The following is a 57,671-nucleotide window of genomic DNA, read 5'->3' on the forward strand; positions in this document are numbered from 1 at the left end:
TAAAACCTCAACTTCTTTTGTTTTGAAATCATAGCTGCGGCCAAGGTTTTCAATATTTGAAAGTTGTGTAGAGACCTCTAAGTATGCATTGAGTATTGTCTTCTCGTAATTATAGACTGCCTGTATCTGTTTGGCATTCGCTGTATTAAATTCAGCTTTAAGCCCATTTTTATTAATTAATGGCGCTGCAAGCTCGCCTATTAAATTATATAAAACAGATTCCGGCATCTTAAACAGATAGGACGGTTTAAATGCTTGCAGACCCAAAGCTGCAGAAATTTCCAACGAAGGATAAAATTCTTTCCTTGCTATTTGTACATCCAGTTTGGCCGCCGCGAGTTCATATTCTGCCTCGCGGATATCAGGTCTGTTGCTCAGCAACTGACTTGGTAAACCTGTCTGAACTTTTGAAGGTATCAGATCGACAAAATTACTTTTGTCACGTTTGATTTCTTGGGGAAAACGTCCCAATAGAAAATTAATGCGGTTTTCAGTTTCTTTGATTTGCTGACGTGTTTCAAACTCCATACCTTTAGTTTTCAACACTTCAGCTTCAAACTTCTGAACAGCTAGTTCAGTTACCCGAGCAGCTTGCTTCTGCAATCGAATGACGGCAAGTGCATTATCCTGCAACTCAATATTCTGTTTAATGATGGTCAACTGATTGTCCAGTGCCAACAATTCATAATATGATCGGGCAACTTCAGCGATAAGACTGCTCAAGACAAAGTTTTTTCCCTCCACAGTAGCAAGATAACGGTTGAGTGCTACTTGTTCAGCGTCTTTTAACTTTTTCCAAACGTCAATTTCCCAACTCGCATAAGCACCAATTGTCAAATCTCCAAGTGGATCAGGCATTTCTTTTCCGGGTGCAATCTCTGTACTTGCGTCACCGGCTCCCTGACTCGTATAACGTCCCACTTTTTCAACTCCACCCCCTGCACGTAGTCCAACTGTAGGTTTCAACGCACCTTTTCTCAACAGAATATCGTTCTTGGCGATTGTTAACTCCTGTAAAGTAACATTCAGTTCTTGATTATTTTTTAAAGCTGTATCTATGAGCACAACTAAATTTGGATCCGTAAAAAACTCACGCCACTTGACCGATGCCGAATTTGTTGAATCAGATTTAACTACATCCGTAAATTGTTGGGGAACAAATTTGTTCTCCTGTATTTGTGTCGCTTTCGGAACTTTACATCCCGTCACTGCAGCTGAAAGCGAAAATGCAATGACCCATTGTATTTTTCTGCTATTAGTCATGATTATCAATTTCTTCAGTTAATGGATTTTCATCTTCGTGTTTAATAAGCTTACGTCTGGAAGCAATAGTTCCGAAGATAAAGTATAAACCCGGTATTACCAGGATACCGAAAACGGTCCCAAACAACATACCTCCCGCTGCTGCCGTCCCAATCGTACGGTTTCCGATAGCCCCTGGCCCCGAAGCCATAACCAAAGGAATCAATCCCGCAATGAAAGCAAAAGAAGTCATCAAAATTGGCCTAAATCTCACTTTTGCGCCTTCCAAGGCCGCCTCGATGATGCTCAATCCCTGTGAATGCCTTTGCGCGGCAAACTCAACAATCAATACGGCATTTTTACCCAATAGACCGATCAGCATGACCAAGGCAACCTGGGCATAGATATTATTTTCCAGTCCCAATAGTTTTAAAAGGAGAAAAGCCCCGAAGATTCCAATTGGCAAGGAAAGCAAAACAGCAAATGGCATAATAAAACTTTCGTATTGAGCTGAAAGAATTAAGTAAACGAAACCAAGACAAATCAAAAAGATATAAATAGCCTGATTTCCCCTGCCTACCTGATCTTTGGAAATACCCGCCCAGTCAATACCATAGCCTCGTGGTAATGTTTTGGCCGCGACTTCATTAATCACCTGAATCGCTTCACCACTACTATAGCCGGGCGCTGCAGAACCAGAAATCTCCGATGCCATATACATGTTGTGCCGTGTGATCTCAGACAAACCATACACTTTTTCCATATGCATAAATGCTGAAAATGGTACCATTTCATCTTTTTCATTCTTCACGTACAGCTTTAAGATATCTTCCGGCAAGGCTCTATATTGTGGCAAAGCCTGAACCATAACTTTATATTGACGGTCGTATTTAATGAAGTTCGTTTCATAATTACTACCAACCAAAGTTGAAAGTGTGTTTAAAGCATTATCAATAGTCACACCCTTTTGCTGTGCCAAATCGTTGTCAATATGCAACATATATTGCGGAAAACTTGCGCTATAGAACGTAAATACAGAAGCCAGTTCGGGTCTTTTGTTTAACTCACGTACAAACTCCTTACTTACGGTTTCCATTTTCTTGTAGTCACCAGAACCCGCTTTATCTAAAAGTCTGAGTTCAAAACCTCCCGCAGCACCATAGCCTGGAACAGCAGGTGGCTGGAAAAATTCAATGGAGGCACCGGGTATATTTTTAGCGGCAGCTTCAAGCTGCTCAATAATCTCCTGCGAAGATTCTTTACGTTCCTCCCAACTTTTTAAATTGATCAAACATGTACCTGTATTGGCCCCCGTTCCTTCCGTCAAGATCTCATAACCAGCCAATGAAGAAACAGATTGCACACCGTCAATATCTTCCGCTTCTTTTTGCAAAGTCTGTGCAGCAAGATTGGTACGTTCCAAGGTTGATCCTGGCGGTGTCTGAATAATCGCATAAATCATCCCCTGATCTTCATTAGGTATAAAACCTGCTGGAACAGAATTGTTCAAGAAATATGCCCCAATACAAAAGCCTATTAAAACCACGAATGTAAAAACCCGTTTATCGACGATGCCTTTCAGCAAGTAAACGTACTTGTTGGACATCTTGTCAAATAATCTATTAAAGGAATCGAGAAATTTATCAATAATGGATTTCTTTCTCGCTTTGCCATGATTATTCTTCAGCATAATCGCACATAACGCAGGAGTTAAAGTCAATGCAACGACACCTGATAAAATAATCGAAGTTGCCATGGTAATGGAAAACTGCCGATAGAATATCCCGACAGGCCCCGACATAAAGGCTACCGGAATAAACACCGCTGCCATGAGGAATGTAATGGCAACGATGGCACCACTGATCTCATGCATAGCTTTTTTCGTCGCTTTGTAAGCTGAAATATGGAGTTCCTCCATCTTGGCATGCACTGCTTCAATGACTACAATCGCATCATCAACAACGACTCCGATGGCAAGCACTAATGCAAATAGCGTGATTAAGTTGATGGTAATCCCGAAAAACTGCATAAATAAGAATGAGCCGACCAACGAAACAGGTACCGCAATAGTCGGTATCAAGGTAGAGCGCCAGTCACCCAAGAATAAGAAAACGACGATCGCCACAAGCACAAATGCTTCCAATAAAGTATGAATTACTTTCTCCATCGAAGCATCCAAAAATTTGGAAACGTCGTAACTAATCTCGTAATCCAGTCCTTTGGGAAAAGATGCCTTCAGCTCTTTCATCTTATCCTTGACATCCTGGATTACCTGGGAGGCATTACTTCCATAGGATTGTTTTAAGACGATCGCTGCAGATGGTTTACCATTCAACGTAGAATAAATATCGTACATTGCTGAGCCAAACTTGATATCAGCGACATCTTTTAAGCGCAACATTTCACCATTTTCACCGGCACGCAGAACAATATTGCCATATCCTTCGGTTGTCGTAAAACGTCCGGGATATTTTAACACGTATTCGAAGGACTGCGAAGTCATCCCAGACGACTCGCCTGCTTTACCTGGTGAAGCCTCTAAACTTTGCTCGGATAAGGCTTTCATAACCTCTTCTGCAGAAATCTTGTATGCGGTCATACGATCTGGCTTCAACCAAATACGCATTGCGAGTTCTCGCGTACCCAGAATATTGGCAACTCCAACTCCGTCCACACGACGTAACTCAGACACAATATTCATGTCCGCAAAATTGTACATAAAATTGCCATCAAGCTCTTTGTCTTTACTATAGAGATTGATGTACATAAGCATATTAGATTCCTCGCGCGTAATTTTCACACCTTCACGCACAACGATAGGTGGAAGTTTATTGACAACAGAGGCCACACGGTTCTGCACATTCAATGAAGCCTGATTTGGATCTGTACCTAGGTTGAATACCACCTGAATACTTGCCTCCCCGTCGTTACCCGCATCGGAAGCCATATATTTCATGCCCGGAACACCATTTATGGCCCGCTCTAAAGGGATAATGACGGATTTAATCATCAACTCACCATTTGCTCCCGGATATTCGGCAGTGATGTTAACCTTCGGTGGCGATATCGAAGGAAATTGTGTTACAGGAAGCTGCACCATGGAAAGTATCCCCAAAAACACAATGATCAGTGATATAACGATCGAAAGTACTGGTCTATTTATAAAACGACTAAACATAGTAATTTAAGTGTAAGGGATTATTCTGTTTTTAACTTCAAATTTGAAATGGCATCTTTGGGTTGCACAAAGCTGTAGCTTATCTTATCATCCTCCTTTGCTTTTTGGATACCGTCCAATAAAAATTTATCATCTTTTTGAAGTCCACTTGTCACAACATAAAGATCCGGTAAGGAATTCCCAATTGTAATGTGACGGGCTTTCAATTTACCATCTTTATCTACCACATACACATATTTACGATCCTGCATTTCATATGTTGCTTTTTGAGGAATAAGTAACGCCTCTTTCAGCGGAAAATTCATCACAACTTTTCCGCTTTCACCATGCTTCAGTAGACGATTTGGATTTGGAAATTTCGCTCTGAAGGCAATATTTCCTGTTTCTGCATTAAATTCACTTTCGATTGTTTCTACAAGACCGCTCTGAGAAAACAGTTCATTGTTTGCAAGCAGCAAACCTACATGTGTATCGCCACGTTTACTAACGTTAGTTTGGTAACTCAAATATTCAGGTTCGGAAACATTAAAATAAACTAGCATTTCACTGTTGTCTGAAAGGCTTGTTAATAATTCACCTTCATCCACCAAACTTCCTAATTTCAAAGGAATACGGTCAATAGTGCCGTCAAATGGTGCCCTTATTTCTGTAAATGAAAGATGCAATTTTGCGATTGCGGCTTCTGCCTTCGCCTGCTCCAGCTTAGCTTTAGCCATCGCTAGTTCATTGGGCGATACCACATTTTTGTCAGCCAGCGTTTTTGTATTTTGAACCTCTATTTCAGCAACATTAACTTCTGCTGAGGATTTACGATATTCAGCCTCATACATTTTCGGCATAATCCGAAAGAGTAACTGCCCCTTGTGGACAAATTGCCCTTCATCGACAAAAATCTGCTCAAGGTAACCTTTCTCCTGAGCGCGTAGCTCAATATTCCGGAAAGATCTAATTTGGGATACAAAGTCTTTGCGGATTGTAGTATCCATTTGCACTGGGGAAGTCGCGGTAAATTTTTCCTTTTCTGTCTTCTCTTCCTTTTTGGAAGTACACCCGATTTGGCATAAGGTAATAGCCAAACTAGCGAGCATAAATACTCTTTTCATTTGTAAGCGTCTAATTAAAAAAAATAAGTTTGATTGTTTGTTGTTATGGTTGTTGAAATTGCATACACCGGAGCTTATGGTCATGTCTTCTGCCAGTGGTATGCGCAAATCGATCATGATCAAATGGGCTATCCAATAGGATATCCACTAAAGTGTCTGAAATTTCGAAGGGTACTTGTTAAATTCTCCAGTTTTGTTGAAGAACATATCTTTGAGGGAAAAGATAGGCTATGAAATTGCAAAAAGGAATCTTCTTTGCAAATCGAAAAACAAAAACAAAAAGGACAATTGCAAAAAGCAGCAGCGCAACAAATTGAGACGTTACCTGCAAATCTTTGGTCAATTGAAAATTCTCGGTATCAAATTCCTCTATAACGGGATTATCACTATGTATATTCCCATAAAATAACGGATCGATGTGATCAACCGATGCATTAATATACTTCTGTACGTCAGCATGGTTATGCTGATACATAAAACTAACAGCTGGTCGATCGGATTCAATGAGCACAGCGTGGCTATTACTGCTTCTAACGAATAAGAAGCATAGGAAAAAAAATATGGTAATAACCGCTTTCATTGCGGAGCAAATATACTAGCGTACAAATAATTTTAACGATCTTTAACACATTTTAACAAAACGATTACAATTCAAAGATTTTAACTAGAAAAGCGACAGTTGCAAGCCCGGCCCGTTTGTTCCTTGCGGCTCCGCATTTCCATAAACTGTTCGGCCTCCATACTTCCAGGAATCCCTTCGTTCCTCCGCTATAATTTGCTGAATATCAAATTGTGGTTGAAAATCTTTTTCACTATCCAGAACGATCTGATGCAACTTGTTGATTGATCTTAATTTTTCACTATAACCCAGTTTGGATTTTTCAACACCTTTTTGTAAAATCTGAATGCTCTCGTCGTAAATGGTCAACGGAACCGGAAAAGGGTGTCCATCTTTTCCTCCATGAGCAAAGGAAAATCGCGCCGGGTCATTGAATCGTGAAGGTGCACCGTGGATTACCTCACTGACCAAAGCCAATGACTGTAGCGTACGAGGTCCAACTCCTTTTAGAAGCAGTAGGTCTTCAAAATCGCTTGGTTGACTTTCTCGGGCCACGTACAACATTGCTCCCAACCTCTTCAGGTCAACATCAGTCGCACGTACATCGTGATGAGATGGCATAATAAGTTTAGCGAAATCTTGCATAACTTTGGTTGAATCCTCGCCTACCAAAGTCATAATACCTGCTCTATTGGCTGCCGCTTCTCCAGCTGTTAAGTTGAGGATTATACCCTGTGATGGCCCACTGATACCTGCATGTGGTTCTTCAACAAATGATTTGACCTTTTCAGAATGCCAATGGTAACGACGGGCAGTCCCATCCTTTTCATGCATACCTTGCTGGACAACAGACCAATTGCCACGATCTGTCACAATGAAATTGTGTAAATACAGCTGGTAACCGTCCTGAATGGCCGTGTTATCTACCTTAGCAACAAGCTTACTGCTCCGAATCAAACCGTTCCCATCCAATCCCATCCGATCAGAAAGCTGACGCAACTCGAGCGGAGTCTGCGTTGACAGCTTGCCTTTGCCGCCACAGATATAAAGACCAAAAGATTTCGCTTCTGGGTTAATAGCCCGTTTTAATGCCCCCATGACAGATGTCGTGATCCCTGATGAATGCCAGTCCATTCCAAGAACAGCCCCAAAGCTTTGAAACCAAAATGGATCCGATAGCCTTCTTAACACTTCATCTTTGCCATAATCCATTAAAATAACTTCCACGATTGAACGACCTAGAGAAGACATGCGTTCATAGAGCCATGCTGGTACTTTTCCATAATGTAGAGGAAGATCTGCAGTTCCGGAACGTTTCATTTAAAACTAAATTTATTAGTACAAAGCTACTCTATTTTTTTGAAAAATGAAAAAGGCTAGAACCCACTCTAGCCTTTCATCATATTTTCAATCTATATTTTATACCTGAACGTTAGTTTTTTAGAGGTTAAAAAAAAGATAGCCCACAGCAAAATATCGTTATTTCCCGGTTAATGCAGATAAAAATCCTGCTCGGAAAGAAGGATCTTTTTCCGAAAACTCAATAGAATGCTTATATGTATCTACATTAAAAAACAATTCTGCTGGTTCAGCCTTTTTGTTATCGAGGAAAAGCTTAAAGCTATAAGCTGTTTTTTTCGATAAGTCTGCATTTACCTTATTGGATGAAAACACATTCGGAAGAATGACGTCTTTTGTAAAAGAATCAGTTGTAGTGATTTGGAATAAATCTCCTAATGCTTTTATTAAATTATCCGATTGTTGCCCAGATGATGAGATTTTAATTTTCCCTTTGGTAAAACCGACATCGTCACTTGGCTTACCGTCAATGATCCCCGCAGGAATAAAGTCTACAACCTCAAACTTTGCCCCGACCGTATCTTGTTTGTAAAGAGATTTCGTAATATAGATCCGGCTTGAATCCGTTTTAATTTCATCCGTGATACGTAAGAAAAAGTTCTTCTTCTCCGCCCCTGGTGTACCATTGGTAAACTGTTCGATTTTTACGCCTTCAATTTTGTTCACCGTTGTCGTATCACTGCCATCAGTCTTCTTCTGATTGGAGTTGCCGCAACTAGCCATCAGCATGGTAGCGGTCGCAAGAAATGCTATAGATTGAATCTTGTGCATATTGAATTGTTTGTTATCAGTTATCAATGAATATTGCTCTTTTAATATTACCATTATTACTGATAACAAACAACTATTAGCAATGTTTTTATTTTATTTCAATAAAGCATTATACAAAATTTCCACCGGATGATAGGATTTTCTACCCACACCGTCTTTTATCTGATGCCTACAGGAAGTACCCGCTGCGGCAATCAAGGTATCAGTTTCTGTCTTCCGTATGGTTGGTAACAAGACCAGTTCGGCAACTTTCATTGAAATAGCATAATGTTCAGCCTCGTAGCCAAATGAACCAGCCATCCCACAACAACCTGAAGGAATTGTTTCTATACTGTAGTTTGCAGGAAACGATAGGACCTGTTCGGTAACGGATACCAGATGGAAAGCTTTTTGATAACAATGTCCGTGCAGCTTAATCTTTTTTGTTTCATTTGTAAACTGTTCCGGATGAATACGTCCTGCCTTCATTTCAGCCAACAAAAATTCGTCGATCATTAGTGCATTTTTAGCAATTTGCTGCGCTTCGGCACGTAAATCATCATCAACTAAGCTTAAATATTCGTCTCTAAATGTAATTATCCCTGATGGTTCAACACCTAAAAGTGGAGTTTCATCCGTAATTAATCCCTTTAACAAATGAATATTTTGATTCGCAATCTTCTTTGCTTCTTTCACAAAACCCTTGGAAAGATAAGTCCGTCCACTTTGCACATGTTTTGGAATGACTACTTCATAGCCCAATGCAGTCAACAATTTGTACGCTGTAATACCGATCTCCGCATCATTATATTCCGTAAACTCATCCGAAAAAAGGTAAACCCGACGCTTGGAACCATTTATCGCCGCCTGTTTTTTTACCCATTGCGTTAAGGTTGTTCCATTGACTGTAGGCAAGGAACGCTTTGGCGCAAATCCTACCGTTTTTTTAACCAATCCTGACAGAAAATCATTTTTTACTACAAAATTATAAAGCGGAGCAACCCAAGATCCAAGTTTCTGGGACTGTGTGAAATTTGCAATTAATTTCGTTCGGAAACCGGCCCCATGCTCATCATAATAATGCTGTAAAAATTCAGCTTTCATTTTGGCTACATCCACACTGGATGGACATTCCGTTTTACAGCCTTTGCAGCTTAAACAAAGATCCATGACCTCCTTAATTTCTTCGTGGTCGAAGCGATTCTTTTTGGTGGAATTGGTTAAAAACTGGCGCAACATATTTGCCCGTGCCCGCGTAGTATCTTTTTCATCACGCGTAGCCATAAACGAAGGACACATCGTCCCTCCCGTAATTTCGGTCTTTCGACAATCTCCCGAACCGGAACATTTCTCTGCCAACCGAAGAATAGATTCATCTTTCGAAAAGTCAAAGTAGGTCTTTATTTCTGTACGATTGCTATCGTTGTCATAACGTAGATGCGAATCCATTGGTGGCGTATTGACAATCTTATTTGCATTAAAAACACCCTCCGGATCGAAGATGGATTTTACCTCTTCAAGCAATTTGTACACTTTTTCACCAAGCACCTTACCAATAAACTCGCCGCGTAGACGGCCATCCCCATGTTCACCACTCAATGATCCGTTATATTTTAATACCAGATCACTTGTTTTTTCGAGGATAGAACGAAAAGTGCGTTTTCCTTCTGCTGTTTTCAAATTAACAAAGGGCTCAATGTGTAGCTCTCCAGCACCTGCGTGTGCATAATAGGATGCATGTACACCTTCTTCAATCAAAAGCTTCTGAATATCGTTCACATAGGCGGGTAGATCTTCTGGTGATACCGCACAATCTTCAATCAGATTAACTGGCTGGCTATCGCCGGGTAGATTGCGAATAAGTCCCAATCCTGCCTTGCGTACATCCCAAACTAAATTTGTCTGTTCAATGCCGGTAATATAAGGATAGGCATAACCCAAACCGCGTTCAATAAGATCCTGTTTCAAGGCCATAGCTTTCGCTTCAGTTTCAGCAGCTGTGTGCCCCCTAAATTCAACAATCAATAAAGCCTGAGGATCCCCCTCAATAAAAAAACGGTTATACTTGTAGGTTGGATGCCCAACAGTAAAATCCATGATGTACTTATCGACCAATTCGGATGCTTCTGGTTGATGATCTAAGGCAACCACATTCCCATGCATACACTCGACCATATCGGCAAAATGAACGCAGAGCAAACCGAGTTCTTTTGGTGGTAGGGGCATGAGGTTGAGTTTTGCTTCCGTGACAATCGCCAACGTTCCCTCCGATCCAGCCAACAGGTTACACATATTGAAAGGTGCTGACCGATCACTTAAAATATCAAGTGCATACCCTGTATTTCTCCGGGTAATCGATCGTTTTGGATAACCCGCTTCAATAGCACTTAAATGCTGAGGATTGGATAACAGTTCGTTCATTTGACGATAGATATCTCCTTCACGATTAGGTAGTAATAATTTTTTGAAATAAGTTGCCTCATCAATAGCCTCAAATGTCACTTCCGAGCGATCGTCCAAAAGTACATCGGCAGAAATTAAGTTGTGCCGGGTATCACCCCAAACGATAGAATGAAGACCAGAGGAGTTATTTCCGATCATGCCACCTATCATGGCGCGACTTGCCGTCGAAGTTTCGGGACCAAACATAAGACCGAATGGCTTAAGATAACTGTTCAAGTCATCACGGATCACCCCAGGTTGCACCCGTACCCATTGCTCTTCTACATTAAGTTCGATAATAGCATTAAAATGACGGGAAACATCCATAATAATACCATGACCAACAACCTGTCCCGCGAGAGAAGTACCCGCGGTACGTGGTATTAACGTAACCTTGTTGTTGTGCGCAAAATCAATTAATTTTTTGATATCATCAATATCGGCAGGTATTGCCACAGCCAACGGCTTTTCCTGATAAACAGAAGCATCTGTTGAATAGGCAAGCAACATCGTTTGATCCTTGGTTTCACTGGTATAATAAAGCTCTCCTTTGAGTAGAGACGCTAATAAGGCTAATTGATTTTGATCTTTCACTTAATCTGCATTTAATGTATGAAACAAATCTAGTTAAATTTATGCTTTGGAAAAAGAGAAGAATGCAAGAAATATGCAAATCAAAAATGAAAAACGCATAAAAACGCAAATCGCACAATTTACAATAAAAGTCAATTTAATTTCGTCTCTTCAATCAATGCACGTATTTTTGTTGCACTACATTATTTAGTTAACGATTGATATCTTCCTTATATGCGTAACCTACTCCTTCGCTATACGCTTCATTCCGACTTTATTATATACACCATACGGGTGTTGATAGGTTTCCTTATAGGCTATCCCCTTTTTATATCCTTTCCACAATACTCCGTTTCGTGGACCCTCATTTCGATTATTCTGGTTATTTCCCCACAAGAAAACGAGTCCAAGAAAATAGCTATCGACCGTGCGAAATCTAATTTCATTGGATCGGCTATTGGTCTCAGTCTATATTTCGTCCCTATTTCGCAACTCTATGCAATGATAATCGGCATTGTGGCATCATTGATTATATGTAAAGTGCTCAATATTATGGCCGTGGCCAGGACCTCAATGGTCGCGTTAATTATCGTCTATCTTCATGAACAAGAAAGCCGCTCCTACTTTGCTGCATTGGATCGTTTTGGCTGCGTCTGCTTAGGTTGTCTTATCGGTTTGAGTGTAATTCTATCGACTAGAAATATGATTATGAAACTTAGAGAAAGGTACAATTGTTGAGGTAAGTATCTGGCTTTTATAAGGTAACACTTTTCATTTCAAGTCCATGTGATAAATAGTTATGGTTTCTTTACAATAAATTCGAATAAAATTCACATCATATTCTAGTTGTTCAGAATTTAATTCAGAATTGTGTAAAGTATTTTGAATTTTATACTTTTTTACTTACCTTTGCAGTCGAAATGACAAAAGTAGAATATAATTTAGACCAGGTCGATTATAAAATCTTGCGTTTGATGCAGGATAATGGCCGTATCAACAATGCTGATATCGCGCGGGAATTAGGTATGGCGCCATCTGCAATTCTTGAGCGTGTAAAGAAGCTTGAGCAGAAAGATGTAATTTTAAAGTATAGTGCCAAGATCAATCCTGCTGCTGTGGATCAAAAACTTTTATCGTTTATTTTCATAAAAGCCAATGATATAATTGGCGAACAAGGTGTAGGGTTAGCACTTGCCGAAATCCCAGAGGTACAGGAAGTACATGATATTGCGGGTGACGATGGTTATCTTATTAAAGTAAGAACAGCGGATTCAACCGGATTGGTGGATCTGATGCGCAATACATTAAGTAAGGTCGAAGGCATTATTTCGACGCGAACAACAATTGTACTTCAAACGGTAAAGGAAGATCAGCAAGTTGTCATACCTGAATAATAGAAAGGAGGTTTAATCATGTTGCAAGAACAAAAAAAGGTAGCAAACCCATTAATGGTTGTTGTAGCCTATTTCATTATTTATGTGGTGTGGGGTTCCACCTTTTTCTTTATAGAAAAAGCATTACATAGTTTTCCCCCATTTATTTTGGGTTCGTTTAGATTTGTGGCAGCCAGTGCAATCTTAATGACGTACTGCGCTATAAAAGGTTATAAATTATTTAACAAGCGTTCCATTCAGGAAGCAGCAATCGTTGGGTTTTTATTGCTCTTCGTTGATATGGCTGGCGTGATCTGGGCCGAACAATATGTATCCGGTGGTGTGGCCGCTATCATTGCCGCAGCTGCAGCAATCTGGTTTATTCTACTGGACAAACCCAAATGGAAAGAAAACTTTAGTAGCATTAGTACGGTCGCTGGTGTAGCACTGGGTTTCTTGGGTGTCGTGATGTTATTCGCTGAACAGATTATGGCTACTAATGACAAGACAGATGGTACTCTTAAAGTTATTGCGCTATCTATTTTAGTGTTAGGTTCTATCGCTTGGACTGTAGGGTCGTTAATTTCTAAATATTTCAAAAAATCTGAAAAAGAAGAAAAAGAGGATTTGCATGTCATGGTCAAGACTGCTTGGCAAATGGTGACAGCAGGCATACTTTTCAATATCACAGCCGTTTTCACTGGTGAATATGCGTCATTTACACTAAGCAGTGTCGCCCCTGTTGATTGGTTCAACCTGGGATATCTAATCACATTTGGTTCAATTCTTGCCTTCAGTTCTTATATTTGGTTATTGCAAGTTCGTCCGGCAATGGAAGTAAGTACGTATGCGTATGTGAATCCAATTATTGCACTTATTTTAAGTCATTTCTTCACTTCGCATGCTGTAACCTCCTTGCAGATTGTTGGCTTAGCTGTTATTCTATTTTCGGTATTATTAATGAACTGGAAAGCCTATCGCACAAAGTTGTCGTCGCGTGGAAAGAGTAAAAAAATCCTCCAACAGGAGAATATCGCTGATGATTTGAGGAAATCGAATAGCCAAATGGAAATAAATGATATTCCCGAGACGGAATTCGTTCACTAGGTTGTTATTTTTCTAATTATATGGACAAAGCTTAACGTGCAATTGATGTTAAGCTTTTGTTGTTTTTAAAAATTAGCTATCATTGGATAAGATTTGTTCATATATAATTGGCTAACTTTGCGTAGTATTTGGTTAAATTAAAAAGAATGAATATATCGAAGCAAATTGCCTTTATTGGTACGCTTGGAGTCGCTTCGCTTTTGATGGTCACAGGTTGTACGAAACAACTTCATCCAACGCAGAAAGATTTCCAGCAATATCATATCAATAGCGATATGCAAGCTGATCCTGCTGTCGTATCAATCTACGAACCCTTTAAACACAAAATGGAAGCGGAAATGAATCGTGTGATTGGCCATGCGGACAAAGCGTTGACGAAAGAGAAAACAGCAGAGACACTAATGGGCAACTTTTTTTGTGAAGCTTTGTTGTGGATGAGCGAACATCATGCGCATAACCCCGCAGATCTAGCATTTGCAACAAAAGGTGGAATTCGCAATGATCTTAAAGCAGGTGATATTACTGTGGGACACATCTTCGAGGTGATGCCCTTCGAAAATACATTGACCATCCTTGAACTTAAAGGTAGTCAAATCCGCCAGCTCGCCGACTATATCGCAACCACACATGGTCAGCCTATTGCTGGAATGAAATTGAAGATTACAGGCAACAAGGTACAGGATATTAAAATTAAAGATCAACCTGTTGATGACAATAAATTGTATAAACTCGTGACCTACGATTACCTTGCCAATGGAGGAGATAACCTCACCTTATTGACACAACCAGTATCTCGAGCCAATTATCCGCAACGCATGCGCGAAGGATTAATTGAATATGTAAGCGAATTAACGAAGGAAGGTAAAAAAGTAAATGCAGAACTAGATGGAAGAATTAAAATCAATTAATCGAAGATCATTTATCAAGCAAGTTGGTGGATTTTCCGCTGCAGTTGCTTTAGGCTCCCTACCTTTTCAAGTTGATGCTAAAAGCAAAAAGATAAAACTAACAATTTTGCACACCAACGACGTCCATAGCCGTATTGAGCCGTTTCCAATGGATGGCGGTAAATACCAGGGATTAGGTGGTGTTGCCCGTCGAAGCACACTGATCAATAAGATTCGCCAAGAGGAAGAACATCTCCTGTTATTAGATGCAGGCGATATGTTTCAAGGCACCCCCTACTTTAATCTATTTGGTGGAAAGCTTGAACTCGACCTCATGACAAAATTAGGTTATGATGCGGGAACCTTTGGGAACCATGAATTTGATAACGGTCTAGCAGGTCTTGTAAAATATCTCGATCATGCCAAATTTCCATTTTTAACAGCCAATTACGACTTTAAAGGAACCGTATTGGAAGGAAAGACACAAGACTATACCCTATTCAATAAAGGCGGAATTAAAATTGGCGTATTTGGATTGGGAGTAGATATTGAAGGATTGGTGGATCCAAATAATTTTAAGGGAATGAAATATTTGGATCCTATTGAAGTGTCCAACAAAGTGGTGCGGATATTGAAGGAAAAGCACAAATGTGATCTGGTCATCTGTCTATCGCATTTAGGCTATCAATACGAAAACGACAAAGTCTCCGATCTTATTCTAGCGGCGAAAACCTCTGACATTGATCTGATTATTGGTGGGCATACCCACACCTTCTTAAATGAACCAACATTGGTTACAAATTTAAAAGGGACAAAAACTGTTGTGAACCAAGTCGGTTTTGCGGGGATTAATCTCGGACGGATTGACTTCATTATGGAGCCTGGATCCGCAAAGAAACAAATGGTAGCGAGTACGTATCAGGTCAACCCCGCAATTGCAGAAACTCAGTTGGCATAATATTATACACTATTAATAAATGCCAAATTGATCGATCAATTTGGCATTTTTTTTACTAAAACTAGAGAAAAGATATGATCTAGACGGATCATACAACCGATATAAGCTGATAACGATTAAATGAAAAGAATTGTATCTATATACCTAGACTCCTTTAAAGGGCTCTCACAAGCTGCTTGGCTACTAGCCGTTGTCATGCTGATCAATAGAATGGGAAGTATGGTCATCCCCTTTCTTGGACTCTATATGACCCAAGTTCTCCATTTTGACATCAAACAGATCGGAGTTGTTTTGATGAGTTATGGATTTGGATCGGTCTGTGGCTCCTATATTGGTGGCTGGCTAACTGACAAAATTGGTAGCTTCAAGGTTCAGTTTGGAAGCCTTATTCTGGCAGCCCCATTGTTTCTATTGATCCCTCATTTTAAAGAAGTGCAGTCTTTGTCTATCATGATTTTCACATTGAGCTTGATTTTTGATGCCTTTAGACCTGCAAACTCGGTATCCGTGGCGAGTTATGCAAAACCCGAAAATATTACCCGAGCTTTTTCTTTGAATCGTTTAGCCATCAATCTTGGGTTTTCAATTGGTCCGGCAGCAGCGGGATTTTTAGCGACTATTTCATTTAATTGGATATTTTACGGGAATTCATTTGCCGTTCTTTGTGCTGCAATAATTTTCTTTGTCTTTTTCCATAAGCGACAAAAAAGAAGCGACATTAAATCAAAGAAAGAAATTAATATTCATGAAGATTTAGCACAAAAAGCACGCAATCCCTATACCGATATTCCATTTGTATTATTCAATATCTTTTGTTGTATCTTCTCATTTTGTTTCTTTCAACTCATCACAACCTTGCCGCTATTTTACCGTGAAGTACATCACTTGGACGATCATCAGATTGGATTTCTCCTTGGCTGGAGTGGCTTCGTTATTGTTCTGTTGGAGATGTTTGTCGTACATATCGCCGAAAAGAGATTTTCCCTCATCAGTACACTTGTCTTCGGTACGTTTTTATGCGCTGCCTCTTATGCCATGTTGAATTTTAATGGCGGACTCAGTTGGCTCTATTTTACATTTTTTATTTTTGGCCTCGGCGAGATGTTGACCCTACCATTTATGGCAACTGTTTCTGTCAACCGCTCAACTCCCAAAACACAGGGTGCATACATGGGATTTAACTCACTGGCTTTTTCAGCGGCCAATATTTTCTCGCCGCTTTTGGGTACCAGTATTGTTGACTCTTTTGGTTTTACAACATTATGGTGGGCGACAGCCTTAACCCTATCCGCTACTGCTGTTGGCTTTTACCTGGTCTTAAAATGGATGAAATAGCTTAAAATTAATCAATGAAAAGGGCGTATCTCAAGATGGGATACGCCCTTTTTGATTTAATTTAACTTACAAATTACCAAATTTTAATACGTTTATCTACTGGAACAAACATTTTATCTCCATTCTTCGTATCCCAGGCTTTATGGAAAGCATCCAGATTTATGATTGGAGCAAAAGCGCGATACTGTGCCGGAGAATGTGGATCAGTTTTCACTTGATTGACAACAAACTCATCCGTGGTTTTTGTTCGCCAAATAGTCGCCCATGAAAGGAAGAATCGCTGATCCTGCGTAAAACCATCAATTAGTCCAGGATTTCCCTTGTCTTTTAAATAAAGTTGTAAGGCATCAAAAGCGACTGATGAACCTCCTAAATCGCCTATGTTTTCACCTAGCGTAAAACGACCGTTCACAAAGACACCTGGTACTGGTTCATAGGATTCAAATTGACGAACCAAGGCATCAGCTGCTGCTTCAAATTTTGCTTTATCACTATCTGTCCACCAATTGTTCAGATTTCCATTTCCGTCATATTTTGCACCTTGGTCATCAAATCCATGCGAAAGTTCATGACCAATTACGGCACCTATACCACCGAAATTAACTGCAGCATCTGCTTTGTAATCATAGAATGGAGGCTGAAGAATAGCCGCGGGAAAGACAATTTCATTAAACAAGGGGCTATAATATGCATTTACTGTCTGTGGTGTCATTCCCCATTCAGACTTATCCACGGGTTTATCTTGTTTTGCCAAATTTTGAAAAAATGCCCACTTACTCGAAGCTAATACATTTTCATACAGTGATGTGCCAACTTCAAGTTTGCTGTAGTCCTTCCACTTATCCGGATAACCAATTTTAACTTTAAACTTCGCCAATTTTTCCAGTGCTTTTACTTTCGTGTCATCAGACATCCAAGTTAGACCGTTGATATGCTGACCAAAAGCTTTGACGAGATAGCTTACAAGCTCCTCCGCATCAGCCTTCGCCTTTGGTGGAAAATTTTCTTTTACATATAATTTCCCCAACAACTCACCTGCTATAGAATTAACAAACTCCACTCCGCGCTTATCTAATGCACGCTGTTCCTTCTGCCCTTTTAACTTGCGACCCCAAAAATCAAAATATAGGTCATTCAATTCTTGTGTTGTATAGGAAGCCGCATTATTTAAAATATGAAAAGCCAGAATATCCTTGATCACGGATAGATTCTCAGGATTGAAAATTTTGTCTAGATTTTCATAGTATTTTATTTCCGGTACAATAACCGTATCTGCTTTAAAACCGACATCCTTTAGATATTTAGCAATATCTATATTCTTTACCATCTTTTTTAGATCAACTACCGCTACCGGATTATATCGGCCATTTGCATCCCTTGACTGCTCTACAGTTTTAAGATTTGTAGCCAATTGTTTCTCGAAAGCAACAATCTTTGGCCCCTTTAAATCCTTTGTTCGCTGTCCAGACAAAGAATAAAGTGCAGAAATATAATTTGCATAATCATTTAAGGTCTCTTCATTCTTCTTGTCTTTTACCTGATAATAGGATCTTCCCAACCCAAGACTTCCTCCACCTAAATACACGGTATTGACATCTGAATTCTTAAGATGGGCGTAAACATAACCACTGAAAAAAGGATTTCCTCCAATAGGTGCCACTTCGACAAGATATCTATATAAATCATCAAAATTTTTAATCGCAGCGATTTTATGAAGATATGGCTTAACAGGTTCCAAACCAAGCTTATTACGCGTTTTCATGTCTACGAATGATTTATACAAATCACCGATCTTCTGATTGTCTGTTCCTTTCTGAAACTGGCCAGAAAGCGACTCTTGTAAAACCTTTAACGTAGCAATATCTGTATTTTCGCGGAGCTCGTCGAATGATCCCCAACGCGCCTTATCCGAAGGGATTTTCACTGTCTTCATCCACTGTCCATTTACAAAATTATAAAAGTCATCTTGGGGGCGCACACTTTTATCCATGTAACTTACATTGATTGCATTGTTTTGCGCATGACTTGTCAATGAACCACAGGCCAGCAGGGCTGCTAGGAGTATGTTTTTTTTCATATACAATTTTAGTTTGTTTGTGCTATACACAAACTTAACAAAACTTATTCTATTGTCGATGCAACAAATAAGGTTCATACTGCAACTAAAATGATACGCTATATTAGGTTTGTGTCTTATTTCGTGTAGATTTACGCAAAACAAGAATAAAAATCAGTAAAAACAGTGCAACTCCCGCAACCCATATCCACGGATTAGCATACCATAAAGTTCCATTCGCTTCTTTGAGTTTTTGATTTTCTTCAATAGGAACCTGGCCATTCAGCAAAAATACTGAAAACACAGCGAAACAAAACAAAGCAGTCTTTTTCATATCAATTCACTTCAATATAAATAGAATGCTTTTTTGAATAGTTTTGTTTGAATAAAAGTAATTATCCTTGTTTGATTTCCCCAAGATGAATAACATCTTTGAGGTCAAAAGGCGTTTCCTGGTACACAAAATAATTCAGCCAATTATTGAACAACAAATTTGCATGGCTTGTCCAGCGAACCAAAGGACGATTGTCAGGATTATCATCCACATAATAATTTACAGGCATGGAAATCGGCTGGGCTTTTTCCAAATCTCTTTTATATTCTTCGTCTAGTGTAAAAGGTGCATATTCTGAATGTCCAGTCAAATAAAACTCCCGCCCGCCACGGGATGAAGCAATGGCAATACCTGCTTCGGGAGATTCTGAGAGAATTTCCAAACCATCCTTGGCCAAGAGATCATCTTTTTCAACAGTGGTATGACGACTATGGGGAATAAAGAATTCATCATCAAATCCGCGGAATAAAGGATGTCTTTTATCCAAAGCTGTGTGTTTGAATACACCAAAAAGCTTTTCCTCCAAAGGCTTCTTCTCTACGCCATAAAAGTGATATAATGCTGCTTGGGAAGCCCAGCAGATATACAAACTGGAGGTTACATGCGTTCTCGCCCAATCAAAGATCGTCTGGATTTCATTCCAATAAGTCACCTCTTCAAAAGCGACCATTTCAACCGGAGCACCTGTAATGATCATACCATCGTAGAAGTTTTCCTTTACCTCAGTCAGGCTCTTATAAAACATTTCCAAATGCTCCTCTGGCGTATTCTTTGATACGTGTGTTTCAAGTCGTAAAAACTCCATTTCCACCTGCAAAGGGTTATTAGAGAGCAAACGGATAAAATCTGTCTCAGTCGTAATTTTAAGGGGCATTAAGTTAAGTACTAACACACGTAGTGGTCTAATATCTTGCTCATTTGCTCTTAAATCGCTCATGACAAATATATTTTCCTTTTTCAACAGCTCAATGGCAGGAAGGTTATTAGGAAGTTTGACGGGCATAGATAATTTCTCCTTATACAATTAGCATGCAAAATTAGCAAGAAAATGCCGGAAATGCTAAATGAAACATAAATTATCTTCCATTATCTTGCTATCCTCACTATGCGTAAAATCTATTCCCTACTCAATTCCAGTAGTGATTTTCGGAATTTCTGCGACCCGAAATTCATACCGCCTACATGCTTATTGACTAGCTTACCAGCTTTATCCAATATAATTGTTGTCGGTATACTTTTGGTATTCAGTGCATTTGGTAATGCTGAATTCAATTGATACAATGGTAAGCTATATTTACGTTTGGCTAAAAATTTGCCCGAAGCCTTAAGATTTCCATCAATATCAACAGACAGAAAAACAATTTTATTGTTGCCGCTAAAGTCCTTATACAACTGATCCAATGAGGGCATTTCTGCCAGGCAAGGGGGACACCATGTTGCCCATAGATTAATGATCACCACTTTACCCTTAAGCTGGTTTAGACTCACGATGTTATTTTGACTGTCCCTAAAACTAAGATCATATCGTTCGACCCAAGTGTCACCCACCCTATCTGAAACAATCACTTTCTTCGCTTGCCCAAGATAGGGCATACAAAACAATAAACTCATCAACAAAAGAATCCAATACTTACTTCTTTTACCCATATAGAACGATTTTTAGCTATAAACTTCTATATAACGCCAATAACTTCATTTGATTGCTTCAACCAAATCAAAATACATGATTTAATGCTTTTTCTTTACATCATTGCCAACCTAAATTCGAGCTTGGATACAAAAGATAAAGACGTATGTGTAAAAGATATTACAAACAAATTTAGCGGTATGTATATTATATACTATGAAAATAAGTAAATGAATATGAGCAAAGAGAAATCAATACGAGAAATTGAAATTAACGGAAAAGTTTATCATTATAATTCCATTAAGGACCTTCCTGAAGGCAGTATCAGTCACTTACCCTTTAGCATCCGAATATTATTGGAGAATGTTTTACGCAATCACGATGGATTCAGTATCACGGATGAGCATGTTAACACGCTGATCAACTGGTCGCCTCAGCCTGTAGACAAAGATATCCCCTTCAAGCCGGCCCGGATTTTAATGCAAGATTTTACAGGAGTGCCTGCTGTTGTCGATATGGCATCTTTACGTGCGGAATTTATCCGTCACGGCAAGGATGGACAGAAAATAAATCCTGCCATCCCTGTAGATCTAGTGATTGACCACTCCGTTCAGGTAGATTACTTTGGAACTGAATATTCTTATGATAAAAATGTCGCTTTGGAATATGAACGCAACCGTGAACGTTATGAACTCCTTAAATGGGCGCAAAAAGGATTGAAAAACTTTACCGTTGTCCCTCCTGGGATGGGTATTTGCCATCAGGTAAACTTGGAATATTTGGCAAAAGGTGTAATTGAGCGTGACAACTGGCTTTTTCCGGACACGCTGGTTGGCACAGACTCTCATACTCCAATGGTCAATGGCATTGGTGTATTGGGCTGGGGAGTTGGCGGTATCGAAGCGGAAGCTGCTATGCTTGGACAGCCTATTTTCTTCACCTGTCCAGAAGTAATCGGCCTTAAGCTCACCGGCAAAATACCCGATATATGCACTGCAACGGATATGGTACTTTCAATCACGAAAATACTCCGTGATAAAGGCGTTGTTGGCAAATTTGTAGAAGTATTTGGAGAAGGGTTAGATACTTTGTCTGTAACCGACCGTGCGACAATATCAAATATGTCCCCAGAATTTGGCTGTACCGTGACCTATTTTCCGATTGATGACCGCACACTGGAATACATGCATAGCACCAATAGAAGTGTAGAACAAATTAAAATTGTTGAAGATTATTGTAAGAGTAATTTACTCTGGCGTACAGGCAGAGAGGAAATTCAATACTCTTCACTCGTTGAATTTGATTTGTCCAGTTTAGAGCCTACAGTCTCTGGTCCCAAGCGGCCACAAGATAAAATACTCGTTAAAGATTTGAACAATAAGTTTTCGCAACTCTTAGACAGTGAACATCATCGCCAATATGTTCCTGTTCTACAACGTTCGGAGTCTGCCTGGCTCGCCGATGGAGGTTCTGGTACAGAATTTACCTTTGGTAAAGTACCTGTTGAGCACAATTCACCGCATGAAGTCATTCAGGAGTCTATTCATGCTGTTCGGATCAAACACAATCACAAGGAATATATTGTGAGCGACGGAAGCATTGCTATTGCTGCGATTACGAGCTGCACTAATACTTCAAATCCTACCGTCATGATCGGTGCAGGTTTATTGGCACGCAATGCCATTGAGCGCGGGCTCCGTACGAAATCCTGGGTAAAGACCTCTTTAGCTCCCGGTTCAAAAGTCGTTACGCAATATCTAGAAAGATCGGGGCTCAGTGCAGACCTTGATGCACTCCGTTTTCATACTGTCGGCTACGGTTGTACCTCTTGTATTGGCAATTCGGGTCCCCTACCACCTCAAATTGCAGAAGCTGTAGAAAAAGGTGAATTGATCGTTGCTTCGGTGCTTTCCGGGAATCGAAACTTTGAGGCACGTGTGCATCCCCAGGTAAAAATGAATTTCCTGATGTCGCCGATGCTTGTCGTCGCCTACGCACTGGTTGGAAGGGTCGATATTAACCTCCTTGAGGAACCGCTCGATTATGATCCCAACGGCCAACCCGTTTATCTGAAAGATATCTGGCCAAGTCGGGAGGATATTCTTCGGACTGTTAATGAATGTGTCAAGCAATCTGATTTTCAGGAAGTCTACGATGTGATTTTTGATGGATCAACAGATTGGCAGGAGCTCGAAGTGAACCTTGATCAAAATTATCAATGGGACAATACCTCCACATACATCAAAGAATCGCCATTTTTTGAAAATCTACAGGCTGTACCAGATCCTATTCAGGATATTCAACGCGCACGGGTGCTACTCTATTTAGGCGATTCAGTCACAACTGACCATATCTCTCCGGCCGGCTCATTCAAAGAAGATACAGCTGCCGGACAATACCTCCAATCACATGAGGTCAATAAAGAAGATTTTAATTCCTATGGTTCCAGACGTGGAAACCATGAAGTCATGATGCGTGGCACATTTGCAAATGTGCGTATTAAAAACAAAATTACGGATCGTGAAGGGGGATTTAGCCGCTACCTCCCAACTAATGAGATTAAAACGGTCTATGAAACCGCAATGGCATACCGAAAAGACCATACGCCCCTCATCGTATTGGCTGGAAAAGAATATGGCTCAGGTTCTTCAAGAGATTGGGCAGCAAAAGGAACGTTCTTGCTTGGTGTGCGTGCAGTAATTGCAGAAAGCTTCGAACGCATACACCGTAGCAATCTCGTCGGTATGGGCGTAGCTCCACTTGTATTTATCAATGACGAAAATGCAGAGAAATTAGGGCTGGACGGAACAGAGGTCTATAACATCACAGGTCTCGCAACGGATTTAACACCACATAAACTCCTAACCGTCACCGCTACTCATGAAAATGGAAAAATAACCACATTTCAGGTGAAAGCAAGACTTGACTCTGCAATAGAAATAGAGTACTTTAAAAATGATGGCATTCTACAATACGTTCTCCGCCAGTACCTGAAGAACAACTAGTTGGAATCAACTAAAATTTGAGCGAATAAAAAAGTAAAGGGCACACTAAAAAGGTGCCCTTTTACAACCTATATAAAAACCTACCAGAGTTCTAAAAAGCTTTAGCGGAGTCCTTAATACACTATAGGATTATGTTGTATGGCTAAGTCAAAAATAATTGTAAAATTTCACCTTTTTTATCCCTGAAATCAGGTATTTTAAGCCGGTGCGATAACACAGGTGTAGACATCAATATAAAATCAAATCATTCAAGGGAATTGTGTATTTTCGCATAAATAAAGGCCAATACCACGATAACGAATGGAAGAACTTGTCGAACAAACAATCACTAAACAAACTTTTACAGATGAACTGAGGCAGGTTCGGGAATTCTACAAATGCACTTTCGAGCAATGTGATTTCCAAAATGCTGCGCTCGTCGACTTAATCTTTACAAATTGCGAATTCAAAGCCTGCAACCTATCAAATGTCATTTTAAAAGGCACTCAATTGGATCATGTTGTTTTTAATCACTGTAAAATCTTAGGCGTCCAATTTAATGACTGCAGTTCGTTTTCATTTCATGTCAATTTCAGCAATTCCATTTTGGATTATTCTTCTTTTTTTGAAAGAAATATGAAAAAATTCCTGTTTGAAAATTGCTCGCTACAGCATGTAGATTTTGAAAAGGCTAACCTGCAACAGGCGATCTTTAAAAATACCAATCTCTTAAATGCTCGCTTTATACAAAGCAATCTTGAAGGCTGCGATTTTCGCTCGTCAATCAATATCCAGCTAGATCCAGAATCCAACCGTATGAAAAAGAGCAAGTTTTGTCAGGAACAGCTCCCAGGGCTATTGCTCAAATATCAGCTGGCTATCGACTAATTATCAGCTTACGGTTATCATTTACTTATAAGATCGATAAATAACGGATTTCAGGGATAAAACTCTTTATTTTGAATCAAGATATTTGCCATTCAAAGTTTAAGAAGATGAAAAAAATATTCCTATCATTTGCGGCGATCCTGGCGACGAGTTCATTGTCATTTGCACAAATCAGCAAAGCATTTAAAATCAACTATGCCATTGTATATTCCACTGAGCAAACAGATGACGCACAAGAGACTCCTGTTTCTATCTACGAAGCTTACGTTAATAAGGATAAAATAAAGGTTGTGTCAACTTCCGGAGACAGTGAAGAATCTGTCTTCCTTGTTAAAAAAAATGAAGAGCAATCAGTTATTCTATACCCAGGACTGGCAAAATACGTTGTAAAAGAAAATGAACTCAGTCCATACGAAATCAAACTCATTTCAAATCAGACGAAAATAATTGCTGGTTATCCATGCAAACTAGCTCAGATCGAAATTCCTGTTTCTGGAGATAACGATGAAAACGGCACTTTGTCCATTTGGTATAGCGATAAATTACCGTCTACCTACTGGGAAGGATTTGAGCTCTTTAAAAAAGTCCCCGGAGCGGTACTGCAGCTTACAACACCTCTTGGTATGAATATGATTGCTCAAAGTGTCGCAGATAGCCAATTGGAGGAAAAGGATTTTATCATTCCTGAAGATTATGAGCAGGTAGCCTCCATTGATGAGGAAGAAGAAGATTCCACTGCTAGCAATCAAATTGCCGAAAACCTCTATTTATTTGAGGACGCCGCAACCAATCTTGTGGGCCTGGAAGATAATGAACAAAAAGCGATCGTGCCTGCACAATATCTATACATTGCGCCATTTGTGGGAGACCTCAGTGTGGTACAATATAAAAACGAAAAATATGGAGCCATTGACTTAACAGGTAAAACCATCATTCCGTTTCAATACGATTATTTGGGATATGACGATCAACTTGGACAACTAGTTTTTGGACTAAACGAGAAATATGGGGTCATGGACAAAGCTGGTAAAATTTTAATTGCAGCAAATTATGAAATGATATCATTTATCAATGGAGGTTATGCGGTATTTCAGATGAAAGATAAATATGGTATTTTAAACCAAGCGGGCAAAATAGTAGTTCCAGCAACCTATAGCTATATATCTGAAAATAATTCGACCCATTTCGTCAGTATCGAAAACGACAAGTACAACCTGGCTGAAATAAAAACAAACAAAATCACTGCCCCTGCCTTTGATTTCATTTCCATCACAGAAGAGCCTACTCTTTTCCTGGCGAGCAAAGATGGAAAATATGGTTATTTAGATGGGCAGGGAAAAACTGCTATTCCATTTATCTATAGTGGGGCCACAGCTTTTAGTGATGGCGTAGCTTCTGTATCACTGGAGAATTCAGATGATGTAATTTTGATTAATACAAAAGGTGAACGTGTAGAAGTCGATGCGGCAGCCGAGGCCGCGGAATCAATTTAAACAAAAAAGGCTAGCAATTTAAATTGCTAGCCTTTTTTGTTTATGTCCTGAATGATCAACGGATAATCATACCATGGCTTATTTTTTTTTCTTAAAAATCTTTTTCCCGATCGTAAACAAGATCACGACGATAACCCCTCCGCCGAGGCCAAACAATAATTCTTTAACGATACCTGGAAATGTTGGTAGTGCATGATGTAAGAAATCAATATAATGTGCAAATATACCGCCTGAAACCAAAATTAAGGCGAATGTACCCACTACGGCCAATAATTTAATAACAAACGGCAGCGCACGAACAAGCAGCTTGCCGAAACTGGCAATAGGCCCTTTTTCATGCGAGGTTTTAATCAATTTATAACCCGCGTCATCCATTCTAACAATAAGAGCAACAATACCATAAACTCCTACAGTAGCTAAAAAAGCAACAACCGATACAGTCATGATTTGAATAGATAGGCTTTTACCCAAAACTGTCCCTAAAGCGATAATTACAATTTCTACCGAAAGAATAAAATCAGTTGTTATAGCCGACTTAATTTTAGCTTTCTCAGCTACAGCTGTATTTTCCACTAATATTTCCTCCACGTTTGTTTCTCCAGTAGCATGCTTTCGGTGGAACAAATATTCTATAATCTTCTCAACACCTTCAAAAGCAAGGTAAAAACCACCCAAAATTAAAATGTATTTGATAGCGATCGGAAAAAAAACATTTAATAACAATGCAATTGGAACAATAATCAGCTTATTGAGCAACGATCCTTTCGTAATTGCCCACAAAACAGGGAGTTCACGCGACGCCAAAAAACCAGTTGCTTTTTCTGCATTAACAGCTAAATCGTCACCTAAAATTCCTGCCGTTTTTTTTGTTGCAATTTTGCTAGCAACTGCTACATCATCCATCAACGCCGCAATATCATCTAGAATTGCAAATATTCCTGAAGCCATATTTATTTAAAAAATTGAACGTAAAAATATAAATTTAATTCAATTCGGGAATAAAAAATTTAATCTCTTTGCAATTTCAAACTACATGACATTTGAATTAAATATGTAATTTTAGCATAACAAGGATAACCGCTATGAAAAATTCACTAACACAGCAAGAACAGTCAAAGTTACTTCAGATCTTAAAAGAACGATTTGAAATGTATCCAAAAAGACATCCAAAGATAACCTGGGAAGAGGTTGAAACTAAATTACTTGGAAATCCAAAGAAATTATGGAGCTTATTTCAAATGGAAAAAAGTTCCGGTGAACCTGATCTGATTATAATCGAACCCAGCACATTGCAATATGCTTATGTAGACTGTGCCGAAGAAAGCCCAAAAGGAAGAAGAAGCTTGTGCTATGACCAAAAGGCCTTAGATGACAGGAAAGAGAATAAGCCCGCCGGCAGTGCGGATGAAGCGGCAAAACAAATGGGAACTGCACTCCTTACAGAAGAACAGTATCACCAGCTACAAACGCTGGGAGAATTCGATTTAAAAACCTCCAGCTGGATTCAAACCCCAGAAGCTGTGCGTAAACTTGGTGGTGCTCTATTTTGTGACCGGCGATACAACCAAGTCTTCACATACCATAATGGGGCTATCTCCTACTATGCAGCACGTGGATACCGCACAATACTTTTTGTTTAAATAATTATCCTAACCACCAAATTACAAACCCGATATGAAGGCAATTGCAATAGCTACCCTGCTCTTTTGCTGGGGACTTACTCAACCGTTATTTTCACAAGTATCTTTTCCTCATTTTCTAGAGGGAACCTGGAAGGTTGACGACAAAGAACGTTACGAACATTGGGATCGTATTAACGCAAATGAACTCAAAGGTCTTTCCTACGAATTGAAAAATGGCAAAAAAATAGTCAGTGAATATTTAAAATTAAGCAGGATAAATGATAAAATCATATATACGGCGTTAGTTATCGGACAGAACAATGGGAAGGAAGTAAGTTTCGAACTGACTTACCATGACAGCACCTATTCTTTTGTGAATGAGGCGCACGATTTCCCAAATTACATTCGCTATACCCCGTTATCCGATAACAGGCTCCATATTGTGGTGGAAGGCAAATCGGGAAAGATCCGTTCCTTTTTTGCACAGAAAATTGCAACTGAAACGGCCGCAGAAAATCAAAATTATGATAAAGATTTGGCGGCAAAATTAGGTGCTGATGATTATGGCATGAAGAGTTACATTTTTGTATTGCTTAAGACTGGCAGCAACATAACAACAGACCAGCAATTTATAAGTGAATGCTTCAAGGGACATATGGAAAACATTACTCGCTTAGTAAAAAGTGGACAGCTTATCGTTGCAGGTCCGTTTGGAAAAAATGAGAGTAACTTCAGGGGGCTTTTTATCCTAAATCATTTAAAAACGATTGCGGAAGCAAAAGAAGTTTTGCAAAGCGATCCAGCAATAAAAAATAATCTTCTGGAAGCTTCATTTTATACATGGTATGGTTCGGCAGCATTATCTGAATATCTTTCTCAAGTTGATAAAATTTGGAAAAAACAACATTAACCCATTATTCATGACATGCTGTTGTCATTTACGGCCATTAACTTTGGTATAAAACTCAAGCACATGAAAAATAAAATAATCCCTTCTTTTAGTATTATTGGGCTGGCTATCCGTACAAGCAACCAAAATGGACAAGCAGCAAAAGACATTCCCGAATTGTGGAATCGCTTTTTTAAGGAAGATATTTTAAGTCGAATCCCTAATAAAGTATCCAACGAGCTCTATTGCATTTATACTGAATATGAAAAGGATCATACTTTGCCGTATACCACAATTTTAGGCTGTAAAGTTTCTGGTCTTGAAGAGTTGCCTGAAGACATGGATGGTATACATATCGAACAAAATCAGTACCAGCATTTTACTGCTGAAGGAAATTTAGCGGATGGTGTCGTTTATGAAGCTTGGCAAAAGATCTGGGATACAGATTTACCTAGAACATACACCGCCGACTTTGAGATATATGGCGAAAAAGCACAGAATCCTCAGGATGCTAAGGTGGATATTTTCATCGGTATACAGTAAGGGTTATAACGTAACAAAAAGTATGTCTTAAACCATTTGCCATTTACTTTAAACTAAATATCACGTACCTTTGTGCCGAATTAAAGCAAGATGTTATGGAAGGCAATACGATATACAGGAAAAAAGTCGTTCGATATAGCTATATAAAATTAATTGCAAGCTCAGCTGTTGTTAGTGTTATTTGCTGCATATTAGCTTATACGCTCAAGCACAGCACAGCCTATGTACAAGAAGAATTATTTGAAAAAGTTTCTTCCTGGGATCCTAGATTGTTTATTGTTTTACCCAGTATTGGCATCACAGCAATTTATTTCTTACGGAAATATGTTTTTCAAAACAGAAAAAATAAAGGAATTAAGGAAATCTATACCACCTTGGAAACGAGAAAAGATCATCTGCCTTTCTTTAAAATTCCCTCGCACTATATCAATGGCTTTTTAACTGTTATTTTTGGGGGATCAACCGGAGTCGAAGTCTCCACTGTAGTTGCTACAGCTACAGTGGGCAATCAGGCTTATAAAAGATTACATCCGGCTTGGGCTTATAAAACGGAGTTGATCTGTGCGGGTGTAATAGCTGGAGTAACACTTTTATTTGGAAGTGCATTAGGAGGTTTTCTTTTTGCATTTGAAGTAATCGCAAGAAAATATAATAGGACATTGCTCATAAGTGGACTAACTTCAATGGCCCTGGCTTCTGTCTTTGTCTACTATGTTGATTCCAGCCCTTTATTCACATTTGCAGTGGAAGCGTGGCGATGGCAGGCAATTCCCTTTGTAGCTATTTTAGGACTGATTGGTGGGATTTTGGCGCTTTACTTTACAAAAATCGTTATCTATGCAAAATCCTATTTTGCAGGTATAAAAAGCAACTTTATCCGTGTTAATCTTGGCGCGGTAACCGTAGGAACATTTATCTTTTTTTTACCGGTACTCTACGGGGATAGCTATCATGGTCTTGGAGAAATTCTAAAAAGCAGTTTCCATGATTCGATAAATTTATTCTACTTTCTTCCACTTCTTCTGCTTGTCCTCTTAAAACCCCTTGTAGCCTCTCTTACATTGGGTGCGGGAGGTGATGGCGGTGTATTTGCTCCCAGTATCGTAACAGGCGCACTGTTAGGTGTTTTATTTGCACAGCTTTGCAACCATTACCTCGGAACACAACTTATCGTGATTAATTTTGCTCTTTTTGGTGCTGCAGCGATGCTTTCTGCTGCCATTCACGCCCCTTTTACAGCCATCTTTATTATTGCAAGTCTCGTACCGTCAGGATATCTATTATTAGCTCCATTGCTCATTAGCAGTTTTATTGCGAAAGCCCTGGCTAAAAAACTATACCCATATAACGTATACACGTACAAGGAAGCAGCAATAGCTAAATGATTGGTTTAAAATTAGGCTGGCCTGATCCGAGCATAAAAGCGGCCCCCTATCTTTGAGGGCCGCTTTTATGCTTCATTAGTCTTCTCGGCTACCATCGTCAGCCATACGAACAATTTTTGGTGAAAACTTAGCCACAATATCAACAAGATCTTTTTGTGATGCCATGACCGTATGGATATCTTTATACGCCATTGGCGCTTCATCCATCCCTGCTCCAATTAACATTACACCTTGATCTTTAAGTATCTTGTTCAGATCATTAGAAGATAAAGTTTTAACAGCCTGCGTACGACTCATCAAACGCCCCGCTCCATGCGATGCTGACTGTATGGAATTCAACGCCCCCTTCCCCCTAACCAAAAATCCAGGGGTAGCCATAGAGCCCGGAATAATCCCCATAACTCCTTCTGCTGCCGGAGTAGCCCCCTTTCGGTGTACAATTACATCTTGTCCGTTCCAAGTTTCCTTCCATGCAAAATTATGATGGTTCTCCACCTTCGCCAGCAATGTCGCTCCCAATGCCGCCTCTATTTTATCATGAATTACTTCATGGCAGGCAGATGCATAATCACCTGCAAGACTCATGGCTAACCAGTACTCTTGCCCTTCATGTGTGTTCAAGTCCAGATATGCAAGGTTTTCAGCTTGGTAAGGTAACTTACACAAGGATTTGGCTAATTTCGTGTAATGCGCCGCAATGGTAGCACCAAACCCTCTGGACCCAGAATGGGTCAGCAATCCTAGATAGCTACCGCTTTCAATATTTAATGCCTCATCCTTCTTTTCAAATTCGACGATACCAAACTCCACAAAATGATTTCCACCTCCGGAAGATCCCAATTGCGTCCAAGCTTTATCCTTCAAAGAAGAAAGCAGATTATGCTCGGCAAACAATTTGCTATCCATCACTTCATGATCTACCCGTTCATGTCGCAGATATCCATTGCCTGCGCCAAATTTAGTGTTTCGCATAATAATATCTTTCAATGTCGACAGATGGCTCTCGAGAAATGACGCGGGTAAGTCAAAAATGGACAAAGCCATCCGGCAGCCAATATCAACACCAACACCGTAGGGAATCACCGCGTTATTGGTGGCAAGTACACCGCCGATCGGCAATCCGTAACCTTGATGCGCATCTGGCATCAGCGCTCCAGCAATTGCAACGGGCAATTTCATAGCGATGTTCATCTGTACTTTCGCACCTGTCTCGATTTCCGATGAACCATAAGTCACATAGTCTGCTGGCGTTTCATTAAGAGCAATTAATGATTTGTCAACAGCTTCTTGGCCTAATATAGCATGCGCTAAAATCCCGAAAACGGCGTCTTCGATATAATCATTGGGATCTTCCAAGACAGATTTAAATCTTGCGAGCATATCAGCACGTGTAAACCCGTGTCTCTTACTATTAATTTTCAATGCCACACCCAATGTATGGTTTTCTTTATATCCTAATGCAATTAAATCATTGCCATTTATTCGTTTATTTTCCATTTTTTGATTTTCTAATTTAGTGGAATAGCTTTTCAGCTCTTCCAAAGCAGGTAACAACGGCTCTTTATGTTGCTACCTGCACCTCTTTCTACTTATTAATACTTTATTTCACAAAAAGTTGCCTTAATTGATCAACAATCTGCCCATTTCCGGAGACCGAAATTGAATTTATTTTCTCGGCAATTTTCTCAACATATTCCATCTCCTTTAGTTTAAACAGCATATTGTTTTCTTCCATTAACTTTGCCGTATTTAACAAACTTCTTGTTGACGCTGTCTCTTCACGGCGCATAATAATATTGGCCTGGGCCCGCTTCTCAGCAATTAATACCTGGTTCATGATATCTCGTACATCACCAGGTAAAATAACATCCTTCACACCACAGGTTAACAACGTTAAACCCAAACGGGCAACTTGCTTTGCCGTGTTTTCTAAAACATAGGCCTGTAGTTCTATTTTCTTTTCCATCAGTTCGTCTAAAGTCATTTGACCGATATACGAGCGCAAAGTCAGCTGCATCAGAGAATACAATTGTTTCTCGTATTCCTTATTGTCCAATAGCGCTTTAACGATATCCACAATCTGATATTGCAATGTAAAATTGATCCGAATCTGTGCCTTATCCTTAGACAGAATTTCCTGTCCTACAATATCTAATGTCAAAACCCGCATATCGGCTTTTGAAATAGCGATCGTTTTCGAATTCTTCCACCAGCAATATGTACCCGGGCTCAAAATATCAACAAAAACACCGTCCACAAAAAGCAAAGCTTTCTCATTTGCTTCTACCTTATATTGTCGCACATAGTAGGTCAAAGCCTGCTTCTCCAATAACTGACGGTTAACAGATGCAGGGATCTCAATCTCCGTAATGTCTTCCAATTGAAATCGGCGTTCGCGCAATTCCTTCCAAAAAACATGTCTACCGGAGGCTAATGTCTTTTCGAAATTATTGTTTAAAAAAACAAGACAGATCTCAGCATCACCCACTTCAACGATATCGACCAATTCTCGAAAACCTGGCAACTGCAACAGCACGTCGATATTACGACCGGAAGGAAATGGATGAGTAGTCGTATACTTCTCCAGTTTTTCACCAAATCCCAGCCAGTAGTTACCGGAATTCAAAACGCGGATCACCGCATTGTTCTTAACAACCAATCCGATTTCTTCTGTAGTTATCTGTATTCTTTTCATCAGAATATTCTTTTAAATTTTCATCATTTCTATTATAAAACCTGCTATTTTTTATCCCTTGACCTCAAGCGGGATTCAAAAGTCCGGGTGAGGATTCGAACCTCTAACACTAGCATTTTCCTCTCATCTTCTCGTTTTATCAGTATATTGAATCTCATAGAGGACAATACTAACCTGCTATATTGAAACAGGTGACCAGGATACCATCTGAAGAAGAAAGGCTTCTTTATACTTTACTATAAAGTATATATCTTAAAGCTTTTCGCTATAATTTCCATCAAAGAACGTTTGTCATTGTTGACATTACAAATATCGTCGGGTTAATACGCAGGGAATTTGCGTAACAATAAAAAGAAACAAGAAAAATCTAAAAATAAAGACAAAACACTGATATACAACAAATAAAAATATATAATCAGTATCAAAAAAGATTAAAGATCCTTAACTACGCAGATGCATTGCGTCTATTCGCCACAGGACAGGCGCACGGAGCTCGGCTTTATTTCAGGAAAAATGGGAAATTAGATTTTTTGGTGAATATTCTGTCGAATATAGCGGTAATCCGTGATTATGTTATGCGATTTATATCCTAATTTTATCCCTAGATTAAGACGATATCAAAACATGAAGAGTTTATATACAACAATAGTGCTGTTTTGCATGCTAGCAAGCTGTACAAATTCAGCGCAAGACCATAAAAGCGCTACTGCAAATCATCCTGCAAAGCAAATACCATTCAAAGACAGCACAAGAACAGCGGAGCAGGACACGGCAGTGGGTCAGCATCAGCAAGCTGAAACCTGGTTGAAAGGAATTTTTCAATGTACAGGTTCCGCATCTGGAAAATATTGTTACTATCTGGATAAAGAGGATGCATTATGTACCAAGCGATTCCAAGCCTTTTTAAAAGATGCCAATGAAATTTACGGACCATCTAACCTCACGGATGAAGAACTACCCCAAGCTGAGGCAGCTTACAAGGCCAAATGGGGAAAAATCTACCCCTTAAATACAGAGGAAACCTGGTTATTTGGAAGAGGTAATGACGACGCATTGGATATCAAGGATGTTAAAATCGACAAAATAACTGAAAGCAAATTTATCGTTTTTATTGATTACGGTAATGACATTCGAACAAAAAATGAAGTTCAATTGGTCAATGAGCAAGGTTCTTATAAAATAGATTACTGCAAGACGACTTTCCTACACTAAACGTTACGCCCCAGCATTGAAATTGCCAATTTTCTAGACGATAAATTGGCATTTTCAATGTGCTGATTATCCGTTACTTTCAGTTAGGCCTGATTATTATTGTCCCATTTGACGACATTTCCCTGATGAATAAGCCCATCGACGGTCGAGATACGAGAAACTGCTTCTGCCGAACAACTAGCGTCGACAAAAAGTAGGCTAGCATCATCTCCTACTTTTGGCCACACGGAATTTCCATGGTCATCAAGTGGAATTTTGCCATTGGTCGCATAACGAAGGCAACGAGATAGTTCGAATTCAGTTTCATAACCATACAATTGCGCGGTGAGATTGGCTTTTTGAAGCATATTACCACTTCCGAAAGTACCCCAATGGTCCTGAACATTGTCGTTCCCTACAAAAATTTCCACTCCCGCCTTTTTCAGTTCCCGAAATGGCATCAACATATTGCGGAAAGGAACAGAACTACATATTCCGACTTTCGCCGCAGCAAGCCGCTCTGCAGTATATTCGAGATCTTTCTTCGGCATATACCCCAAAGCGAAAGCATGACTGATAAAAGTACGTCCCTGCAGTGTTGGATTTTCCAATGCTCTATCAATCAGATAATGAATAGTCTTCACACCTGATTCCCCGCTTTCATGCAAATGGATGTCGATTCCTTTTTTATTATCCAATGCAAGCTGTACAGTTAGATCCATCGGTTTCTCAATGCTACCGTCAATACTAAAGGGATCCAAACCGCCAATGAAATCCACCTGTCTCCATTTTGCAACTTCCTCCATTAACTTCGCGGATTCTGTATAGAATAACCCATGTTGGGGGAATGCGACCAGTTCTGCAGCAAAGGAATATTTTAAATGTTCCAGCGCCTGTAACAAATGCTCCAATGACTTTGTCCCCGATGTTGGGTCTACATTAAAATGCGTGCGTGCAAAATTTGTCCCGTAGCCCTGCAAAAGTCCAATTAACTTTTCAGCCCGTTCAACGGATGTTTTCAGCAATTCGGGGATGATCACCTGTTCTTTGGCAATCATATCTTTTACAGTCCTGTTTTTTGGAAATACCGCCTTCCAGGGCAGACCGTATAAGGTTTTGTCCAAATGGATATGCATGTCGCGAAATGGTGGTAATGCCAATTTTCCCTTCACATCAAAGGCTTTTCCGTTCGTCTTCGATTGCGCTGACTCAATACTTTTTATTTTATTTGACTCAATTTGAATATCAAATAATGCCGTTTTCGTAGCAACAACTTCTTCCTTCTCATAAAGAAACCCTGTTTCTAGTAATACGTTCTTCAATAAATAAGTGTCTTGATTCTGATTGCTTTCATTCATGCCTATATCATTTTTACCAAAGCTAAGTGATTTGTGATAATGATCTTTGTACGAATTATCACAGCTTGTGTAGATATTATGGCTGTGCTTTAAATTGACTTGGGGTCATGTTCGTATGGCTTTTAAAAAACTTGCTGAAGCTTGCATTATCGTAAAACCCCAGATCAAAGACAATAGCTTTGATCGTTTTATCCGAAATTTTCAGCAAGCGCTTTGCTTCCAATAAAACACGTTCCTGAATCAAAAATGACGCTGACTTCTGTAAAACCCGATTGCTCAACACATTCAGATAATTTGCCGAAATATTTAGTTTCTCGGCATAAAATGCGACTGATTTTTCGCTTTTATACCATTCATCGATAAGTTGGATAAATTTTGCCATAATCGGATTATCCTGATATTGTTCATAATCATCAAAATTATCCTGAACAATCTTACTGATTAGAAGTGCGATAACTTTAAGCCGTGCATAGACCAATTCCCATAAAATCTCCTCCTCTTTCAGATTTTCGGAAATTGCCTTGAATTCAACTAATAACGATTGAAAGCTTGCGTCAGAAAGATTGATGACTAAATGCTTCAAATAATAAGAAATGGGATATCGCAATGCCGGCAATAGGCTTTCGAACCAGCGCCTACTGATCATCAGCTGCAATGCGTAGGTAGGGTCGGCCATCTGCCATTGATGTACCTGCCCAGGAAAAACCAGATGTAGCTGATTTGTGCCAAGTACAAAACGATCAAAGTCTATCGTATGCGTACCTACAGACTCCTGAAACAATAAAAGTATAAAAAAATCGTGTTTATGTGGTTCATTAATCTCCCGTGGGCCAATGAGTTCATGGAAAAGCAAATCACAGTCAGGGATGGTCCGGTCCTGGAATTTTTGAAGATCTAATATTGGAAAATGGTCGTTGATATGATACATAAGCAGTAATCCGAAGATAACATAAATATAAGAAAAACAAAAACCTATTTCCACAGCAAACATCATAAATGTCAGCGTACAAAAAAGGCTATAAGTCCCTTCAAATCCCCTAAAGTCCCTTCAAGTCCCCTCAAGTCCCTACAGTATTCGGCAACGGTCCGGAACTGATTCGGAACAGCGTCTAGACTGGGTCGGGACATCTTCGACATCGCTTCGGCCCCTGTTCGGCTAGCCATCGGCAACAGGGCGAACAAGAGCCGAACAGCACGCGAAGTAGTCCCCTACTTGTACAGAACCAGTCCACAGCAAATACACCATACTTGCCGAAGAAACACCGAAGAAACGCCAATGAAACACCGGTCAATAGCCCAAGCTGACCCAACTCGTACACGACGATGATGCGAAGCTAATTGGGCAAACCTTCTTTTTTCATGTCGCATTTCTTTAACGCAAAAAATATTGTTACTTTGACACAGTAGAACAGGTCTATAATTGAACGTCGGAAAATGCAAATCGAAATCGGTCATATATTTTATGAAATAGTCCCCTGGAATAAAGATTATATCCAAATTTTGGGCAGTTCATCTCCCTATCGTGTACATGCTCCAGCACATTGCGATGTTGCTTTCCTTAAAGCGTACATCAAGTTAAATCCTCCAGAACGTAAATCGGAAGATCTATCCTATTCCTATCTTGACGATCCCTACTACCTATTTGGAAAACCTTATTTGGTCAAGATCTACCCTTCCTCGACGTTAGCTACCATTGAATTAACAGCGACGAGCATATGTGTATATCAAAAGAAGAACATAAATACGTTGAACATACTGTACAAATGGAGCCAAAAATTACTCTATCATGAAGTAATAAAGCAGATTGCTTACTGGGAGGAACAATTAGATATTTATGACGTAGCTACAGTAAGCATCCATAAATTATCCAAGAGCGATTTTAGAATCGTTGAAGGTGGATTTCATTTTTCAAATCGGCTAATTGATTTTGAAAAAGAACACATCAATCTGATTATTCTAAAGGCTTTCTGTAAATTCGCGCATAAGACCCGCAAGGAAACAGAAGCAATTTTCAGTTTATATATCCCAAACTGGAAAAATCTTTATTCATAGACAATAATAAGATGACAGAAATAAACATCGGAATCCCAACAAAAGAAGGCGATTTGATCATACCATTCACCAATCAGGAGCTTCTGCCCTTCATTGAAAAACATCGGAAAGTAATCAATGACCATGTTGTGGAGCAATTAGTGGATAAAGATGGCGGTCCACATTTAAGTGACTTAAGCATGAGTTCACTTTCATTTGATACAGATGGTACTGGAGGTTCCTTCAGACTTCATTTTAAGATCGACCGTCAATTTTGCTGTAGTGATATCCTATCTTGTCAAATGGATTACATAGACTTTAAGTTTAATAAATCAAATGATACGATCACACTTACTGGATCTTATACAGTTTGGTCAATTCAATAAAAGACATGCAAATACCCGAACGTTATCAAGTTAATACAAGTTCATTTTCTTTCTATTGGACAAAGGGGCCTGGTGTCGAATTGCTCCAAAAATTGCAACAGAAACCATTGCTTTCCGATGCCGATCAATTTATCCCTTTACTCTATCAGCACGATAACTGCTGCGACATGCTTGTGGAACAGCTTCATCTAAAAATTGGTTTTTCCAAGGGACAACAGTTGCTCAAAGATGCACTTGCAGGCAAAAGTATTGAAGCGGCCTATAAGCCTTTGCTGACTAACTTTATAAGCAGCCTTGATCTAGCTCCATCCTGGTTAGACTGGACTAAAATTGAAGAAGGAATTGGTCTTAGTCAACGGTCGGGCTTATCTGGACTCATTGTATTGCGGGATTATGTCCTTATGGGAGGTTATGAATCCAGCGCCATCAATAAACCCTTGATTTTTACGGGAGCACTTAAAAAAGGAGCTGTTAAACGCCTTACGGAAACGGTAACCTTTTGGGTTGACATCACGGGTAATAATGCCCTAAAGAAAGGGAATATTGGAATTGAAGCTATTTTACTTACACGATGTATCCACTCTTATGCACGATTGAACATTATAAAGCACGGTCATTGGCAAATAGAAAAATGGGGTGTCCCATTAAACACATGGGATATGCTAGCAACAAACCTAGGTTTTTCCCTAGTTTATCTAACAGGCCTTAAGTTAATGAAATTTAATGTATTAAAAAGTGAAATCGAAGGTCTCTTTCACTTGTGGAAATACATTGGCACTCTATTAGGTATCCCCTCGCAATTACTACCGGATTCGGAGGAGCAAGCTATCAAAGCTTTATACTATTGGACAATGACACAAAAAGAAGGTGATCAGGACAGCTTAGCATTGGCACAGGCACTTATGGAAGAACCTGTTAAAGCGGCCTATCCAACCACTAAATGGAAACGAAAGCTGATGCGCGAAATCCACCTTTATTACAATCATTATCTATTGGGAAGTTACTCTTGTTCATTGCTGGGTTTAAAGAACACAATGATAGGCAAAATCGCCTACATCAACATCTTAAAAAACAAACGATCAAATCGTATGATCAACGACTACCTATGGCGAAAACAGCAAATCGACAAAGGAAGAAAGGTTCATGAAGGAGTCAAACAAATCTACCTGAAATACAATTAACCAACATGGCGCTCATAAGGAACCCTTGTTGCAATGGACCGTCCTAGAGTAAGTTCATCCACATATTCCAATTCTCCACCAAATGCTATACCACGGGCGATTGTTGTTATTTTTACATCAAACTCACGTAATTTCCGATACAAATAAAAAATGGTGGTATCCCCTTCCATTGTTGCAGAAAGTGCCAGAATAACTTCCTCAACTTCTCCGCGCTGGATCCGGTTGAGCAATCCTTCTATTTTAAGATCCGCAGGGCCTATTCCATCCATCGGTGAAATCAGACCACCTAACACATGATATACCCCTTGATAAGAATTTGTGTTTTCAATCGCCATCACATCGCGTGTATCTTCAACAACACAGATTAAGCTTTTATCCCGCTTAAATGAGGCGCATATTTCACAGATACTATGATCTGAAATATTAAAACATTCCTGGCAATATTGAATATCCTCCTTCAATCGATCGATCGAAGCTGTAAAACGGGCTACGTCCGCATCCGCCTGCTTAAGTAAGTGCAATACCAATCTCAACGCCGTCTTTTGTCCCACGCCAGGTAACTTACCAAATTCAGCAACAGCGTTCTCGAGAAGTTTAGAAGAAAAATTCATAATGCAAATGTAAGAATAATCAGAAAAAGTAGCTAGTATTAAAAAAATAGCTATATTGTATTCCTTTTTGGAAAATTGATTTTAGAAATTAAAATGTATAACGTTATATATGGACATTACAAAAGAAGATAAAATTATCCGCGCATTTGAAAACAAAACATGGCAGGAAATTAAAGTGAAAGACTCTTGGCAGATTTTTAAAGTGATGTCGGAGTTTGTGGATGGATTTGAGAAATTGGCAAAAATTGGCCCCTGCGTTTCGATATTTGGCTCTGCACGTACCCCACGTGAACATAAATATTATCAAATGGCGGTAGATATTGCCAGTTTATTGACAGAACGTGGTTATGGTATTATCTCAGGCGGTGGCCCGGGCATCATGGAGGCAGCAAACAAAGGTGCTTATGAATCTGGAGGAAAGTCGGTGGGATTAAATATTGAATTACCCTTTGAACAGTTCCATAATAAATATATTGACCGCGACAAGCTGCTTGAATTTAAGTACTTTTTCGTGAGAAAAGTCATGTTTATGAAGTATTCTCAGGGATATATCGTGATGCCAGGAGGTTTTGGAACAATGGACGAGCTTTTTGAAGCAATCACTTTGATTCAAACGGGCAAAATTGCTCGTTTTCCGATCGTATTGGTGGGTTCAGAATATTGGAAAGGACTAATGGATTGGGTTCAGAACACGATGATTCCAAACAAGTACATCAGTGAAGAAGATTTAAAACTGTACCGTATTGTGGATACTGCGGAAGAAGCAGCTGATCATATCTTCCGCTTCTATGACAAGTACCTATTGAAGCCAAACTTTTAATGAAGTGCACACTCAAAAAAAAGAGTATCTGTTGACGACAGATACTCTTTTTTTTTACCTTTCTTGCGGGGACTTTTTTTACAAATAATGCTTTTAACTATGCGATCATGAACGGTACACCATCCAAGGATCTTGTCGAAGCTTATGACAAGGCGGGTGACACTGAGCGAAAGAATGCCAACATCTGGTTTTACTCGGTTCCTTGGGCAGATGAGTTCTGGAATCCAAGCGCAGATGCAGTTACTGTGTATTCACAACCGGTATTGCACTATCTTTCCTTGGCATATTAATTTACCTCATCGAATTTCAGCATATCAAAGGAATATTTTATATCATATTTGACGATTTCGGTAAAAACACACTATTTATTTACTGTCTCAGTGGGCTGATCCCAACAGTTTGTTGCTTTATTCTTATCGGGGAGACACAACAGAATCTATGGAATTTTAGCTATCAAGTATTGTTCGGCAACTGGCAGTTTCAGTCCTTGGCTTCTGCCCTGTTCGCACTGCTTTTTGTCACCTTTAATTGGCTGATCGCCTATTACCTGCGAAAGAAAAATATCTATATTAAAATCTAGGTCACCTATCTGTCACCGGCAGTGCTGGCTGAACGACTATGTTGATATGCATAAAAAAAGGGCCAAGGCCCTTTTTATATATAAAGATATGGATAAGATATACCGCAGCTACTTTTAGAAAACGCCCCATCTTTGTTTTACTAATTCCGCTATTACAGTACGCTGACACTAAGGTATATCAAACTAACTATACAGAGAAAAAACTTAGGGGGACAAAAGGGGGACAAAAATTAAACTATTGAAAATCAACACCTTGAAAAACATGTTTTAATTTAAAAAAATACAATTTTATTTTGGACAAACTAAATATGCATACGCGTTAACAAAAAAGTTAAGCTCTAAAACAATAAAAAAGAAAACCTGAGGTTGGGAGCCCCAGGTTTTAACTAACCAATTATTAACCTAAATTATGAAAAGTCTTTTTAATATTCTACATCAGATATATTTCAACTATTGGACCAAAATCGCGCGCGAATCACTATTTCACATTTCTTTAACAGATTACGGAGATTGAGATGACTATTTGGAAAATAACAATAACTATTAAACGAAAAAGAGGCTATTCAAACAGCCCAAAAAGACTATTTGGAGCCCATTTGTCATACGAAAAAGCCGTCTCCGCCGCTTTGGCAGGTAAAACTGTTGTTTTTGTTAAAAAATATATCTTAGCAGGCTGCCTTTCCGCTGCCATTTTGACCAACTCCATCATATAATGATTGCTTTGATATTTTTGAACCTGTCCTTTTACATCTTCAAGATCTTGGTATTGGCAGTATTGATCTATATAACCCATTCCGTAAAAAAGGCCATTTTCAACAACAATACAGCTTTTTTCATCTCCATGACGGCCTTTATCGATCAATACATAGGATGGCTGCTGTTTGAGCCAATCCTCGATACAACGTTCAACCCGGGTATTGTGCAGGTCGCGATCGGGCAATTCATCCTTCTTAATGGATTTCGTAGACAAACTGGCCTGCCCAAACTGACAAAATTGCGGATTAATATCCCCATGTTGAATAAATGACTGCAACAACTGAATAGCGTCATATTCACGCTGAAAAAGCTGAATACAGGATTGTCCCCTGTTTACCTTCCCTATAGCCAGATGGAGGTAGCCATTTTGATCTTCGTAAGAGAATAAACCGAATTTAGGTTCATATCGTTTAAGCGCTCTATTATATTTTGGCCAAAACCTTTTGATCTCAGCACACTCCAATAACAATGACATCAGTTCTGTCCCACAGCATTCATAACTTATATGATGAATCTCTTTTAAGAAATGTTGCCTTTGCGCCTGAATATTATTGCCGGTAAAATGAGATAACACCCTTTTTTTTATATTCACGGCCTTGCCAACATAAATGACTTTTCCATCTTTATCGTGAAAATAATAGACCCCTGCTTCATTGGGTAATTGTTCGTACTCCAGCGGATTCAAATGTGGCGGAAAACGCTGATCAACCGCTTTATGTTTGATCATATCTTGAAATACCTGGTCGGTGTCCAGCACTTTTAAATATGCAAAAAGAATGGCTGTTGCATCGGCATCACCACCCGCACGGTGTCTATTTTCAATCGGAATATCTAAGTAATCACATAAACGTCCCAAACTATAGGATAATAATCCTGGTTTTATTTTTCGCGCATAACGCACGGTACATAATTTTATGGCCGACCATTCAAATCCTGATTCTTGAAGCTGGAAACGAATAAATGAATAGTCAAAATTAACATTATGGGCAACAAAAATGCGGTCTTTGAGCATACTGAAAATATGTTCGGCAACTTCATCAAATAATGGAGCGTCTTTCACCATATCGTTGTCTATACCGGTAAGTGCAAAAATCGAATTAGGAATTTCCTTTCCCGGATTAACCAGTGTCTCCCAACGTTCCAAAACTTGATTACCATCATGAATAACAATGGCAACTTCAGTAATCCTGCTGGATTTTGCATTGCCGCCTGTAGTCTCAATGTCCACAATGGCAAACTCTTGTTTTTTGCTTTGATTCATACACATAATGCAGAGCAAACATACTAAAAATATTAGCCATCAACAAAAAATCCCCGTACTTTTACAAAATACGGGGAAAACCAATTATGTACCAACTAATGAAAATAGTTCTTTCTCAGGATCTACATGAATATACGACAATAATTAACCATTTGGATAAAACAACAGATTTATTACAATACTCCTAGCCTGGTTACTGAAAACAGCACATGTTATATATTGGTGGATTTTGTTTATTTTGCAAATCCTTTAATTAAATTCATTGATATGGAAGTAATACAAAAAAATAGCGATAAACACGGTAGCTTCGAAGTTATTGATCAAGAGAAATCCATTGCGCAAATGACATATACCTGGGCCGGTCCTACAAAATTCATTATAGACCATACTGAGGTTGACCCCGATTATGCGGGAAAGGGACTGGGCAAACAGATGCTGATGGCAGCAGTTGCATTTGCACGTAAAGATCAGCTAAAAATTATGCCGTTATGCCCATTTGCAAAATCGGTTTTTGATAAAGATGCAACATTAGCAGATGTACTATTTTAATCATTCTACCAATACGCAAAAGGTGGTTAGACTTCGTTTGAAACAAGTCTAACCACCTTTTTATCGAACGGCTTTACCACGATTAATGCTATTTTGTAGCCATCTTATTGATCAGCTTAAATATCAGATCAGCTGCTAATTTCGCCGTTCGGGAATCGATATCAAAATATGGGTTTAATTCGGCAAAATCGACAGACCTGATATTAGGTAGATCCAGAATAACATTGTAGACCGAAAAAAACAAATCATCGGGCACGATACCATTGAATGCCAGCGCACTCACTCCAGGCGCATAAGCTGCAGCAAATGCATCAAGATCAATCGTCAAATATACATAATCCACTGATTTGGAAAAATTAACGATTTTCTCTCGAATGAGGTCCAGTTTTTCAGTTACCAAATGCTCTCGTTCGATAAGCTGCACATTTTTCTCTTTAGCATAAGCTAACAATCCCTTGGTATTGCTAATTTCCTGAATACCGATCGCCAAATAATGAAATGGCAGTCCTGCTGCCGATTGGTCACGTTCAATTTGATAAAAGCCTGTGCCGGAATTCCCTTTGCCATCCTGCAATGCACGTATATCAAGATGTGCATCCAAATTAATAATGCCAAGCGTTTGATTGCGATCCTTTAGAAATTCTCGAATACCTAGATAATGTCCGTAGGTTACCTCATGGCCGCCACCTAAGATGACCGGAAATCCTTCTTGTTGAAGAATCAGTTTCAAAGCCGCGCCCAAGCTCTCTTGGGACAACTCTAAATCATTGTCTTTCACAAGAATATCTCCACAATCTTTAAGTTTAAGTTTATCTGAAAAATGAACAGGAAGATTTGTCAGTACATTCCGGATTGCTGCCGGCCCATCTTTGGCCCCTACGCGGCCTTGATTCCGGCCAACACCTTCATCACTGCAGAATCCCAGAAAGGCAATGGATCTGTGCAGCTCCGGCTGTTGGAGCAGATCAACACAATCCATCAATTGATGCCAACGCATCCAATCGCGTTCCTGACCATCAATACGGCCTTTCCAAACAGACGGATCGCCTTTGGTGTATATTCCCGGATCACTCAGCAACAAATTCATTCGCTTACATCAAATAATTGTTCAATAATATGGTCGTCTACAATTTGTGCACGGGTAACCTGTAAGGTGTTATTTCTTTCCATCGCACGGTCCAATGCCTGATTTGCTTCTTTATTTCTAGCCCAAGCACGTCTCGCTATCCCGTTATTAACGTCAAAATATAACATCTTTTCCAATTTAATAGCAGCCTCGGACGAACCGTCCAGCAGTAGACCAAATCCACCGTTGATGACCTCGCCCCAGCCAACCCCACCGCCATTATGAATAGAAACCCAGGTAGCACCGCGAAAACTGTCACCAATGACATTGTGAATGGCCATGTCCGCCGTGAATTGACTCCCATCGTAGATATTGCTTGTCTCTCTATAAGGCGAGTCTGTACCACTAACATCATGGTGATCTCTTCCCAAAACAATGGGACCTTCAAATAAACCGCTTTTTACCGCCTCATTGAAGGCTTTTGCTATGGCGATACGACCATTTGAATCCGCATAGAGAATACGTGCCTGAGAACCCACTACGAGTTTATTTTTTCCAGCTTCCTTGATCCACTGAATATTATCCTGCATTTGCTGCTGAATTTCTGCAGGAGCCTCCGCGTGAAGCTCTTCTAAAACTTCCATCGCAATTTTGTCTGATTTTTGCAGATCTGCTGCTTTTCCAGAAGTACAGACCCATCGGAATGGTCCAAATCCATAATCAAAACACATGGGTCCCAAAATATCCTGCACATAAGAAGGGTAACGAAATTGATCATGCCTATCGTTCCACACTGCTGCCCCAGCGCGACTGCTTTCCAATAGAAATGCATTGCCATAATCAAAGAAATAAGTTCCTTTTGCGACATGCTTATTGATGGCTTCGACATGCCGAACCAAAGTTTCTTGCACACATTGCTTAAATCGATCAGGATCGGCAGCCAAAAGCGCATTCGATTCTGCAAAGGTCAATCCCATTGGGTAATAACCTCCAGACCATGGATTATGCAAAGAGGTCTGGTCAGATCCAACGGTGATGTAGATGTTTGCCTGATCAAAAGCCTCCCATACTTCGACAATATTACCGATATAGGCAAAGGATATTGTTTCCTTCCGCTGTATGGCCAAACGCACCTGTTCAGTAAGCTGGCCGATATCTTCTATCAATCGATCTACCCAGCCCTGTTCATACCGCTTTCTCGCTGCAGCTGGATTTATCTCGGCACATACCGTTATACAGCCCGCAATATTGCCTGCTTTGGGTTGTGCCCCACTCATGCCTCCTAGACCTGAAGTCAAAAAGACCTTGCCTTCGATGGTATCTCCTGCGGCTAAATGCTTTCGGAAGGCGTTCATTACAGTAATTGTCGTTCCATGGACAATACCCTGTGGACCGATATACATATAGGATCCGGCTGTCATCTGTCCATATTGCGTAACTCCTAAGGCATTAAAACGCTCCCAGTCATCCGGTTTCGAATAGTTTGGAATCATCATACCATTTGTTACCACCACACGCGGGGCATGTTGGGACGAAGGAAAAAGTCCCATCGGATGACCGCTATAAAGATGCAGCGTCTGCTCATCCGTCATCTGTGAAAGATACTGCATGGTGAGCCGATATTGAGCCCAGTTTTGGAAAACCGCACCATTGCCGCCATAAGTTATCAGTTCATGAGGATGCTGCGCCACGGCAGGATCAAGATTGTTCTGAATCATCAACATAATCGCTGCCGCCTGCTTGCTTACTGCCGGATAATCCGCTATTGATCGTGCATGCATAGCATATTCCGGTCTAAAGCGATACATATAGATTCGGCCATAGTCGCGAAGCTCCTGTAAAAATTCAGGCGCTAAAACGGCATGCCAAGATTTGGGAAAATAGCGTAACGCATTCCGTAATGCGAGCTTTTCTTCCGACTTCGTAAGAATATCCTTACGCCGTGGGGCATGGCTTACTGTATGATCCCGTTCTGCTTTCGGAGGCAGTACAGTAGGAATACCTGCTACAACCTCTCTTTTAAATGTATTTTCCATCTTATCCTATATTGAAAATACTTCCACACCATCTTTCCACACAGCTTGGGGTTGCATGCTGCCTTGGTGATAAGTAATATTCTGGTAATTATCGGTTTTAAATAAAGTAAAATCTGCGCGCATGCCTTCCTTCAATGTGCCGCGATCAGACAGATTAAGCGCCTTCGCTGCACGGTAGGTTAATGCGGCAAGCAATTCGGCATTACTGAGTTTTTCTGCTGTTGCCAAAATACTCGCACTTGTCAATAACTGTCCCATGGGGGCAGAACCTGGATTCCAGTCGCTTCCTATGGCCAGACATGCACCTGAATCCAGCAACTTTCTAGCAGGTGTAAAGCCGCAACCAAGACCAATTGACGCTGCAGGCAAAGCCACCGCAACAGTATCCGAATGTGCAATAAGTTCAATCTCAACCGCAGTGGATGCTTCAAGGTGATCCGCAGATTTAGCACCGAGCTCCACCGCTAGCTGACTTCCTGAAGTAGTAAACTGATCGGCATGAATGGTCAGATCAAAGCCCATTTCTTTGGCCTTTTGTAAATAAGGCAGGATCTCTTCCCCCTGAAAAGCTGATGCTTCGATAAAAGCGTCAATTCTATTTGATAGCTGTTCTGATTTAAGCTGTGGAAACAGAACCTCCGCGATCTGATGAAGATAATCTTGGGCAGATCCGCTGAAGTCCCGTGGGAGCATATGCGCTGCCAGACAAGTTGGAATCAGGTCTGCAGCTAGGCGACGATTGGACTCCTGAATAGCACGCAATATTTTAAGCTCTTCTTCCACATTAAGTCCATAACCACTTTTGACTTCAATCGTTGTGATTCCTTGTCTCAACAGAAAATTTGCACGCTGGATAGTTAGGTCGACCAATTCTTCCTGTTTACAATCCCTTGTATGCGAAACTGTGCTCCAGATCCCACCTCCGGCAGCTGCAATCTCAAGGTAACTTGAACCTGCATTTCGAAGAGCGAAATCATTTGCCCGATTGCCGGCAAAAGCGATATGCGTATGGCAATCAATAAAACCCGGCAAAGCTACCTGATCACCTGCGATATGAATACGGGGTGCCTGCTCACCCCATTTCTGCTCCAATTGATCAAAAACAGCAACATCCAAAATCGTATTACCTGCTATTAAAATCCCCCCTTCCTCAATAATAGGCAATTGTTTATCGTGGATAGCCCCATTTAAAGGCATATTGGACATGGGTAATAGCTGTCTAAAAGGTCCGACTAATTTTAATTCTTTTTCCATCCCTTTTTTGCTTAAAATACGTCAAATTGCTGTCTTAGTTCTTCGGCAACCTCACCGGTAGCATATTGACAATGTAATGCAATAAGCTCTCCTGATTTCACCAATTTCAATGCCGCTGTCAGTAGCTCTTCCATCGGCTGGTCAGATTCAATGTGCGGTATGGACTGTCGTATTCTTTCGTGAATAGCTTCCAATGCCGAAGTTGATTTTAATGGCTGATGGTAATCTTTGGCCTGGGCCGCACATAATAATTCAATGCTTAATATTTTGTCGACATTGTCAATGACCTGCAGCAATTTCCGGCCGGCAATAGACCCCATACTGACATGGTCCTCCTGACCCAAAGAAGTTGGAATACTATCTGCACTGGCCGGAAAACAAAGACCTTTATTCTCGCTTGCTATCGCCGCAGTACTGTATTGCAAAATCATGAATCCCGAATTGAGTCCTGTTGATTTCATTAACAATTTTGGAACCCCATTGGTTTGTCCTTCCAAAGACAAATAAACCCTTCGATCCGAAATATTCCCGATCTCAGATGCCGCCAGTGTGGCATAATCTAAAGGTAAGGCAATTGACTGCCCATGAAAGCTTCCGCCACTAATCGTCAGCTCATCGTTAATGATCACGGGATTATCGGTCACTGAATTTATTTCAATCTCTATGGTATCTTTTAGATGAAACCAGGCATTGCGTGATGCACCGTGAACCTGCGGAATGCACCTTAAAGAATAGGGATCCTGCACGCGGGAGCAATTTTTGTGGCTTTCTAAAATAGCAGATCCATGAAGCATATTAAAAATACGTGCAGCCACATAGCGGTTTCCGGCATGCGGGCGTAATTGATGCAATTCCTTATAAAATGGCTTGATGGAACCATTTAAACCTTCAATCATTAAGGTAGCAATAATATCCGCATTCTGAAGTACCCGATTCAATTCAGCAACAGCCATTACACCGTGTGCCGCCATAAATTGGGTTCCATTGATTAGGGCCAACCCCTCTTTTGCACCTAAATGAATAGGGCTCAGACCATATTTTTCCAGCGCGATGGCTGTCGCCATAGTTTCGCCGCCGACATGGACTTTTCCCAATCCAATTAATGGTAAAAACAGGTGTGATAAAGGTGCCAGATCCCCTGAAGCTCCAACAGAGCCCTGCTTGGGTACCACGGGAATGATATCATGTTCTATATGCCAAATAATACGTTCAATCGTGGTGTACTGGACGCCTGAAAAACCTTTAGAAAGTGCATGGACTTTAAGAATAAGCATTAATTTGGCCAAATCGTTGGCGATAGGTTCTCCTACACCAACAGCATGACTTTTTAGGATATTTTCCTGTAACAGCTGCGTTTGACTTGCGTCAATAAGTGTGGTACACAGGGGGCCAAAGCCCGTATTGATCCCATAGACAACCTCACCGCGCTCCACTATTTTCCTAACATAACTGGCACTTTGCTCGATCTTTTCCCTGACCTCGGGTGATATTTCCCCAGTTATTGCTCCTTTTGCTATTGCTAAAGCAGTGGAGCATGTCAAATGTCCGCTGCCGTATAAAAATTTTTCCATCTTCATATCTGCTTTACTCAAATGTACTCGCTATATTTGATAATTAGAAATACCATTTTTATCATCAATTGATAACCATGAATTATCAAATAGAGTTAAGACATTTACTGTATTTTAAAGTATTGGCAGAAGAATTGCACTTTAGAAGAGCGGCCGAAAAGCTATTCATTGCACAACCGGGATTGAGCAGACAGATTAAACAGCTGGAAGAATCTTATGGGGTCTCCCTTTTTGAGCGCAATAAGCGAAATGTGCAGTTGACCGAGGCCGGAATGTATCTTTTTACAGAGGTAAAAGAACTATTTAGGCATTTGGATCAGATTGAAATGCAGCTTTTGAGTTTTGCCAACGGTAAAATAAGTACCTTAAAGCTAGGATTTATAGGCTCAGCTGTTCAAACAATCTTGCCGCAATTGCTGGTCACCTTAAAACAGCAGCAGCCCGACATCGACCTCTCGCTGCACGAGCTGGCGAATGAAACCCAACTGGATCTGCTGGAAAAAAAAGAATTGGACCTGGGCTTTGTACGTGTTTCCGAAACTCCGCATGGTTTGTGTAGCCTACCTATACATACGGAGCATTTCAGCCTCGTTCTGCCCAACAATCATCCCCTATTAAAATCTCCCAAACCGACCTTATATGCATTAAAAGATGAATCCTTTATTTTATTTTCCAAAAACTATAGTCATTCTTATTATGATCTTGTCATGAGTATTTTTAATGACCATGCATTTCTGCCCAAAGTTACTTTACGCACGGTTAATGCATTGACTATATTCAATATGGTGGCTCAGGGACTTGGAGTGGCCATCGTTCCCTCTTCCTTAAAAAATGGATATCACGTTGATGTCACTTTCCTTGAATTGGACACTTTACCACAGCGAACGACGCTCTCCTTGGTTTGGAATGCCCAAAATCGTAATCCTGGCATACCCTTAGTCATCCAGATTATCGCTTCGCAACTCAACAAAAACCGAGATAATATTACCGGCATAAGCGATAAGCCCTAAGTTTATATCAAGAAGGCCAGACAAATTGCACGGATATCCAGGTTCTTGTATTGCATATAAAAAACAAATTCTCTAAGTTTGATTTATTTACTAAACTTTGTTAAAAAAACGAATTATGATTTTAGAAGTAGCTGTATTGCAAATTATTGAAGGACAACAGTCCGATTTTGAACGAGATTATAAAACAGCTTGCCAGTATATCAGCGCAAGTAAAGGCTATATCACGCATTCCCTGCGTAAATGTATTGAAAAAAGTAACCAGTACATTCTACTGGTCGAATGGGAAACTTTAGAAGACCATACAATCGGCTTTAGAGAGTCTCCATTATTTAAAGAATGGGAAAAACTTCTGCATCACTACTACGATCCATTTCCAACAGTAGAACACTATGAAGTGTTAAAATAGTAGTTTTATCGTCCTTTTCTATAATAATCTAGTATCTTTGTAGAAATTTTTGATATTCAACTTTTAACCCCTATAAGGCCGCAGGCATTATAGCTTTGAACACAACAAGATGTACACAAAAGAAAAAGCAAAAGTAAATAGTTTCACGGTAGATCATACCAAATTGAAACAAGGGATCTATGCCAAGGCTTCGAAAACTAACAGTAGCAATGTTGAAAGTTATACAACTTACGATATTCGCATGATCAGACCGAATTCTCCAGAGCGCATGTTATCACCTGAAGTTATGCATACATTGGAGCACTGTTTTGCAACAGAGATAAGAACTATATTAGGTGACGAGGTTATTTATGTCGGTCCAATGGGCTGTTGCACGGGATTTTATGTGGTGTTAGCAGGAACAGACCGAACTCCTCAGAACGTGGCGGAATTGATGAAAGAAGTACTAGAGACGGTCCTCACAGAAGGATACGAGGTGCCTTTTCAAAATCCGATTAGCTGTGGAAACTACACATTCATGGATTTTCCTACTTCAAAACAGGCTTGTGTCAACTTCTTAAATTTAATCACTGCCGAAGAATTGGCATTTGAGTATCCATACATTGAAGAAAAATAAATGATCCTGAATAAAGATATTGAAACGATTATTTTGGTAGCGAACAAAAATGAGCTATCTTTTAATTCGACAAATAAATCGACTTTTGTATACGAAATTGGCGTAGGTAAAGTAAATGCACTCCTTTCTCTCGCCACGCTTTACGAAGACATCAAAGCACTAGGTATCCATCCTGTTTTTCTCAATGTAGGTACTGTAGGCTGTACAAGACATCCGATAGGTCATGTCCTTTATCCGGAATATTACGCACAAGGTGATGCTTATACAGACGGTTTTTTTCTGGAAAACACCTTATTTTTTAAGGGACAGGGTATTTTGGAATCCATATCACTTGATGAATTTCGTTACGAAGACGCACTTTTAACGTCTGATCGTTTTATTAATGTAAATACTGCTTTTTATCAGGATATTAAACATTTCAATCCTTTGGCATTTGATATGGAATCTTATGCTTTAGCGAATTTCTGTTTCCAAAAAAATCTCATCTTTCATAGTATCAAAATTGTATCAGACAATTGTGATGGCACAGTCAAAGATTGGGAAAGTATTCTAGGGGAGATTTCAGGGAGATTGGGAGATATCCTCGATCAGTTTATGAAAAAGCTGGATCACGAAAAGGCTGCTGCGGTCAATATATCGTAATCTAATAAATAGCAAGAGACCTGTAGAAATACAGGTCTTTTTTTTCTATTTGGAATATAACTCTGTCCAAATTTCCACATCCTGTTCCAGTAAATCACTTGTTCTTTCTTCAATAGTTGTTCCTACTATCCTTCTAATTTGAATTTATTCAAACTATTCTCTTCCAAGGTTGTTCAGATAAGTGGATTACATACCCATCGTTATAGTCAATATAACTCTTCCACACTGCAAATAAATCGATCTAAAATTCTTATGAAGAAAAAGAAGAAAATAATAATTTCAAATAGACTGCCGATACAAATAGAACGAAAAAAAGAAAAACTAATCATCAAGCCGAGTGCAGGCGGACTGGCAACTGGTTTAAATTCAGCTTTTGATACGGATGAAATACTCTGGGTTGGCTGGCCTGGAATTGTCCCCAAAGATGAAGAGGAAAAAGAAAAGATTATTGAGCTTCTCAAACCGATGAACTTGCTTCCTGTATTTTTATCAAAAGATGAAATACGCAACTTCTATGAAGGTTATTCCAACGAGGTGCTCTGGCCTATCTGTCACTACCAGCCGAGTTACATTCATTTTGACCGCGAATATTGGAGTACCTATGTAAACGTAAATAAAAAATTCTGTGAAGCTGCACTTTCTATAGATCGGCTTTCTGACTTCATCTGGGTTCAGGATTATCAGCTTATGCTGCTTCCTCAACTGTTACGTTCAGAAAATCAAGAGCTCAACATCGGTTATTTTCACCATATCCCCTTCCCTTCGGAGGAACTCTTTATGAACATTCCGCAACGTAAAGAATTGGTCGAAGGTTTACTGGGAGCAGATCTTATCGGATTTCATACTTTCGCCGATAGTCAGAACTTTTTGAATGCCTGCAAAAAAATACTGCATGTATCATCCGGGCATAACCAGCTCAAATACAAAGACCGGCATATATTTGTAGAATCCTTTCCGATGGGTATTGATTTTGATAAATTTGTCGAAGTCAGCAACCAGCCTAAAATCCAAGCTATTGCAACCCAATTTAGAAGTCATTTTCCCGACCAGAAAATTATCATATCTGTCGATAGGCTCGATTATAGCAAAGGAATATTAGAAAGACTGCGTGCCTTCCTCACTTTCCTCGAAAAATATCCTGAATGGCATACAAAAGTTGTCCTATATATGCTTATAGTACCTTCCAGGGACAAGGTATCGCAATACAAAAAGCTGAAAGATGAGATTAACCGGAAAGTGAGTGAAATCAATTCCATTTATGGAAATCTAAGCTGGACGCCGGTATTATATTTTTACAAATCACTTCCCTTTGAAGAGCTGGTTGGATTATATGTTGCATCCGATATCTGTATGATTACATCGACACGGGATGGGATGAATCTCGTCAGTAAAGAATATATCGCCAGTAAGACTTTATCAAAAGGTGTATTGATTTTAAGTGAGTTTGCGGGTGCTTCCAAAGAGCTCGTTGACGCTTTGATTATTAACCCCTATAATCGGACAGAAACCGCGGACAGTATTTACCAAGCGCTTAAAATGTCGCCGGAAGAAATACAGGAACGTGCCGATGCCAATATTCAGATTATACAGAAGTTTAATGTGCAGCATTGGGTTCAGCTTTTTACCAATCGTCTGGCCGAAACCAAAGCCATACAACGTGACGAATGGGCAAGACGAATCTCGGATAAGGTCTTTAATAGCATCTCAGAAAGGTATAGCAGAAGTAGCAATAGGCTCTTTTTCCTGGATTATGACGGTACATTGGTCAAATTCCAAAACCACGCTCAAAAAGCAACACCGACAACCTTACTCTATAATCTTTTGGATAATATTATCTCAGATCCGCTCAATACATTAGTCATCATAAGTGGCCGGTCACAGGAAAGTCTATCTTCCTGGTTTGATGGCCGATCTTACTATTTGGTTGCCGAACACGGTATCTGGTCTAATTTCCCAAATTTCAGTTGGTCTTACAAAAAAGGGTTGGCGTTGCATTGGATGCCTGAAGTAAAAAAACTGATGGAAAAACTGGCCGATCAAACTCCGGGGGCTTACATTGAAGTCAAGCCCTATTCGTTAGCTTGGCATTATCGGAAAGTAGAACTAGGCTTGGGCGAACTTAAGGCGACAGAGCTAAAAGAGATCTTAAACCCAATGCTCAACGACTATGGATTACAGCTACTGGACGGAAATGCTGTCATTGAGGTTAAAAATACAGAAGTTAATAAAGGTAAGGCGGCATTGGAAATCGCAGGACATATAAAAGCAGATTTTATGTTGGCTATTGGCGACGACATTACCGACGAGGATTTATTCAGGTATCTACCTCAATCGACCATAAGTATTAAGGTGGGCAGCAACAAATCTGCGGCAAAATATTATTTAGATGAACAAGAGGATGTTCTTCAATTTTTGAATCAACTTATCGTAAAATAATGAGCGAAAATACAAGAGAAAACAGACATATCTATCAATCTGGAATCATTGGTAATTGTTCCTACATAGCACATGTTGGCATTGACACAAATATATCGTGGTTGTGTTGGCCATCGTTCGAAGATAGCTTTGTGTTCGGCAGTATGATCGATAAAAATCAAGGTGGAATCTTCAAGATCAGTTCAGAGGATCCTGTCGTGGAAACAAAGCAGTATTACATTAAAAATTCAAACGTTCTTTGTACGGAAATCCATACGGCGTCTTATGCTTATCGTATCACGGATTTTGCACCACGATTTGAACAATTCGGACGGTATTTTAAACCGTTGATGTTGATCCGGAAGATCGAACCGCTTTATGGGGCTCCTAGCGTCAATATCAGTTGCAAACCGACTGGCGATTATGGGCGGGTGGCACTTAAAGCCACACGCGGCAGCAACCATATTCTTTATAGCAACGACCAGATCGGAGAAAGAATTCGACTTACCACTGATCTGCCTATTTCCCATTTTTTCCAAGACGAAAGCTGGACGATAATCAGTGAAAATAAATACCTTGTACTTACTTATGATGCAGCTTTCGAATCGGCTATCGCGAGCACCTGTGAAGATTTTCTCCATAAAACGCTCAGTTATTGGCAGCGATGGATTAAACATTGCAGTATTCCCAATATTTATCAAACAGAAGTTATCCGATCAGCGCTGGTGCTCAAACTTCACCAATATGAGGACACAGGAGCAATTATTGCTGCATCAACAACAAGTCTGCCCGAATATCCAGGTTCGGGAAGAAATTGGGACTACCGTTATTGTTGGGTACGTGACAGTTACTACGTCTTAACAGCATTGACACACATCGGTCAATTTGAAGAAATGGAAAGCTTTGCAAATTATATTGCCGGCATCACACATCGTAACCCTGGAAGGCTTCAACCTTTGTATGGTATCCTTGGAACCTCCGAACTGACCGAACATATTTTGCCTTATCTAAAGGGCTATCAAGATAACGGCCCAGTACGGATTGGTAACCAAGCTTTTGAACATATTCAAAATGATGTATATGGTCAGGCAATGATTGCCTTGTTACCACTTTTCACTGATCAACGTTTTAAAATCCATGAAAACAAAAATGTGTTAGGTTGGGTAAATTTCATTCTCGAAAAGATTGAGGCTACTATAGAGGAAAAAGATGCTGGCATCTGGGAGTTTAGAAATTTTGCCAATCACCATTGTTATTCCAATCTTTTTCAATGGGTTGGATGTAAAGCCGCTCTCTTGATCGCACGTCAGAATGGTTATCAAGATATGGAGGATCGCGCGAATGTCCTCTTAAAAAAAGCAGAAGCTTATATCGAAGCCTGCTATGACGAAGAGCGGAAAGTCTACCAGAATGCTGTTGATAGCCGGAATCTAGATGCCAGTACCTTACAGCTCATTGTAATGGATTACCTTGACCCGAAATCCGAACGTGCCCTGCATCATCTCGAAATGCTAGAAAATGAATTAAAAGGTGAAAATGGGCTGTTCTACCGATACAAACATCAAGATGATTTTGGCAGACCCAAATCCACTTTTCTGGTCTGTGCATTTTGGTATGTGGAAGCACTGGCCTGTGTAGGACGCGTGGAAGAAGCGAAGGAGATTCTGGAACGTTTGTTGACCTATAGCAATCACCTGGGGCTATTCAGTGAAGATGTTACAGAGGATAATGGTAGCCAATGGGGAAATTTCCCACAAGCCTATAGTCATGTCGGATTGATGAACGCTGTTTATCGACTAGCCATTAAACTGGATAAACCAATTTTTCATTGATATAAAAAAAGATGTGCGATCAATATAAATTGATCGCACATCCTATACATTTATAGCTAACTGGTGCAAGCTCGTTCGAATAGCCTTTCCAGGTTAAATTACTCGGCAGTACGCCTATATTTTAAAAATAAAATGTAGTACTTATATCAAAGCCTGTTTATACTGATCAAAATGTTCACAGATTTCCTCAGTCCCGATTTGCTTACCCATCAAGTCTATAAAGCGGTTTTTATATAGTGAAAATATGTATAGTCCCGTTGCCAAACTTCCTATGACAAAAATACCTTCGAGCTCATTGCTCCTCACAATCTTATTGTTCAGATGGCACTCTTTGAGCAATGGAATGTTATAAGACGACCATTTACCCATTTTATCCTTGAGCACCAATCCAATATTTTTTGTTCCCGTCATCGTTTCAGCTTTCTTTTAGAAAAAAACATCTAATTCGCTTCAAATGTTTTCTAATTTTTGTCATTTTGAGAAGAATAAGTCTTTCATACATAAGAGCAAGTAATTATACGGTCGCAAAAAAAAAGCATGTTTCCAATTTGTCAATTGGAAACATGCTGTTAAAGATTGTTAATACTATTTCTATTAGCGTCTGCCCGGCAAATAGATTTGGAAACCTACACCAACTCCTAAACCACTCGCGCCACTGCCTGTATTTATATTGGCTTTGCTATAATTGTAGCCAAAAGTAGCTTCCAGCGCGACAGT

The 57,671-nt window shown here is 39.8% G+C and carries 49 protein-coding genes (1 of these 49 running past the window's edge); 26 read left to right on the top strand and 23 right to left on the bottom strand.

Annotated elements, in window-relative coordinates:
* From B3C94_RS16790 to B3C94_RS16815, 6 genes are all read right to left on the bottom strand, one after another.
* Positions 1 to 1,263, bottom strand: a 1,263-nt coding sequence (locus B3C94_RS16790) for a TolC family protein (RefSeq protein ID WP_293905715.1), incomplete at its 3' end; no start/stop codon positions are given.
* Entirely contained in the window at positions 1,256 to 4,420 is a 3,165-nt protein-coding gene (locus B3C94_RS16795; RefSeq protein WP_293905717.1) for an efflux RND transporter permease subunit, read from the bottom strand. The genes B3C94_RS16790 and B3C94_RS16795, both read right to left, overlap by 8 nt.
* Before the next feature lie 20 nt (positions 4,421 to 4,440).
* Positions 4,441 to 5,523 carry an efflux RND transporter periplasmic adaptor subunit gene (locus tag B3C94_RS16800; protein ID WP_293905720.1) on the bottom strand — a complete coding sequence of 361 codons (1,083 nt, stop codon included), beginning with the start codon at positions 5,521 to 5,523 and terminating at the stop codon, positions 4,441 to 4,443.
* A gap of 664 nt (positions 5,524 to 6,187) precedes the next feature.
* Positions 6,188 to 7,402, bottom strand: a complete 1,215-nt coding sequence (locus B3C94_RS16805) for a DUF763 domain-containing protein (RefSeq protein ID WP_293905723.1) — start codon at positions 7,400 to 7,402, stop codon at positions 6,188 to 6,190.
* Positions 7,403 to 7,561: 159 nt separating this feature from the next.
* Positions 7,562 to 8,212, bottom strand: coding sequence for a hypothetical protein (locus B3C94_RS16810; RefSeq protein ID WP_293905725.1), 651 nt, complete (start codon positions 8,210 to 8,212; stop codon positions 7,562 to 7,564).
* Between the two features lie 93 nt (positions 8,213 to 8,305).
* Positions 8,306 to 11,227 carry an FAD-binding and (Fe-S)-binding domain-containing protein gene (locus B3C94_RS16815; protein ID WP_293905727.1) on the bottom strand — a complete coding sequence of 974 codons (2,922 nt, stop codon included), beginning with the start codon at positions 11,225 to 11,227 and terminating at the stop codon, positions 8,306 to 8,308.
* Between the two features lie 213 nt (positions 11,228 to 11,440).
* Between B3C94_RS16815 and B3C94_RS16820 the strand changes: the two genes are divergently transcribed.
* The 6 genes from B3C94_RS16820 to B3C94_RS16845 all read left to right on the top strand — a co-directional run bounded on the left by B3C94_RS16820 (position 11,441) and on the right by B3C94_RS16845 (position 16,866).
* Complete coding sequence (locus B3C94_RS16820; protein ID WP_293905729.1) at positions 11,441 to 11,944, top strand: FUSC family protein; 504 nt, start codon at positions 11,441 to 11,443, stop codon at positions 11,942 to 11,944.
* Positions 11,945 to 12,126: 182 nt separating this feature from the next.
* Positions 12,127 to 12,600, top strand: coding sequence for an Lrp/AsnC family transcriptional regulator (locus B3C94_RS16825; protein WP_046673335.1), 474 nt, complete (start codon positions 12,127 to 12,129; stop codon positions 12,598 to 12,600).
* Positions 12,601 to 12,618: 18 nt separating this feature from the next.
* Positions 12,619 to 13,686, top strand: a complete 1,068-nt coding sequence (locus tag B3C94_RS16830) for an EamA family transporter (protein ID WP_293905733.1) — start codon at positions 12,619 to 12,621, stop codon at positions 13,684 to 13,686.
* A 146-nt stretch (positions 13,687 to 13,832) separates the two neighbouring features.
* Positions 13,833 to 14,594, top strand: a complete 762-nt coding sequence (locus B3C94_RS16835) for a 5'-nucleotidase C-terminal domain-containing protein (protein WP_293905736.1) — start codon at positions 13,833 to 13,835, stop codon at positions 14,592 to 14,594.
* The gene (locus tag B3C94_RS16840) at positions 14,572 to 15,531 is read left to right on the top strand and encodes a bifunctional metallophosphatase/5'-nucleotidase (protein ID WP_293905739.1); all 960 of its coding nucleotides are present in this window, start codon (positions 14,572 to 14,574) and stop codon (positions 15,529 to 15,531) included. The genes B3C94_RS16835 and B3C94_RS16840 overlap by 23 nt, the downstream gene beginning before the upstream one ends.
* Before the next feature lie 120 nt (positions 15,532 to 15,651).
* Complete coding sequence (locus tag B3C94_RS16845) at positions 15,652 to 16,866, top strand: MFS transporter (RefSeq protein WP_293905742.1); 1,215 nt, start codon at positions 15,652 to 15,654, stop codon at positions 16,864 to 16,866.
* 73 nt (positions 16,867 to 16,939) lie between these two features.
* On the opposite strand, the gene B3C94_RS16850 is transcribed toward B3C94_RS16845, so the two are convergent.
* The 4 genes from B3C94_RS16850 to B3C94_RS16865 form a co-directional block, all read right to left on the bottom strand.
* Positions 16,940 to 18,943 carry a M13 family metallopeptidase gene (locus B3C94_RS16850; protein WP_293905744.1) on the bottom strand — a complete coding sequence of 668 codons (2,004 nt, stop codon included), beginning with the start codon at positions 18,941 to 18,943 and terminating at the stop codon, positions 16,940 to 16,942.
* Positions 18,944 to 19,046: 103 nt separating this feature from the next.
* Complete coding sequence (locus B3C94_RS16855) at positions 19,047 to 19,256, bottom strand: hypothetical protein (protein ID WP_293905746.1); 210 nt, start codon at positions 19,254 to 19,256, stop codon at positions 19,047 to 19,049.
* 61 nt (positions 19,257 to 19,317) lie between these two features.
* On the bottom strand, positions 19,318 to 20,259 hold the full coding sequence (gene metA / locus B3C94_RS16860) for a homoserine O-acetyltransferase MetA (RefSeq protein WP_293905748.1): 942 nt from the start codon (positions 20,257 to 20,259) through the stop codon (positions 19,318 to 19,320).
* 113 nt (positions 20,260 to 20,372) lie between these two features.
* Positions 20,373 to 20,903 (bottom strand): TlpA family protein disulfide reductase, encoded by a 531-nt coding sequence (locus B3C94_RS16865; protein ID WP_293905750.1) that lies wholly within the window; start codon positions 20,901 to 20,903, stop codon positions 20,373 to 20,375.
* 216 nt (positions 20,904 to 21,119) lie between these two features.
* On the opposite strand from B3C94_RS16865, the gene acnA reads away from it, so the two are divergent.
* The 3 genes from acnA to B3C94_RS16880 all read left to right on the top strand — a co-directional run bounded on the left by acnA (position 21,120) and on the right by B3C94_RS16880 (position 26,248).
* Positions 21,120 to 23,888, top strand: coding sequence for an aconitate hydratase AcnA (acnA, locus tag B3C94_RS16870; protein WP_293905752.1), 2,769 nt, complete (start codon positions 21,120 to 21,122; stop codon positions 23,886 to 23,888).
* A 300-nt stretch (positions 23,889 to 24,188) separates the two neighbouring features.
* Positions 24,189 to 24,755 (top strand): pentapeptide repeat-containing protein, encoded by a 567-nt coding sequence (locus tag B3C94_RS16875; RefSeq protein ID WP_293905755.1) that lies wholly within the window; start codon positions 24,189 to 24,191, stop codon positions 24,753 to 24,755.
* 107 nt (positions 24,756 to 24,862) lie between these two features.
* Positions 24,863 to 26,248 (top strand): WG repeat-containing protein, encoded by a 1,386-nt coding sequence (locus tag B3C94_RS16880; protein WP_293905757.1) that lies wholly within the window; start codon positions 24,863 to 24,865, stop codon positions 26,246 to 26,248.
* A gap of 78 nt (positions 26,249 to 26,326) precedes the next feature.
* On the opposite strand, the gene B3C94_RS16885 is transcribed toward B3C94_RS16880, so the two are convergent.
* A complete protein-coding gene (locus B3C94_RS16885) occupies positions 26,327 to 27,196 on the bottom strand; it encodes a DUF808 domain-containing protein (RefSeq protein WP_293905759.1) in 870 nt (289 codons plus the stop codon).
* 134 nt (positions 27,197 to 27,330) lie between these two features.
* Here B3C94_RS16885 and B3C94_RS16890 point away from each other — a divergent pair, with 134 nt between their 5' ends.
* The 4 genes from B3C94_RS16890 to B3C94_RS16905 all read left to right on the top strand — a co-directional run bounded on the left by B3C94_RS16890 (position 27,331) and on the right by B3C94_RS16905 (position 30,687).
* Complete coding sequence (locus tag B3C94_RS16890) at positions 27,331 to 27,888, top strand: DUF4256 domain-containing protein (protein ID WP_293905761.1); 558 nt, start codon at positions 27,331 to 27,333, stop codon at positions 27,886 to 27,888.
* 34 nt (positions 27,889 to 27,922) lie between these two features.
* Positions 27,923 to 28,780, top strand: a complete 858-nt coding sequence (locus tag B3C94_RS16895; RefSeq protein ID WP_293905764.1) for a DUF6265 family protein — start codon at positions 27,923 to 27,925, stop codon at positions 28,778 to 28,780.
* 63 nt (positions 28,781 to 28,843) lie between these two features.
* A complete protein-coding gene (locus B3C94_RS16900) occupies positions 28,844 to 29,302 on the top strand; it encodes a GyrI-like domain-containing protein (RefSeq protein WP_293905767.1) in 459 nt (152 codons plus the stop codon).
* 95 nt (positions 29,303 to 29,397) lie between these two features.
* Positions 29,398 to 30,687 carry a chloride channel protein gene (locus tag B3C94_RS16905; RefSeq protein WP_293905770.1) on the top strand — a complete coding sequence of 430 codons (1,290 nt, stop codon included), beginning with the start codon at positions 29,398 to 29,400 and terminating at the stop codon, positions 30,685 to 30,687.
* A 75-nt stretch (positions 30,688 to 30,762) separates the two neighbouring features.
* On the opposite strand, the gene B3C94_RS16910 is transcribed toward B3C94_RS16905, so the two are convergent.
* Complete coding sequence (locus B3C94_RS16910; RefSeq protein ID WP_293905772.1) at positions 30,763 to 32,184, bottom strand: RtcB family protein; 1,422 nt, start codon at positions 32,182 to 32,184, stop codon at positions 30,763 to 30,765.
* A gap of 103 nt (positions 32,185 to 32,287) precedes the next feature.
* Positions 32,288 to 33,382 (bottom strand): slipin family protein, encoded by a 1,095-nt coding sequence (locus tag B3C94_RS16915; protein ID WP_293905774.1) that lies wholly within the window; start codon positions 33,380 to 33,382, stop codon positions 32,288 to 32,290.
* Positions 33,383 to 34,006: 624 nt separating this feature from the next.
* On the opposite strand from B3C94_RS16915, the gene B3C94_RS16920 reads away from it, so the two are divergent.
* Positions 34,007 to 34,594, top strand: a complete 588-nt coding sequence (locus B3C94_RS16920) for a hypothetical protein (protein WP_293905777.1) — start codon at positions 34,007 to 34,009, stop codon at positions 34,592 to 34,594.
* 83 nt (positions 34,595 to 34,677) lie between these two features.
* Here B3C94_RS16920 and B3C94_RS16925 read toward each other — a convergent pair whose 3' ends face one another.
* Complete coding sequence (locus tag B3C94_RS16925; protein WP_293905779.1) at positions 34,678 to 35,931, bottom strand: amidohydrolase; 1,254 nt, start codon at positions 35,929 to 35,931, stop codon at positions 34,678 to 34,680.
* Positions 35,932 to 36,007: 76 nt separating this feature from the next.
* Entirely contained in the window at positions 36,008 to 36,859 is an 852-nt protein-coding gene (locus B3C94_RS16930; RefSeq protein ID WP_293905781.1) for an AraC family transcriptional regulator, read from the bottom strand.
* Between the two features lie 506 nt (positions 36,860 to 37,365).
* Here B3C94_RS16930 and B3C94_RS16935 point away from each other — a divergent pair.
* From B3C94_RS16935 to B3C94_RS16945, 3 genes are read left to right on the top strand one after another with little or no spacing between them, the layout of a single operon-like run.
* The gene (locus B3C94_RS16935; RefSeq protein WP_293905783.1) at positions 37,366 to 37,983 is read left to right on the top strand and encodes a hypothetical protein; all 618 of its coding nucleotides are present in this window, start codon (positions 37,366 to 37,368) and stop codon (positions 37,981 to 37,983) included.
* Between the two features lie 11 nt (positions 37,984 to 37,994).
* Positions 37,995 to 38,348 (top strand): hypothetical protein, encoded by a 354-nt coding sequence (locus B3C94_RS16940; RefSeq protein WP_293905785.1) that lies wholly within the window; start codon positions 37,995 to 37,997, stop codon positions 38,346 to 38,348.
* Positions 38,349 to 38,353: 5 nt separating this feature from the next.
* A complete protein-coding gene (locus B3C94_RS16945; RefSeq protein ID WP_293905787.1) occupies positions 38,354 to 39,529 on the top strand; it encodes an oxygenase MpaB family protein in 1,176 nt (391 codons plus the stop codon).
* Here B3C94_RS16945 and recR read toward each other — a convergent pair.
* On the bottom strand, positions 39,526 to 40,140 hold the full coding sequence (gene recR, locus B3C94_RS16950) for a recombination mediator RecR (protein ID WP_293905789.1): 615 nt from the start codon (positions 40,138 to 40,140) through the stop codon (positions 39,526 to 39,528). The genes B3C94_RS16945 and recR overlap by 4 nt on opposite strands.
* A gap of 115 nt (positions 40,141 to 40,255) precedes the next feature.
* Here recR and B3C94_RS16955 point away from each other — a divergent pair, with 115 nt between their 5' ends.
* Positions 40,256 to 40,960, top strand: a complete 705-nt coding sequence (locus B3C94_RS16955) for a TIGR00730 family Rossman fold protein (RefSeq protein WP_046673602.1) — start codon at positions 40,256 to 40,258, stop codon at positions 40,958 to 40,960.
* 107 nt (positions 40,961 to 41,067) lie between these two features.
* The gene (locus B3C94_RS16960) at positions 41,068 to 41,250 is read left to right on the top strand and encodes a hypothetical protein (RefSeq protein WP_293905791.1); all 183 of its coding nucleotides are present in this window, start codon (positions 41,068 to 41,070) and stop codon (positions 41,248 to 41,250) included.
* Positions 41,251 to 42,099: 849 nt separating this feature from the next.
* On the opposite strand, the gene B3C94_RS16965 is transcribed toward B3C94_RS16960, so the two are convergent.
* On the bottom strand, positions 42,100 to 43,557 hold the full coding sequence (locus tag B3C94_RS16965) for an exonuclease domain-containing protein (protein WP_293905794.1): 1,458 nt from the start codon (positions 43,555 to 43,557) through the stop codon (positions 42,100 to 42,102).
* A 267-nt stretch (positions 43,558 to 43,824) separates the two neighbouring features.
* Here B3C94_RS16965 and B3C94_RS16970 point away from each other — a divergent pair, with 267 nt between their 5' ends.
* Positions 43,825 to 44,106 carry a GNAT family N-acetyltransferase gene (locus B3C94_RS16970; RefSeq protein WP_293905796.1) on the top strand — a complete coding sequence of 94 codons (282 nt, stop codon included), beginning with the start codon at positions 43,825 to 43,827 and terminating at the stop codon, positions 44,104 to 44,106.
* Positions 44,107 to 44,194: 88 nt separating this feature from the next.
* On the opposite strand, the gene hutG is transcribed toward B3C94_RS16970, so the two are convergent.
* From hutG to hutH, 4 genes are read right to left on the bottom strand one after another with little or no spacing between them, the layout of a single operon-like run.
* Entirely contained in the window at positions 44,195 to 45,193 is a 999-nt protein-coding gene (gene hutG / locus B3C94_RS16975) for a formimidoylglutamase (RefSeq protein WP_293905798.1), read from the bottom strand.
* Positions 45,190 to 47,208 (bottom strand): urocanate hydratase, encoded by a 2,019-nt coding sequence (locus tag B3C94_RS16980; protein ID WP_293905800.1) that lies wholly within the window; start codon positions 47,206 to 47,208, stop codon positions 45,190 to 45,192. The genes hutG and B3C94_RS16980 overlap by 4 nt, the downstream gene beginning before the upstream one ends.
* Before the next feature lie 6 nt (positions 47,209 to 47,214).
* Positions 47,215 to 48,462 carry an imidazolonepropionase gene (hutI, locus tag B3C94_RS16985; protein ID WP_293905802.1) on the bottom strand — a complete coding sequence of 416 codons (1,248 nt, stop codon included), beginning with the start codon at positions 48,460 to 48,462 and terminating at the stop codon, positions 47,215 to 47,217.
* A gap of 11 nt (positions 48,463 to 48,473) precedes the next feature.
* Positions 48,474 to 50,033, bottom strand: coding sequence for a histidine ammonia-lyase (gene hutH / locus B3C94_RS16990; RefSeq protein ID WP_293905804.1), 1,560 nt, complete (start codon positions 50,031 to 50,033; stop codon positions 48,474 to 48,476).
* Positions 50,034 to 50,110: 77 nt separating this feature from the next.
* On the opposite strand from hutH, the gene B3C94_RS16995 reads away from it, so the two are divergent.
* From B3C94_RS16995 to B3C94_RS17020, 6 genes are all read left to right on the top strand, one after another.
* A complete protein-coding gene (locus tag B3C94_RS16995) occupies positions 50,111 to 51,043 on the top strand; it encodes a LysR family transcriptional regulator (RefSeq protein ID WP_293905806.1) in 933 nt (310 codons plus the stop codon).
* 115 nt (positions 51,044 to 51,158) lie between these two features.
* Positions 51,159 to 51,449 carry an antibiotic biosynthesis monooxygenase family protein gene (locus tag B3C94_RS17000; protein WP_293905808.1) on the top strand — a complete coding sequence of 97 codons (291 nt, stop codon included), beginning with the start codon at positions 51,159 to 51,161 and terminating at the stop codon, positions 51,447 to 51,449.
* Between the two features lie 109 nt (positions 51,450 to 51,558).
* Positions 51,559 to 52,065 carry an S-ribosylhomocysteine lyase gene (locus tag B3C94_RS17005; protein WP_293905810.1) on the top strand — a complete coding sequence of 169 codons (507 nt, stop codon included), beginning with the start codon at positions 51,559 to 51,561 and terminating at the stop codon, positions 52,063 to 52,065.
* The gene (locus B3C94_RS17010) at positions 52,066 to 52,707 is read left to right on the top strand and encodes a hypothetical protein (protein ID WP_293905812.1); all 642 of its coding nucleotides are present in this window, start codon (positions 52,066 to 52,068) and stop codon (positions 52,705 to 52,707) included.
* 252 nt (positions 52,708 to 52,959) lie between these two features.
* The gene (locus B3C94_RS17015) at positions 52,960 to 55,143 is read left to right on the top strand and encodes a bifunctional alpha,alpha-trehalose-phosphate synthase (UDP-forming)/trehalose-phosphatase (protein ID WP_293905814.1); all 2,184 of its coding nucleotides are present in this window, start codon (positions 52,960 to 52,962) and stop codon (positions 55,141 to 55,143) included.
* The gene (locus tag B3C94_RS17020) at positions 55,143 to 56,954 is read left to right on the top strand and encodes a glycoside hydrolase family 15 protein (RefSeq protein ID WP_293905816.1); all 1,812 of its coding nucleotides are present in this window, start codon (positions 55,143 to 55,145) and stop codon (positions 56,952 to 56,954) included. Before B3C94_RS17015 ends, B3C94_RS17020 begins: the two co-directional genes overlap by 1 nt.
* A 141-nt stretch (positions 56,955 to 57,095) precedes the next feature.
* Here the strand turns inward: B3C94_RS17020 and B3C94_RS17025 are convergent, their stop codons facing one another.
* Together B3C94_RS17025 and B3C94_RS17030 are read right to left on the bottom strand one after the other, a co-directional pair.
* Positions 57,096 to 57,365 (bottom strand): hypothetical protein, encoded by a 270-nt coding sequence (locus B3C94_RS17025; protein WP_293905818.1) that lies wholly within the window; start codon positions 57,363 to 57,365, stop codon positions 57,096 to 57,098.
* Between the two features lie 183 nt (positions 57,366 to 57,548).
* Positions 57,549 to 57,671, bottom strand: the 3' portion of a protein-coding gene (locus B3C94_RS17030; protein ID WP_293905821.1) for a hypothetical protein. Its footprint extends 456 nt past the window's final position; 123 of the gene's 579 nt are visible here — the last part of the coding sequence; the start codon falls outside the window, past its right edge; it ends in the stop codon at positions 57,549 to 57,551.

Source organism: Sphingobacterium sp. UBA5670, from assembly GCF_002420705.1.
GTDB lineage: Bacteria > Bacteroidota > Bacteroidia > Sphingobacteriales > Sphingobacteriaceae > Sphingobacterium.

Excerpts from the sequence above, each read along its gene's own strand:
- B3C94_RS16795 (WP_293905717.1), bottom strand. The coding sequence starts at position 4,420 with ATGTTTAGTCGTTTTATAAATAGACCAGTACTTTCGATCGTTATATCA.
- B3C94_RS16800 (WP_293905720.1), bottom strand. The coding sequence starts at position 5,523 with ATGAAAAGAGTATTTATGCTCGCTAGTTTGGCTATTACCTTATGCCAA.
- B3C94_RS16805 (WP_293905723.1), bottom strand. The coding sequence starts at position 7,402 with ATGAAACGTTCCGGAACTGCAGATCTTCCTCTACATTATGGAAAAGTA.
- B3C94_RS16810 (WP_293905725.1), bottom strand. The coding sequence starts at position 8,212 with ATGCACAAGATTCAATCTATAGCATTTCTTGCGACCGCTACCATGCTG.
- B3C94_RS16820 (WP_293905729.1), top strand. The coding sequence starts at position 11,441 with ATGCGTAACCTACTCCTTCGCTATACGCTTCATTCCGACTTTATTATA.
- B3C94_RS16825 (WP_046673335.1), top strand. The coding sequence starts at position 12,127 with ATGACAAAAGTAGAATATAATTTAGACCAGGTCGATTATAAAATCTTG.
- B3C94_RS16830 (WP_293905733.1), top strand. The coding sequence starts at position 12,619 with ATGTTGCAAGAACAAAAAAAGGTAGCAAACCCATTAATGGTTGTTGTA.
- B3C94_RS16835 (WP_293905736.1), top strand. The coding sequence starts at position 13,833 with ATGAATATATCGAAGCAAATTGCCTTTATTGGTACGCTTGGAGTCGCT.
- B3C94_RS16840 (WP_293905739.1), top strand. The coding sequence starts at position 14,572 with ATGGAAGAATTAAAATCAATTAATCGAAGATCATTTATCAAGCAAGTT.
- B3C94_RS16845 (WP_293905742.1), top strand. The coding sequence starts at position 15,652 with ATGAAAAGAATTGTATCTATATACCTAGACTCCTTTAAAGGGCTCTCA.
- B3C94_RS16850 (WP_293905744.1), bottom strand. The coding sequence starts at position 18,943 with ATGAAAAAAAACATACTCCTAGCAGCCCTGCTGGCCTGTGGTTCATTG.
- B3C94_RS16855 (WP_293905746.1), bottom strand. The coding sequence starts at position 19,256 with ATGAAAAAGACTGCTTTGTTTTGTTTCGCTGTGTTTTCAGTATTTTTG.
- metA (WP_293905748.1), bottom strand. The coding sequence starts at position 20,259 with ATGCCCGTCAAACTTCCTAATAACCTTCCTGCCATTGAGCTGTTGAAA.
- B3C94_RS16865 (WP_293905750.1), bottom strand. The coding sequence starts at position 20,903 with ATGGGTAAAAGAAGTAAGTATTGGATTCTTTTGTTGATGAGTTTATTG.
- acnA (WP_293905752.1), top strand. The coding sequence starts at position 21,120 with ATGAGCAAAGAGAAATCAATACGAGAAATTGAAATTAACGGAAAAGTT.
- B3C94_RS16875 (WP_293905755.1), top strand. The coding sequence starts at position 24,189 with ATGGAAGAACTTGTCGAACAAACAATCACTAAACAAACTTTTACAGAT.
- B3C94_RS16880 (WP_293905757.1), top strand. The coding sequence starts at position 24,863 with ATGAAAAAAATATTCCTATCATTTGCGGCGATCCTGGCGACGAGTTCA.
- B3C94_RS16885 (WP_293905759.1), bottom strand. The coding sequence starts at position 27,196 with ATGGCTTCAGGAATATTTGCAATTCTAGATGATATTGCGGCGTTGATG.
- B3C94_RS16890 (WP_293905761.1), top strand. The coding sequence starts at position 27,331 with ATGAAAAATTCACTAACACAGCAAGAACAGTCAAAGTTACTTCAGATC.
- B3C94_RS16895 (WP_293905764.1), top strand. The coding sequence starts at position 27,923 with ATGAAGGCAATTGCAATAGCTACCCTGCTCTTTTGCTGGGGACTTACT.
- B3C94_RS16900 (WP_293905767.1), top strand. The coding sequence starts at position 28,844 with ATGAAAAATAAAATAATCCCTTCTTTTAGTATTATTGGGCTGGCTATC.
- B3C94_RS16905 (WP_293905770.1), top strand. The coding sequence starts at position 29,398 with ATGGAAGGCAATACGATATACAGGAAAAAAGTCGTTCGATATAGCTAT.
- B3C94_RS16910 (WP_293905772.1), bottom strand. The coding sequence starts at position 32,184 with ATGGAAAATAAACGAATAAATGGCAATGATTTAATTGCATTAGGATAT.
- B3C94_RS16915 (WP_293905774.1), bottom strand. The coding sequence starts at position 33,382 with ATGAAAAGAATACAGATAACTACAGAAGAAATCGGATTGGTTGTTAAG.
- B3C94_RS16920 (WP_293905777.1), top strand. The coding sequence starts at position 34,007 with ATGAAGAGTTTATATACAACAATAGTGCTGTTTTGCATGCTAGCAAGC.
- B3C94_RS16925 (WP_293905779.1), bottom strand. The coding sequence starts at position 35,931 with ATGAATGAAAGCAATCAGAATCAAGACACTTATTTATTGAAGAACGTA.
- B3C94_RS16930 (WP_293905781.1), bottom strand. The coding sequence starts at position 36,859 with ATGTATCATATCAACGACCATTTTCCAATATTAGATCTTCAAAAATTC.
- B3C94_RS16935 (WP_293905783.1), top strand. The coding sequence starts at position 37,366 with ATGCAAATCGAAATCGGTCATATATTTTATGAAATAGTCCCCTGGAAT.
- B3C94_RS16940 (WP_293905785.1), top strand. The coding sequence starts at position 37,995 with ATGACAGAAATAAACATCGGAATCCCAACAAAAGAAGGCGATTTGATC.
- B3C94_RS16945 (WP_293905787.1), top strand. The coding sequence starts at position 38,354 with ATGCAAATACCCGAACGTTATCAAGTTAATACAAGTTCATTTTCTTTC.
- recR (WP_293905789.1), bottom strand. The coding sequence starts at position 40,140 with ATGAATTTTTCTTCTAAACTTCTCGAGAACGCTGTTGCTGAATTTGGT.
- B3C94_RS16960 (WP_293905791.1), top strand. The coding sequence starts at position 41,068 with ATGAACGGTACACCATCCAAGGATCTTGTCGAAGCTTATGACAAGGCG.
- B3C94_RS16965 (WP_293905794.1), bottom strand. The coding sequence starts at position 43,557 with ATGAATCAAAGCAAAAAACAAGAGTTTGCCATTGTGGACATTGAGACT.
- B3C94_RS16970 (WP_293905796.1), top strand. The coding sequence starts at position 43,825 with ATGGAAGTAATACAAAAAAATAGCGATAAACACGGTAGCTTCGAAGTT.
- hutG (WP_293905798.1), bottom strand. The coding sequence starts at position 45,193 with ATGAATTTGTTGCTGAGTGATCCGGGAATATACACCAAAGGCGATCCG.
- B3C94_RS16980 (WP_293905800.1), bottom strand. The coding sequence starts at position 47,208 with ATGGAAAATACATTTAAAAGAGAGGTTGTAGCAGGTATTCCTACTGTA.
- hutI (WP_293905802.1), bottom strand. The coding sequence starts at position 48,462 with ATGGAAAAAGAATTAAAATTAGTCGGACCTTTTAGACAGCTATTACCC.
- hutH (WP_293905804.1), bottom strand. The coding sequence starts at position 50,033 with ATGGAAAAATTTTTATACGGCAGCGGACATTTGACATGCTCCACTGCT.
- B3C94_RS16995 (WP_293905806.1), top strand. The coding sequence starts at position 50,111 with ATGAATTATCAAATAGAGTTAAGACATTTACTGTATTTTAAAGTATTG.
- B3C94_RS17000 (WP_293905808.1), top strand. The coding sequence starts at position 51,159 with ATGATTTTAGAAGTAGCTGTATTGCAAATTATTGAAGGACAACAGTCC.
- B3C94_RS17005 (WP_293905810.1), top strand. The coding sequence starts at position 51,559 with ATGTACACAAAAGAAAAAGCAAAAGTAAATAGTTTCACGGTAGATCAT.
- B3C94_RS17010 (WP_293905812.1), top strand. The coding sequence starts at position 52,066 with ATGATCCTGAATAAAGATATTGAAACGATTATTTTGGTAGCGAACAAA.
- B3C94_RS17015 (WP_293905814.1), top strand. The coding sequence starts at position 52,960 with ATGAAGAAAAAGAAGAAAATAATAATTTCAAATAGACTGCCGATACAA.
- B3C94_RS17020 (WP_293905816.1), top strand. The coding sequence starts at position 55,143 with ATGAGCGAAAATACAAGAGAAAACAGACATATCTATCAATCTGGAATC.
- B3C94_RS17025 (WP_293905818.1), bottom strand. The coding sequence starts at position 57,365 with ATGACGGGAACAAAAAATATTGGATTGGTGCTCAAGGATAAAATGGGT.